Origin of the sequence: Bradyrhizobium betae (genome assembly GCF_050632175.1) — a bacterium.
In the GTDB taxonomy this organism is placed as follows: domain Bacteria; phylum Pseudomonadota; class Alphaproteobacteria; order Rhizobiales; family Xanthobacteraceae; genus Bradyrhizobium; species Bradyrhizobium betae_B.
In genome coordinates this window covers 2,831,714-2,886,944 of the sequence record NZ_CP192576.1, presented here as the reverse complement: position 1 = coordinate 2,886,944, position 55,231 = coordinate 2,831,714, and the positions used below count along the sequence as shown (strand labels likewise).

52 protein-coding genes and 7 pseudogenes (2 of these 59 cut by a window edge) are annotated in these 55,231 nt (G+C 65.1%); 32 read left to right on the top strand and 27 right to left on the bottom strand.

Going from position 1 to position 55,231, the window contains the following annotated elements; translation table 11 throughout:
• On the top strand, positions 1-284 hold the final stretch of the coding sequence (locus ACQ86E_RS13985) for a sulfite exporter TauE/SafE family protein (protein ID WP_431205864.1). It extends 487 nt beyond the left edge of the window; the window shows 284 of its 771 coding nt (coding positions 488-771); the start codon falls outside the window, past its left edge; its stop codon occupies positions 282-284.
• On the opposite strand, the gene ACQ86E_RS13980 is transcribed toward ACQ86E_RS13985, so the two are convergent.
• Positions 281-1,678 (bottom strand): flavin monoamine oxidase family protein, encoded by a 1,398-nt coding sequence (locus ACQ86E_RS13980; RefSeq protein ID WP_431205863.1) that lies wholly within the window; start codon positions 1,676-1,678, stop codon positions 281-283. The two genes, ACQ86E_RS13985 and ACQ86E_RS13980, sit on opposite strands and share 4 nt — an antisense overlap.
• 191 nt (positions 1,679-1,869) lie before the next feature.
• Here ACQ86E_RS13980 and ACQ86E_RS13975 point away from each other — a divergent pair, with 191 nt between their 5' ends.
• On the top strand, positions 1,870-2,850 hold the full coding sequence (locus ACQ86E_RS13975) for a YiiX/YebB-like N1pC/P60 family cysteine hydrolase (protein WP_431205862.1): 981 nt from the start codon (positions 1,870-1,872) through the stop codon (positions 2,848-2,850).
• 7 nt (positions 2,851-2,857) lie between these two features.
• On the opposite strand, the gene ACQ86E_RS13970 is transcribed toward ACQ86E_RS13975, so the two are convergent.
• Positions 2,858-3,133 carry a metal-sensitive transcriptional regulator gene (locus tag ACQ86E_RS13970; RefSeq protein WP_007598521.1) on the bottom strand — a complete coding sequence of 92 codons (276 nt, stop codon included), beginning with the start codon at positions 3,131-3,133 and terminating at the stop codon, positions 2,858-2,860.
• On the opposite strand from ACQ86E_RS13970, the pseudogene ACQ86E_RS13965 reads away from it, so the two are divergent.
• From ACQ86E_RS13965 to ACQ86E_RS13950, 4 genes and pseudogenes are all read left to right on the top strand, one after another.
• Positions 3,120-4,907: pseudogene (locus tag ACQ86E_RS13965) on the top strand (heavy metal translocating P-type ATPase); the annotation flags it as partial. The gene ACQ86E_RS13970 and the pseudogene ACQ86E_RS13965 sit on opposite strands and share 14 nt — an antisense overlap.
• Positions 4,837-5,646 (top strand): HAD-IC family P-type ATPase, encoded by an 810-nt coding sequence (locus tag ACQ86E_RS13960; protein WP_431205861.1) that lies wholly within the window; start codon positions 4,837-4,839, stop codon positions 5,644-5,646. The pseudogene ACQ86E_RS13965 and the gene ACQ86E_RS13960, both read left to right, overlap by 71 nt.
• 146 nt (positions 5,647-5,792) lie before the next feature.
• Positions 5,793-6,239 (top strand): nickel-responsive transcriptional regulator NikR, encoded by a 447-nt coding sequence (nikR, locus tag ACQ86E_RS13955; RefSeq protein WP_431205860.1) that lies wholly within the window; start codon positions 5,793-5,795, stop codon positions 6,237-6,239.
• A 92-nt stretch (positions 6,240-6,331) separates the two neighbouring features.
• Positions 6,332-7,072 (top strand): sulfate transporter family protein, encoded by a 741-nt coding sequence (locus ACQ86E_RS13950; protein ID WP_431205859.1) that lies wholly within the window; start codon positions 6,332-6,334, stop codon positions 7,070-7,072.
• 155 nt (positions 7,073-7,227) lie between these two features.
• Here the strand turns inward: ACQ86E_RS13950 and ACQ86E_RS13945 are convergent.
• The 3 genes and pseudogenes from ACQ86E_RS13945 to nth form a co-directional block, all read right to left on the bottom strand.
• Positions 7,228-8,855 (bottom strand): annotated as a pseudogene (locus ACQ86E_RS13945) (MFS transporter).
• Entirely contained in the window at positions 8,842-9,969 is a 1,128-nt protein-coding gene (locus tag ACQ86E_RS13940; RefSeq protein WP_431205858.1) for an HlyD family secretion protein, read from the bottom strand. Before ACQ86E_RS13940 ends, ACQ86E_RS13945 begins: the two are co-directional and overlap by 14 nt.
• Positions 9,970-10,027: 58 nt before the next feature.
• Positions 10,028-10,779 (bottom strand): annotated as a pseudogene (gene nth, locus ACQ86E_RS13935) (endonuclease III).
• A gap of 22 nt (positions 10,780-10,801) precedes the next feature.
• Between nth and ACQ86E_RS13930 the strand changes: the two are divergent.
• Together ACQ86E_RS13930 and ACQ86E_RS13925 are read left to right on the top strand one after the other, a co-directional pair.
• Complete coding sequence (locus ACQ86E_RS13930; RefSeq protein WP_431205857.1) at positions 10,802-11,335, top strand: DUF2244 domain-containing protein; 534 nt, start codon at positions 10,802-10,804, stop codon at positions 11,333-11,335.
• Between the two features lie 54 nt (positions 11,336-11,389).
• Complete coding sequence (locus ACQ86E_RS13925) at positions 11,390-12,286, top strand: methylated-DNA--[protein]-cysteine S-methyltransferase (RefSeq protein ID WP_431205856.1); 897 nt, start codon at positions 11,390-11,392, stop codon at positions 12,284-12,286.
• Between the two features lie 40 nt (positions 12,287-12,326).
• On the opposite strand, the gene ACQ86E_RS13920 is transcribed toward ACQ86E_RS13925, so the two are convergent.
• The 8 genes and pseudogenes from ACQ86E_RS13920 to dnaK form a co-directional block, all read right to left on the bottom strand.
• On the bottom strand, positions 12,327-12,950 hold the full coding sequence (locus ACQ86E_RS13920) for a 2,3-bisphosphoglycerate-dependent phosphoglycerate mutase (protein WP_375311853.1): 624 nt from the start codon (positions 12,948-12,950) through the stop codon (positions 12,327-12,329).
• 79 nt (positions 12,951-13,029) lie between these two features.
• On the bottom strand, positions 13,030-13,845 hold the full coding sequence (dapB, locus tag ACQ86E_RS13915) for a 4-hydroxy-tetrahydrodipicolinate reductase (RefSeq protein ID WP_375311852.1): 816 nt from the start codon (positions 13,843-13,845) through the stop codon (positions 13,030-13,032).
• A 168-nt stretch (positions 13,846-14,013) separates the two neighbouring features.
• Entirely contained in the window at positions 14,014-14,325 is a 312-nt protein-coding gene (locus tag ACQ86E_RS13910) for a DUF1330 domain-containing protein (RefSeq protein WP_375311851.1), read from the bottom strand.
• A 23-nt stretch (positions 14,326-14,348) separates the two neighbouring features.
• A complete protein-coding gene (gene pyrF / locus ACQ86E_RS13905; protein ID WP_431205855.1) occupies positions 14,349-15,059 on the bottom strand; it encodes an orotidine-5'-phosphate decarboxylase in 711 nt (236 codons plus the stop codon).
• A gap of 6 nt (positions 15,060-15,065) precedes the next feature.
• On the bottom strand, positions 15,066-15,644 hold the full coding sequence (locus tag ACQ86E_RS13900) for an NADPH-dependent FMN reductase (protein WP_431205854.1): 579 nt from the start codon (positions 15,642-15,644) through the stop codon (positions 15,066-15,068).
• Between the two features lie 57 nt (positions 15,645-15,701).
• Entirely contained in the window at positions 15,702-16,301 is a 600-nt protein-coding gene (locus ACQ86E_RS13895; protein WP_431205853.1) for a class I SAM-dependent methyltransferase, read from the bottom strand.
• An 88-nt stretch (positions 16,302-16,389) separates the two neighbouring features.
• A pseudogene (gene dnaJ, locus ACQ86E_RS13890) lies at positions 16,390-17,521 on the bottom strand (molecular chaperone DnaJ).
• Between the two features lie 274 nt (positions 17,522-17,795).
• Positions 17,796-19,697, bottom strand: coding sequence for a molecular chaperone DnaK (gene dnaK / locus ACQ86E_RS13885; protein ID WP_375311846.1), 1,902 nt, complete (start codon positions 19,695-19,697; stop codon positions 17,796-17,798).
• A gap of 395 nt (positions 19,698-20,092) precedes the next feature.
• Here dnaK and ACQ86E_RS13880 point away from each other — a divergent pair, with 395 nt between their 5' ends.
• From ACQ86E_RS13880 to ACQ86E_RS13865, 4 genes are all read left to right on the top strand, one after another.
• Positions 20,093-21,034, top strand: coding sequence for a hypothetical protein (locus ACQ86E_RS13880; RefSeq protein WP_431205852.1), 942 nt, complete (start codon positions 20,093-20,095; stop codon positions 21,032-21,034).
• 302 nt (positions 21,035-21,336) lie between these two features.
• Complete coding sequence (pncA, locus tag ACQ86E_RS13875) at positions 21,337-22,053, top strand: bifunctional nicotinamidase/pyrazinamidase (RefSeq protein ID WP_431205851.1); 717 nt, start codon at positions 21,337-21,339, stop codon at positions 22,051-22,053.
• A gap of 300 nt (positions 22,054-22,353) precedes the next feature.
• Positions 22,354-24,270, top strand: a complete 1,917-nt coding sequence (locus ACQ86E_RS13870) for a hypothetical protein (protein WP_431205850.1) — start codon at positions 22,354-22,356, stop codon at positions 24,268-24,270.
• A 2-nt stretch (positions 24,271-24,272) separates the two neighbouring features.
• The gene (locus tag ACQ86E_RS13865; protein ID WP_431205849.1) at positions 24,273-24,452 is read left to right on the top strand and encodes a hypothetical protein; all 180 of its coding nucleotides are present in this window, start codon (positions 24,273-24,275) and stop codon (positions 24,450-24,452) included.
• Positions 24,453-24,519: 67 nt separating this feature from the next.
• Here the strand turns inward: ACQ86E_RS13865 and grpE are convergent, their stop codons facing one another.
• Together grpE and hrcA are read right to left on the bottom strand one after the other, a co-directional pair.
• Positions 24,520-25,119: a nucleotide exchange factor GrpE gene (gene grpE, locus ACQ86E_RS13860; RefSeq protein ID WP_431205848.1), complete on the bottom strand. Its 600-nt coding sequence runs from the start codon at positions 25,117-25,119 to the stop codon at positions 24,520-24,522.
• 115 nt (positions 25,120-25,234) lie between these two features.
• A pseudogene (gene hrcA / locus ACQ86E_RS13855) lies at positions 25,235-26,318 on the bottom strand (heat-inducible transcriptional repressor HrcA); the annotation flags it as partial.
• 185 nt (positions 26,319-26,503) lie between these two features.
• Between hrcA and rph the strand changes: the two are divergent.
• The 3 genes from rph to hemW are packed head-to-tail and all read left to right on the top strand — an operon-like array spanning position 26,504 to position 29,064.
• Positions 26,504-27,217: a ribonuclease PH gene (gene rph / locus ACQ86E_RS13850; protein WP_431205847.1), complete on the top strand. Its 714-nt coding sequence runs from the start codon at positions 26,504-26,506 to the stop codon at positions 27,215-27,217.
• Positions 27,218-27,227: 10 nt separating this feature from the next.
• Positions 27,228-27,863 carry an RdgB/HAM1 family non-canonical purine NTP pyrophosphatase gene (rdgB, locus tag ACQ86E_RS13845; RefSeq protein ID WP_431205846.1) on the top strand — a complete coding sequence of 212 codons (636 nt, stop codon included), beginning with the start codon at positions 27,228-27,230 and terminating at the stop codon, positions 27,861-27,863.
• Between the two features lie 16 nt (positions 27,864-27,879).
• On the top strand, positions 27,880-29,064 hold the full coding sequence (gene hemW / locus ACQ86E_RS13840) for a radical SAM family heme chaperone HemW (protein WP_431206472.1): 1,185 nt from the start codon (positions 27,880-27,882) through the stop codon (positions 29,062-29,064).
• 112 nt (positions 29,065-29,176) lie between these two features.
• On the opposite strand, the gene ACQ86E_RS13835 is transcribed toward hemW, so the two are convergent.
• Positions 29,177-30,412 (bottom strand): penicillin-binding protein activator, encoded by a 1,236-nt coding sequence (locus tag ACQ86E_RS13835; RefSeq protein WP_431205845.1) that lies wholly within the window; start codon positions 30,410-30,412, stop codon positions 29,177-29,179.
• Between the two features lie 339 nt (positions 30,413-30,751).
• On the opposite strand from ACQ86E_RS13835, the pseudogene rsmI reads away from it, so the two are divergent.
• The 8 genes and pseudogenes from rsmI to ACQ86E_RS13795 form a co-directional block, all read left to right on the top strand.
• A pseudogene (gene rsmI, locus ACQ86E_RS13830) lies at positions 30,752-31,398 on the top strand (16S rRNA (cytidine(1402)-2'-O)-methyltransferase); the annotation flags it as partial.
• A complete protein-coding gene (locus ACQ86E_RS13825; protein ID WP_431206471.1) occupies positions 31,375-31,701 on the top strand; it encodes a hypothetical protein in 327 nt (108 codons plus the stop codon). The pseudogene rsmI and the gene ACQ86E_RS13825, both read left to right, overlap by 24 nt.
• Positions 31,688-32,089 (top strand): YraN family protein, encoded by a 402-nt coding sequence (locus tag ACQ86E_RS13820; RefSeq protein ID WP_431205844.1) that lies wholly within the window; start codon positions 31,688-31,690, stop codon positions 32,087-32,089. Before ACQ86E_RS13825 ends, ACQ86E_RS13820 begins: the two co-directional genes overlap by 14 nt.
• A gap of 10 nt (positions 32,090-32,099) precedes the next feature.
• Positions 32,100-33,044, top strand: a complete 945-nt coding sequence (gene gshB, locus ACQ86E_RS13815; protein WP_431205843.1) for a glutathione synthase — start codon at positions 32,100-32,102, stop codon at positions 33,042-33,044.
• 368 nt (positions 33,045-33,412) lie between these two features.
• Positions 33,413-34,231 (top strand): Flp pilus assembly protein CpaB, encoded by an 819-nt coding sequence (gene cpaB / locus ACQ86E_RS13810; RefSeq protein WP_431205842.1) that lies wholly within the window; start codon positions 33,413-33,415, stop codon positions 34,229-34,231.
• Between the two features lie 13 nt (positions 34,232-34,244).
• Positions 34,245-35,760 (top strand): annotated as a pseudogene (locus tag ACQ86E_RS13805) (type II and III secretion system protein family protein).
• A 63-nt stretch (positions 35,761-35,823) separates the two neighbouring features.
• Positions 35,824-36,558: a CpaD family pilus assembly protein gene (locus tag ACQ86E_RS13800; protein WP_431205841.1), complete on the top strand. Its 735-nt coding sequence runs from the start codon at positions 35,824-35,826 to the stop codon at positions 36,556-36,558.
• Positions 36,555-37,844, top strand: a complete 1,290-nt coding sequence (locus tag ACQ86E_RS13795) for an AAA family ATPase (protein WP_431205840.1) — start codon at positions 36,555-36,557, stop codon at positions 37,842-37,844. Before ACQ86E_RS13800 ends, ACQ86E_RS13795 begins: the two co-directional genes overlap by 4 nt.
• 18 nt (positions 37,845-37,862) lie before the next feature.
• Here the strand turns inward: ACQ86E_RS13795 and ACQ86E_RS13790 are convergent, their stop codons facing one another.
• Positions 37,863-38,636 carry a tetratricopeptide repeat protein gene (locus tag ACQ86E_RS13790; protein ID WP_431205839.1) on the bottom strand — a complete coding sequence of 258 codons (774 nt, stop codon included), beginning with the start codon at positions 38,634-38,636 and terminating at the stop codon, positions 37,863-37,865.
• An 80-nt stretch (positions 38,637-38,716) separates the two neighbouring features.
• Positions 38,717-38,962 (bottom strand): PilZ domain-containing protein, encoded by a 246-nt coding sequence (locus ACQ86E_RS13785; RefSeq protein WP_027534981.1) that lies wholly within the window; start codon positions 38,960-38,962, stop codon positions 38,717-38,719.
• 227 nt (positions 38,963-39,189) lie between these two features.
• On the opposite strand from ACQ86E_RS13785, the gene ACQ86E_RS13780 reads away from it, so the two are divergent.
• The 5 genes from ACQ86E_RS13780 (at position 39,190) to ACQ86E_RS13760 (ending at position 44,954) form a co-directional block, all read left to right on the top strand.
• A complete protein-coding gene (locus tag ACQ86E_RS13780) occupies positions 39,190-40,728 on the top strand; it encodes a YifB family Mg chelatase-like AAA ATPase (RefSeq protein WP_431205838.1) in 1,539 nt (512 codons plus the stop codon).
• Positions 40,729-40,837: 109 nt separating this feature from the next.
• A complete protein-coding gene (locus ACQ86E_RS13775) occupies positions 40,838-41,311 on the top strand; it encodes a hypothetical protein (RefSeq protein ID WP_431205837.1) in 474 nt (157 codons plus the stop codon).
• Positions 41,312-41,494: 183 nt separating this feature from the next.
• Complete coding sequence (locus ACQ86E_RS13770) at positions 41,495-43,720, top strand: response regulator (RefSeq protein ID WP_431206470.1); 2,226 nt, start codon at positions 41,495-41,497, stop codon at positions 43,718-43,720.
• Between the two features lie 176 nt (positions 43,721-43,896).
• Positions 43,897-44,217, top strand: a complete 321-nt coding sequence (locus tag ACQ86E_RS13765; protein ID WP_431205836.1) for a hypothetical protein — start codon at positions 43,897-43,899, stop codon at positions 44,215-44,217.
• Positions 44,218-44,246: 29 nt separating this feature from the next.
• Positions 44,247-44,954, top strand: a complete 708-nt coding sequence (locus tag ACQ86E_RS13760) for an AI-2E family transporter (protein WP_431205835.1) — start codon at positions 44,247-44,249, stop codon at positions 44,952-44,954.
• 43 nt (positions 44,955-44,997) lie between these two features.
• Here the strand turns inward: ACQ86E_RS13760 and coaA are convergent, their stop codons facing one another.
• From coaA to hisB, 7 genes are all read right to left on the bottom strand, one after another.
• A complete protein-coding gene (gene coaA / locus ACQ86E_RS13755) occupies positions 44,998-45,954 on the bottom strand; it encodes a type I pantothenate kinase (RefSeq protein ID WP_431205834.1) in 957 nt (318 codons plus the stop codon).
• 101 nt (positions 45,955-46,055) lie between these two features.
• Positions 46,056-46,376, bottom strand: coding sequence for a phosphoribosyl-ATP diphosphatase (locus tag ACQ86E_RS13750; RefSeq protein ID WP_431205833.1), 321 nt, complete (start codon positions 46,374-46,376; stop codon positions 46,056-46,058).
• Positions 46,377-46,454: 78 nt separating this feature from the next.
• Positions 46,455-47,231: an imidazole glycerol phosphate synthase subunit HisF gene (hisF, locus tag ACQ86E_RS13745; RefSeq protein WP_431205832.1), complete on the bottom strand. Its 777-nt coding sequence runs from the start codon at positions 47,229-47,231 to the stop codon at positions 46,455-46,457.
• 10 nt (positions 47,232-47,241) lie between these two features.
• On the bottom strand, positions 47,242-47,976 hold the full coding sequence (hisA, locus tag ACQ86E_RS13740; RefSeq protein ID WP_431205831.1) for a 1-(5-phosphoribosyl)-5-[(5-phosphoribosylamino)methylideneamino]imidazole-4-carboxamide isomerase: 735 nt from the start codon (positions 47,974-47,976) through the stop codon (positions 47,242-47,244).
• 163 nt (positions 47,977-48,139) lie between these two features.
• Positions 48,140-48,790, bottom strand: a complete 651-nt coding sequence (gene hisH, locus ACQ86E_RS13735; protein ID WP_431205830.1) for an imidazole glycerol phosphate synthase subunit HisH — start codon at positions 48,788-48,790, stop codon at positions 48,140-48,142.
• Positions 48,787-49,317, bottom strand: coding sequence for a DUF2628 domain-containing protein (locus tag ACQ86E_RS13730; protein ID WP_431205829.1), 531 nt, complete (start codon positions 49,315-49,317; stop codon positions 48,787-48,789). Before ACQ86E_RS13730 ends, hisH begins: the two co-directional genes overlap by 4 nt.
• A gap of 69 nt (positions 49,318-49,386) precedes the next feature.
• A complete protein-coding gene (gene hisB, locus ACQ86E_RS13725) occupies positions 49,387-49,980 on the bottom strand; it encodes an imidazoleglycerol-phosphate dehydratase HisB (protein WP_431205828.1) in 594 nt (197 codons plus the stop codon).
• 209 nt (positions 49,981-50,189) lie between these two features.
• On the opposite strand from hisB, the gene hslV reads away from it, so the two are divergent.
• From hslV to ACQ86E_RS13705, 4 genes are all read left to right on the top strand, one after another.
• A complete protein-coding gene (gene hslV / locus ACQ86E_RS13720) occupies positions 50,190-50,750 on the top strand; it encodes an ATP-dependent protease subunit HslV (RefSeq protein WP_431205827.1) in 561 nt (186 codons plus the stop codon).
• A gap of 202 nt (positions 50,751-50,952) precedes the next feature.
• On the top strand, positions 50,953-51,576 hold the full coding sequence (locus ACQ86E_RS13715; protein WP_431205826.1) for a DUF2585 domain-containing protein: 624 nt from the start codon (positions 50,953-50,955) through the stop codon (positions 51,574-51,576).
• A 52-nt stretch (positions 51,577-51,628) separates the two neighbouring features.
• Positions 51,629-52,933 carry an ATP-dependent protease ATPase subunit HslU gene (gene hslU / locus ACQ86E_RS13710; RefSeq protein ID WP_431205825.1) on the top strand — a complete coding sequence of 435 codons (1,305 nt, stop codon included), beginning with the start codon at positions 51,629-51,631 and terminating at the stop codon, positions 52,931-52,933.
• Between the two features lie 28 nt (positions 52,934-52,961).
• Positions 52,962-54,086 (top strand): hypothetical protein, encoded by a 1,125-nt coding sequence (locus ACQ86E_RS13705; protein ID WP_431205824.1) that lies wholly within the window; start codon positions 52,962-52,964, stop codon positions 54,084-54,086.
• On the opposite strand, the gene ACQ86E_RS13700 is transcribed toward ACQ86E_RS13705, so the two are convergent.
• Together ACQ86E_RS13700 and mltA are read right to left on the bottom strand one after the other, a co-directional pair.
• Positions 54,083-54,667: a Smr/MutS family protein gene (locus ACQ86E_RS13700; protein ID WP_431205823.1), complete on the bottom strand. Its 585-nt coding sequence runs from the start codon at positions 54,665-54,667 to the stop codon at positions 54,083-54,085. The genes ACQ86E_RS13705 and ACQ86E_RS13700 overlap by 4 nt on opposite strands.
• Positions 54,664-55,231, bottom strand: the final stretch of a protein-coding gene (gene mltA, locus ACQ86E_RS13695; protein ID WP_431205822.1) for a murein transglycosylase A. It continues 986 nt past the right edge of the window; the window shows 568 of its 1,554 coding nt (coding positions 987-1,554); its start codon lies beyond the right edge, outside the window; the stop codon is at positions 54,664-54,666. The genes ACQ86E_RS13700 and mltA overlap by 4 nt, the downstream gene beginning before the upstream one ends.

Genomic DNA, 55,231 nt, shown 5'->3' with positions numbered 1-55,231 from the left:
GGCTCGGCCGCCCGATCGCACCGATCGTCGCGCGCGCCAACATCGTGCTGTTCTTCGGCGCCTCGGATTTTTTCTCATTGGTCAGCTATGCGACGACCGGCCTGATCAGCCGCGAATCGCTGCTGCTCTCGCTCATCGTCGGGCCGGTCTATGCGATCGGCGTCGCGTTTGGCGCCTCGCTGTTCGGCCGCGCCAGCGAGACGGTCTTTCGCAGGATTTGCTACGCCCTGATCGCGATGGCGGTGATCACCGGGCTGCCGGTGCTGGACGGGATTTTACGTTAATTGCCTTGCCGGCGCGGCGTGCGGCGCCTCTTCGTCGACTGCGTCGGCGTATCGGCCGGCTCGTCCTTGAGCGCTCCGATCTTGCGCAGGGCCGCGTCGGCGGCGCGTTCGCCGCTTTCCCAGGCTCCATCGACCGTGCCCCACAGCGTCTCGTGCGTGGCTTCGCCGGCGAGAAACAAATTGCCGATCGGCTCGCCCAATATCTTTCGCGAGAACTGGCCGCCCGGTGAAGCCGCCGACATCGCGCCCATCACGTAGGGCGAGGCGTTCCAGCGCGTCGCGCTGGTTTTCTGCACCGCGGCCGCGGCCTCGCTGCCGAACAGCTTCGTGATCCATTCCCTGGCGAAAGCCGTCATCGCCTTTTCGCCCTGCTCGGAGAGGTCGCGGCCGAACGAGCCGCCGATATCGATCGAACACAGCGAGGAGCCGCCGATGTTGGCGAGCATCAGCGCCGTGCGCGTGGAGTTGCTCTGCTCGATCAGGATATCGTCTCGCGACAGGCCGAGCGGATTGCCCGGCAGCTGCAGCACGATGTGATCATAGCTGCCGAGGGTGAGCTTCGACGCAGCATCGAGGGTCCGCTTGGGAATATCGGGGCCGAACTTGATCGCGCCCGACATCAGCACATTCGTCGAGACCGTGATGATGGCGGCGCGGGCGGAGATCTTGCCGGATGGCGTCTCCACGCTGACGTCGCGATTGCTCCAGACGATGCGGCTCGCCGGCGTCGACAGCGCGATGGGCGCTTGCTCGCCGAGCCTGCCGATCAGCGTGCCCAGCCCCTGGCGGCAGGCGATTGCGGCGTTGCGGTCCTGCGCGCGCGCCTTGTCGATCGCCGACAGCTCCTTCAAGTCCTTGCCGGCAAAGCCCGCGCCCAGCATGAATTCGGCCGCGCCGGTCCAGTCGCCGAGATCCTTCGGCAGCACCGACGCGCAGGAGGTATCGAGCTTGCCGCGCGCGGCGTCGTCGATGGCGCGGTTGGCACGGACCAGCGCCGCCAGAAATTCCTCGGTCTCGCCCGCGCGTGCGTTGCGGCGGCCAATGCGCATCCTCTGACCGGACGGCGCCGGCAGCACGTCGAGCCCGACGCTGCGCCCCAGACGGATCATCGGATTGGTGTCGGGATTGTGCATCCAGCGCGCGCCGCGGTCGAACGGCACATCGAAGGTGGTGTTGTCCGTGATGCAGCGGCCACCGATTTGCGAGGCGGCTTCGACCACCACGACCTTGCGATTGGCCGCCATGATGCGCCGAGCCGCAGCAATTCCGGCCGCCCCCGCGCCGATCACGACGATGTCGACGTCGCGCGGCAGGGGTGCTGCCGTTGCGCGCCGCACCGGCAGCGCGGCAACAGCCGCGGACGCCGACAGGAAACCACGGCGGGTGATTGTCATGGCATGGTTTCCGGGAACTTGCGGCGAACGGGAACAGCCCGCGAACCTTGCTGTATCTTGCGCTGCACGGCAACCATCATGGTGAATCAATCGTGCTTGATCTCACAGACTGATGAACCGAATTGCAACACGTTTAGACCATGATACAGAAGGGAAAAAGACGGCCGGAAAAGGCCGTGGGGGAGTTTGAAATGGGGACGGTCCTCGACTCAGTCGGCAAGCTGATTGCCGCGTACCTCTCGAAGGAGGTGCCGGGCTATGAGCCGTTCACGCCGAGCGACCCGGAGCATCTGCGCGGCGTGATCGAGCCCGGCGACGTGCTGCTGGTCGAGGGCAACAACCGCATCTCCGGCATCATCAAATATCTGACGCAGTCGACCTGGTCGCACGGCGCGCTCTATGTCGGTCCTGTCGAAGGCGCCATGGAGCCCGACGGCGAGCCGCACGTGCTGATCGAGGCCAATATCGGCGAGGGCGTCACCTCGGCGCCGCTGTCGAAATATTTCCCCTATCACACCCGCGTCTGCCGGCCAGTCGGACTGTCCTACGAGGACCGCACCACGGTCTGCCGCTATGCGATCAACCGCATCGGCTTCGGTTACGACACCAAGAACATCATCGATTTGATGCGCTTCCTGTTTCCGCTGCCGATTCCGCAGCGCTGGCGGCGGCGCATGATCGCGATCGGGTCGGGCGATCCGACCAAGATCATCTGCTCGGCGCTGATCGCGCAGGCCTTCGACGCCGTGCGCTATCCGATCCTGCCGAAGATCACCAAGGCCGGCAGCCGCGCCGCGCGCCGCGAGATCCTGCACATCCGCGATTCCTCGCTCTACATGCCCCGCGACTTCGACATCTCGCCCTATTTCGAAGTGGTCAAACCCACCATCGTGCACGGCTTCGACTACACCGCACTGCACTGGGCCGACAAGCAAAAGCCGCTCGAGGAGGTAGCGGGCTCATTCGGGGTGTTTCCAGAAACGTTCCTGGCGCCGCCGCTCGTTCCTGAAGCGCTTGACGAAGAAGCGCCGGCTGAGGTTTCGGCTGAGCAAGTGATGCGTGAGGCGGCTGCGGCGATGAACACCACCGTCTCCGAACATTTCGTGCTGCTGAACGACCTCGCGGCATACCGCGCACAGCGTCGCAGCCACGCAAGCGAGATCGCGGCGTAGCCCTGGCCTACCGCTCCGCGCGACCAATCACGGCCATCAATTCCGCGATCTTCTCGCGCTGGTCGGCCTTGTCGCCGCTGGCGATCGCGTGCTCGACGCAATGAGCGACGTGGTCCTTCAAGACCTCTTCCTCGACCCGTCGCAAGGCGGCGCGCACCGCGGAGATCTGCGTCACGATGTCGATACAGTAGCGGTCTTCCTCTACCATTTTCGAGAGGCCGCGAACCTGGCCCTCGATCCGGCCGAGACGTTTTCCGACGGATGCCTTGATGTCCTTGCGCATGGGGTCTATATACCCCTACCGGGTATGGGTTGCAAGACCGGACGCCGGACGGAGCATGGGCATGGACGACGCGGACCACAAACATCATCACAAGGCCGGCGGAGACACACAGGCCGGATGCGGCTGTGCCGCCAAGGCCGCCACGCCTCCCCAGCCCGCAGCCTCGTCATGCTGCGGCGGACACGGCGCTCACGCCGGCCACACGCAACATGACCACGGCGCCGCAAAAGTTCTCGATCCCGTCTGCGGCATGACGGTCGATCCCGCGACGTCGAAGCACCGCTTCGAGCATCACGGCGAGACTTTCCATTTCTGCTCGGCCGGCTGCCGCACCAAATTCGCCGCCGATCCCGCAAAGTATCTCACCAAGGACAAGGCGCCCGAGCCCGAGATGCCGGCGGGCACGATCTACACCTGCCCGATGCATCCGGAGATCCGACAGGTCGGACCCGGCAGCTGCCCGATCTGCGGCATGGCGCTGGAGCCGGAGGTCGCGAGCCTGGAGACGGGACCAAATCCGGAGCTCGCCGACATGACGCGGCGGTTCTGGATCGGCGGCGCGCTCGCGCTGCCGGCGGTGGTGCTGGAGATGGGCGGCCACCTCGCAGGCCCGCACAATTGGATCGACCCGACTCTGTCGAACTGGATCCAGCTCGTCTTCGCGACCCCCGTGGTGTTCTGGGCCGGCTGGCCGTTCCTGGTCCGCGGCTGGCAATCGCTGCTCACCCGCAATCTCAACATGTTCACGCTGATCGCGATGGGTACGGGCGTCGCCTATGTCTACAGCCTGATCGGCACCATCGCGCCGCAGATCTTCCCCGCGACCTTCCGCGGCCATGGCGGCGCGGTCGCCGTCTATTTCGAAGCCGCGGCCGTGATCACCGTGCTGGTGCTGCTTGGCCAGGTGCTGGAGCTGCGCGCACGCGATGCCACCTCGGGCGCGATCAAGGCGCTGTTGCAGCTTGCACCGAAGACCGCGCGGCGCGTCGAGGCTGATGGCAGCGAGCATGAGGTCGAGATCGACACGCTTCACGCCGGCGATCACCTGCGCGTCCGCCCCGGCGAGAAGGTGCCGGTCGACGGGATCATGCTCGAAGGCCGCTCCGCGCTCGACGAATCGCTCGTGACCGGCGAGTCCATGCCGGTCACCAAGGAGGCCGGCGCCAAGGTGATCGCGGGCACGCTGAACCAGTCCGGCAGCTTCATCATGCGTGCCGACAAGGTCGGACGCGAGACCCTGCTGTCACAGATCGTGCAGATGGTCGCGGACGCGCAGCGCTCGCGCGCGCCGATCCAGCGCCTCGCCGATCAGGTCGCGGGCTGGTTCGTGCCGACGGTGATCGCCGTCGCCGTCATCGCCTTTGCCGCATGGGCCTGGTTCGGGCCGGAGCCGCGGCTGGCCTTCGGTCTGGTGGCCGCCGTCAGCGTGCTGATCATCGCCTGCCCCTGCGCGCTTGGCCTGGCGACCCCGATGTCCATCATGGTCGGTGTCGGCCGGGGTGCGCAGGCCGGCGTCCTGATCAAGAACGCCGAAGCGCTGGAGCGGATGGAGAAGATCGACACGCTCGTGGTCGACAAGACCGGGACGCTGACCGAGGGCAAGCCCAAGGTCGTTGCGATCGTCCCGGCGGCGGGCTTCGCCGAGGATGACATCCTCCGCATCGCCGCCAGCGTCGAGCGCGCCAGCGAGCATCCGCTGGCCGATGCCATCGTGCGCGCAGCCAATGAAAGGCAGCTCGCGCTCGGCCAGGTCGAGCAATTCGATCTCGCCGACGGGCAAGGGTGCGACCGGAACGGTCGAGGGCCGGAGTATCGTGCTCGGCAATGCGAAATATCTGGCGTCGATCGGCATCGACACCAAGACGCTGGATGCCGAGGCCGAGCGCCTGCGCGGCGACGGCGCGACCGTCATCAACATGGCCGTCGGCGGCGCGCTTGCCGGCCTGTTCGCGATCGCCGATCCGGTCAAGGCTTCGACCCCGGAGGCGCTGAAAGCGCTCGCGGCAGAGGGCATCAAGGTGATCATGCTGACGGGCGACAACCGCACCACGGCGGAAGCCGTCGCGCGCCGTCTCGGCATCGCCGACGTCGAGGCCGAGGTGCTGCCGGACCAGAAGAGCGCGGTGGTGACCAAGCTGCAGAAAGCTGGCCGCAGCGTCGCGATGGCCGGCGACGGCGTCAACGATGCGCCAGCACTGGCGGCTGCCGAGGTCGGCATCGCCATGGGTACCGGCACGGATGTGGCCATGGAAAGCGCGGGCGTGACCCTGCTGAAGGGCGATCTCACCGGCATCGTCCGCGCGCGAAAACTGTCGCAGGCGACGATGAGCAACATCCGGCAGAACCTGTTCTTTGCCTTCATCTACAACGCGGCCGGCATTCCCATCGCCGCCGGCATCCTCTATCCGACGTTCGGCGTGCTGCTGTCGCCGATCATCGCCGCGGCGGCGATGGCGCTGTCCTCGGTCAGCGTGGTCGGGAATGCGCTGCGACTGCGTACGATGCGCCTGTGAGGACGATGCGATAAGATATCGCGTAGCCTGGATGGAGCGAAGCGCAATCCGGGTTCTGACGACATATCGGCGCTGTCCCGGATTGCGCTTCGCTTCATCCGGGCTACGGTTCAACGGACAGAGGCGAGGCACGCGGAGACCACCTGATGCAGCGGATTACGATCACGATCGAGGACGATCTCCTGGCGGAGATCGATGCGGCGGCGCAAGCGCGCGGTTACCAGAACCGCTCCGAGATCATCCGCGACCTCGCCCGCGCCGGGCTTCAGCAGTCGACCGGGGACACAGCGCAGAGCGGCCCCTGCGTCGCCGGCCTCGTCTATGTCTACGACCATGCCGCGCGCGATCTCTCAAAACGGCTGGTTCAGGAATTCCACGGCCATCATGACCTCGCGCTGGCGACGCTGCATGTTCATCTCGACGATAACAATTGCATGGAGATGACGGCACTGCGCGGCGATGCCGGCGAGGTCAAGCATTTCGCCGACCACATTATCGCCGAGCGCGGCGTGCGCTATGGGCGTGTGATGATGATTCCAACGGGTGAAGGCAAGTCGGCGAAGGCAAGGAAGCACGGACATCGGCATGATTAGCGCCGCGTCGCTCCAAACCAGCGGCCGACCTCCCTTGCCGAACCGGCCCGGCATGTCTACCTCTCGCGGGTGATTTCGTGAGAGGAACTCCCATGCTGGATGCCGCCGTCAAGGCGCTGTCGCAAATGATCTCGCCGCCGATGCGCTCGATCCTGTGGCGATCGATCGGGCTTGCCCTGGTGCTCATCATCGTGCTGGCGATCGGACTGCAACGGCTGCTGAGCTGGTTTGCGACCTATGGCGAGGTCTGGCTCGAGGGCCTGCTCGGACCGGGCTGGCACAATTCGCTTGAGGTTTTGTCCTGGATCGTCTCGATCGCCGCGGGCCTGGGCGTCGTGTTCGGGGCCGTGTTTCTGATGCCGGCGATCACCTCGCTGGTGGCGAGCCTGTTCGTCGACGACGTCGCCGATATCGTCGAGCGCGAACATTATCCCGCCGAGCGGCCCGGCGTCGCGTTGCCCATCAACCAGGCGATCTTCGAAGGCGTCAAGACCGCGCTGCTGACGATCCTGGTTTATCTCGCCGCGCTGCCGCTGGTGCTTTTTGCCGGCGCCGGCTTCCTGATCTTCTTCCTCGCCACCGCCTGGCTGCTCGGCCGGGAATATTTTGAGCTTGCAGCGATGCGCTTCCGCTCCCCGGAGGAAGCCAAGGCGATGCGGCGCGACAATGCCGCCACCATCTTCACCGCCGGTCTGTTCATCGCTGCTTTCGTCTCGATCCCGATCCTGAACCTGGCGACGCCGATCTTTGCGATGGCCTTCATGGTCCACATGCACAAGCGCCTGTCCGGGCCGCGGCCCGAGCTGATCGAGCCGGCGCGGCAGATGCGGTGATCACACGATCCACGCGGGCGGTGCGCTCCCTCTCCCGCTTGCGGGAGAGGGTTGGGGAGAGGGTGTCTCCACGATGAGACAATCCCCCAGAGGAAAGAACCCTCACCCGGCACTGCGTGCCGACCTCTCCCGCAAGCGGGAGAGGTTTCCGGGCGCTACGCGATCCGCATTCCGCATTTGCGCAACACCGTCTTGGCGAAACCGAACGGCGCCGGCGTAAACGGGCCGGGCGGCGCGCGGGTGATCAGCGCGACGAAGCCGAGCGCGGCCATCGCCAGCCAGAAGCACAGCCAGAAGCCGTCGATATAGGCGAGCACATTGGCCTCGCGCTGCACGAAGCCTGCGAGCGTTCCGACCGCGCGCGCCGGCGCGAGACCCGCGCCATGGGCCGCGAAGCGATCGGCGAGCTGCTTCAACAGCCGCACCACATCGATGTCGCCGGTGACGATGTGCTGGCCGAGATAGTAGGAATGGATCTGCTCGCGAACGCGCAGCCAGGTCCCCATCAGCGCGACGCCGATCTCGGCGCCGCCGAGCCGCATGATCTGGATATAGGCGGCAAAGGAGGTGGCGCGGCTGGGATCGGAATTCGACAGTGCCATGATGATGATCGGCAGCAGCGTCAGCGACTGGCCGACCGATTGCAGCAGCACGATGCCGATGAAATCCTCGCGCGCCCAATCGTGGGTGAGCTGCGTGCCCCAGAGATTGGCGGCGGCGAAACAGGCGAAGCCCAGCACCACCACCGCCCGGGCGTCGAAATGCCGGAGCAGCCAGATCGAGATCGGCACCAGCACGAACATCGGCAGCGCGCCATAGGTGAGCAGCAACTGGCCGCTCTGTTCCGGCCTCAGCAGGCCGATATTGCCGAGGAAGTTCGGCACCAGTGATGAGTTTGAAAGAGACGTCAGCGTGTAGAGCAGGATCACGACCAGCGACAGCCCGATATTGCGCGAGAACAGGACGTTCACATGCGCCCAGGGCTGGCGCACCAGCGACTCGTTGACGAGGAAGGCCACGAACAGCGCCGCACCGCCGACCAGCAACGCCATGACCGTGCCGGAACCGAGCCAGTCCAGCCGATTGCCCTGGTCGAGGCCGGCATAGATCATCGAGACTCCCGCACCGAGCAGCAGCATGCCGCCCCAATCGGCCTCGCGCAGCAGCGCACGATTGACCGGTTCGCTCGGCGTGCCCAGATAGACCATCAGTCCCATCAGGGGCGCGATCACGACGCCTTGCCAGTACAGCCATTGCCAGCCGAGATGGTCGACATAGAAGCCGACCAGCGAGGTCGACGTGTCCAGCGCAAAGCCGACACGGATCGCATAGAGCGAGATCGCCGGCAGCCACCAGCGCATCGGCAGATTGCGGAACACGATCATCAGCGTCGCCGGCACGAAGGTTCCGAGCAAAGGCCATGCACGACGCTGAGCGCCAGCAGCGTCGGGTAATCGTGGACGAAGGGAATGATCAGCGAGACGGCGGCGTAGATCAGGCTCGGAATACCGAGCACGCGCCGCAGGCCGAACACGGTCGCAAGCCAGGCCACCGCGGGCGCAATCAGGATCTGCGAGCCGATGCCGGCGGTGGAGAGCCAGGCGCCTTCGTCGAACGATAGTCCAAATGCACCGCGCAGATCGGGCAGGCCGACCGAGGTCAATCGGCTGTCGAAATTGGCGAGGAACGAGCCGAGCAGCACCGCGGCAACGGCGAACAGCGGCTGTGGCGCGACGCCGCCGCGCGACAGAGGTCCACGGCCGGCGTCGTCACTTTGCGCCATTGCCGGCCTTCGTGTCGATGCTGGTGACAACCGACATGCCCGGCACCAGCCGCGTCAGCAACGGCTGATTGCCGTCGAACTGGATGCGCACGGGAATGCGCTGCACGACCTTGGTGAAGTTGCCAGTGGCATTGTCCGGCGGCAGCAGCGCGACCTGCGCGCCGGTCGCCGGCGCGATACGCTCGACCTTGCCGCGCAGTTTTTCGCGCGGAAAGCTGTCGACGGTGATCTCGACCGGCTGGCCCGGTGCGACGTGCGTGAGCTGGGTCTCCTTGTAGTTCGCGATCACGTAGACCTTTGGCAACGGCACCACGTTGATGAGATTGGTGCCGATGTTGACGTAATCGCCGGGCTGCACCTGGCGCTCGCCGACGACACCGTCAAACGGCGCGGTGATCTGCGTATAGCCGAGCTTCAGCTTGGCGATGGCCAGCGTCGCCTTTGCAGCCTCGACATCCGCAGCGCGCTGCTTTTTGGTGCCTTGCAAAACCTCGAGCTGATGCTGCTGGGCCGCGATCACGGCGCGGCTCGCCCTGACATCGGCCTGCGCCTTGGCATAGCCGGCGACCGCCTGCTCGAAGCGCTGCCGGGTGCCGGATTCAGTTTGCGTCAGAGATTGCTGGCGCTCCTGTTCCTGTCTCGCTTCGACTTCCAGCGCTTCCGCCGACAATCGCGCGGCCTGGGCCTGCGCGATCGTCGCATATTGCAGCTCGACCTGGTTGCTCAGATTGTCGAGTACCGCTTGCGCTGCTGCGACTGCGGCCTCGGACTGTGCGACCTGCGCCTCGTAATCGGCGGGATCGATCCGGATCAGGAGATCGCCGGCCTTGACGCGCTGGAAGTCGGTCACCGCGACGGTCAGCACCTCGCCGGAGACGCGGCTCGACAGTCGCGTCAGCTCGGAGCGCACATAGGCATCATTGGTGGTCTGGATTACCGCGTTGCCGACCCATTCGTCGAAGCGCAGTGTCGCCAGCGCGACGAAGCCGAGGGCGACGATGACGGCGAACAGCGGGATCGCGAGCCGGCTCCAGAGTGAGCTGGCCGTCGGCTTCGGCGGTGGCGCGGGTGCGGCAGCAGGTGGCGGCGACGGGACTTGTTCCTGTTGACTCACGACATGACCCCAAAACAGACTTGCTTCACATCGTCCCGGAACGACGGCGAATACTGCCTCAGACCGTCTTTTCCGGCCACCGGCAAAGATCGTTGATCAGGCATACCTCGCAACGCGGCTTGCGCGCGAGGCAGGTATAGCGGCCGTGCAGGATCAGCCAGTGATGGGCGTGCAGCATGAACTCGGCCGGGATCACCTTTTCCAGCCCGAGTTCGACCTCGAGCGGAGTCTTGCCCGGCGCAAGCCCAGTGCGGTTGCCGACGCGGAAGACATGCGTGTCGACCGCCATGGTGTGCTCGCCGAAGGCCATGTTGAGCACCACGTTGGCCGTCTTTCGCCCGGCACCGGGCAATGACTCGATTTCGGCACGCGTGCGCGGCACCTCGCCGCCGAACTCGCTGAGCAACTTGGCCGACAGCGCGATCACGTTCCTGGCCTTGGTGCGGTAGAGGCCGATGGTCTTGATGTATTCGCGCAGACGTTCTTCGCCGAGGTCGAGCATTTTCTGCGGCGTGTCGGCGACCTCGAACAGAGCGCGCGTCGCCTTGTTGACCCCGGCATCGGTCGCCTGCGCCGACAGCACCACGGCGACCAGCAGCGTGAAGGGATTGACGTGCTCGAGCTCGCCCTTCGGTTCCGGGTTGGCCTTGCGGAAACGACTGAAGACCTCGCGGACCTCGGCTGGAGTCCAGGGCCTTGGAGCCTTCAGTGATGGCCTTGCGGGGGCTTTCGGCTTCGCGACCGCCGCCTTTGCCTTTTCTTCGGCACTGCCGCTTTGCGCGGAGCCGGCTTGCGGGTGATTTTCGCCATGATCGGGATATACTGAGGGACGATGAACACAGGCAACGAAATTGAGCGAGAGAGTTCTGAAGATCAGCGCGAACCGCAGATCTTCTCCGCGCGGCTGACGCCGCACCGCTCGCTGAACCGCACTGGCTTCCTCGCCGTGATGCTGTTCCTGAGCGCGGTCAGCTTCGTCACCGGCCTGGTCTTCCTGATGATGGGCGCATGGCCGGTGTTCGGCTTCTTCGGCCTCGACGTGCTTGTGATCTGGTGGGCCTTCAAGGTCAATTTCCGCGCGGCACGCGCCAGCGAGGAGATCGTGGTTACGCCGTCAGAACTGCGGGTGCGGCGGGTCAGTCACCGCGGCCAGGTCGTCGAATGGGCGTTCAATCCGCTCTGGGTCCGGCTCGACATGGAAGTCGACGAGGATTTTGGCATCGAGCATCTCTATCTGATCTCCCGCGGCCGCCGGCTCCGCATCGCCGGCTTTTTGGGGCCGCAGGAAAAGGCAAGTTTCTACAATGGCTTGGTTGAAGCGCTCAATGCCGCCAAGCGAGGCCCGACCTACAACCCGGTGACCTGATCCGGGTCGGAAATCGGGTGGTTTCCAATCGCCCCCTCTCCTACATTCCCGGCCATGATGACACTCGCCATACATGACCAACGCCTGGCCAAGCCGGGTCCCCAGAACGCCGCGCTGCGCGACTATGATTCCGTGCGCCGGGCGATCGCCTTCATCTCGGAGAAATGGCGCGCGCAGCCGACCATCGAGGCGATGGCGGATGCCGCTGGCGTGACACCGGATGAGCTGCACCATCTGTTCCGCCGCTGGGCCTCGATCACGCCGAAAGCCTTCATGCAGGCGCTGACGCTCGACCATGCCAAGGGCCTGCTCAGGGACTCCGCGAGCATCCTCGACGCCGCGCTGGACTCGGGGCTATCAGGGCCGGGACGCCTGCACGATCTCTTCGTCACCCATGAGGCGATGTCGCCGGGGGAATGGAAGAACGGCGGCGCGGGATTGACGCTGCGCTACGGCTTCCATCCCTCGCCGTTCGGCACGGCGATCGTGATCGCGACCGATCGCGGCCTGTCTGGCCTCGCCTTCGCCGATCCCGGTGAAGAGAAGACCTCGCTCGCCGACATGACCCGGCGCTGGCCGAAAGCCACTTACGTCGAGGACCATGAAGGCACCGCGCCGCTCGCGCAGCGCATCTTCGATACGAAGATGTGGCGACCGGACCAGCCGTTGCGCGTAGTGATGATCGGCACCGATTTCGAGGTGCGGGTGTGGGAGACGCTGCTGAAGATCCCGATGGGCCGCGCGGTGTCCTATTCCGACATCGCCTGCAACATCAACAGCCCGAAGGCCTCACGCGCCGTCGGTGCCGCGGTCGGCAAGAATCCCGTGTCGTTCGTCGTGCCCTGCCATCGCGCACTCGGCAAGAGCGGCACGCTCACCGGCTATCACTGGGGCATTACACGGAAGCAGGCGATGCTGGGCTGGGAGGCCGGGCAGCTGGGGATGCAGTGACGCGTCTCCCTCTCCCCGCACGCGGGGAGAGGCGCAGAACTCAGCCCGCCAGATCCAGCTTCGATGCCACCGTCGAATCCGCATTGAGCCGGTAGATAATCGGCACGCCCGTCGCGAGCTCGCGCTTCAAAATGCCTTCGGGCGAGAGCTTTTCCAGCACCATGATCAGCGCGCGCAGCGAGTTGCCGTGGGCGGCGACCAGGGTGCGCTTGCCGTTGAGCACGCCGGGCAGGATCTCCTGCACGTAATAGGGCAGCGTGCGCGCGAGCGTGTCTTTCAGGCTCTCGCCGCCGGGCGGCGGCACGTCGTAGGAACGGCGCCAGATCAGCACCTGGTCCTCGCCCCATTTCTTCCGCGCGTCGTCCTTGTTGAGACCGGAGAGATCGCCGTAGTCGCGCTCGTTCAGCGCGAGGTTCTTCGTGGTCGGCAGGCCCTTCTGGCCGAGCTCGCCGAGGATGAGATCGAGCGTGTGCTGCGCGCGCAGCAGAACCGACGTGTAGGCGACGTCGAACACGAGGCCCTGCGCCTTCAACTTGCGGCCGGCTTCAGTGGCTTCCTTGACACCGAGCTCGGTGAGGTCGGGGTCCTTCCAACCCGTGAACAGGTTCTTCAGATTCCATTCGCTCTGGCCGTGGCGCACGAGCACGAGGAGACGTTCACTCATTGACTGCTTTCCATTTCGTTTTGAGCACGACCTTGTCGGAAAACCGCTTCACACTTTTCCGGGCCATGCTCGCCTTCATTCAGAGATCAGCGAGGCCGAGCACGTCGGCCATGGAGTAGTGCCCCGGCTTCTTGCCATGCGCCCATAGCGCCGCCTTCAGCGCGCCGTGTGCGAACAGCATGCGGTCTTCGGCGAGATGCGACAGCGTCAGCCGCTCGAACGGGCCGAGGAAGGTCACGCTGTGCTCGCCGGCGACGGTGCCGCCGCGCAAGGAGGCAAAGCCGATCGCGCCTGGCTTGCGCGCACCGGTGATGCCGTCGCGGCCGCGTTCCGCATTGTCCTCGAGCGAGATGCCGCGGCCGCTGGCTGCCGCCTGGCCCAGCATCAGCGCGGTGCCGGAGGGCGCATCGACCTTCATGCGGTGATGCGTTTCGACGATTTCGATATCGAAGCTCTCGTCGAGCGCCTTGGCGACGCGCTTGACCACGGCGGCCAGCAGATTGACGCCGAGGCTCATATTGCCGGACTGGACCACCACCGCGCGATTGGTGACGCTCTTGATCACGGCGTTGTCGGAGGCCGACAGGCCGGTGGTGCCGATGACGTGGACGATACCGCGCTCGGCCGCGATCGCGACATTGGCGATGGTCGCGGCCGGTACGGTGAAATCGAGGATGCCGTCGGCGTCCTTCGACATCGCCCAGAGATCGGCGGAGAGCTTGATGCCGTTGGCCGGGAGTCCCGCGAGCACGCCGGCATCCTTGCCGAGCAGCTCCGAGCCCGGAGCTTCCAGGGCACCGGCCAGCACCGCGCCCTTGGTATCGGCGATCGCCCGCGTCAGCGCGCGGCCCATCCGGCCGCCGGCTCCAGCAACAATCAAGCGCATGTCGGACATGGTGCGATCCTCTTCGGGGCCGTTTTAGCGGGGGATGCAGTTCCGGCAACCGAGGGCCATACTCCATCGTCATGCCCGGGCTTGTCCCGGGCATCCACGAAAGCCACACATTGGCTCGAAGACGTGGATGGCCGGGTCAAGCCCGGCCATGACGGAGCTGATCGCGCCTCAGCCGTCCGACGGCTGCGGGCCGTCATAGCCCTCGATGATGATGAGGTCGGCGATCGAGTGCGGCTGGCGCACCTTGATGTTGGCCTGGTATTCCGGCGAGTTGTAGCAGGCGATCGCGGTCTCGTAGTCCGGGAATTCGATCACCACGTTGCGGGTGCGGCTGGCGCCTTCGACGGTGGTGAACTTGCCGGCGCGGACGACGAAGCGGGCACCCCATTTCTTGAAGATCGCTCCGTTGGCGACGGCATAGGGCTTGTAGCCCTCGTCGCTGCTCACATCGACGCGTCCGATCCAGTAGCCCTTTGCCATTGTTCTTCTCCCTTGTTTGTCAGTTAGCCGAGCGCCTGGGCGATCTCGGCCTGGATGGCGTCTGCGATCGCCCTGGGGTCGGCGGCTTCCACCACCGGGCGACCGACGACGAGATAATCCGCACCCGCGCTGATCGCGCGGCCCGGCGTCATGATGCGCTTCTGGTCGCCGCTCGCCGCGCCTGCCGGACGGATGCCCGGCGTGACGAGGTTCAACTGATGACCGACGATCTTGCGCAGGCTGCCGACCTCCTCGGGCGAGCAGACCAGGCCGTCCACGCCGAGCACCTGCGCCTGCTGCGCACGCGCTTCGACGAGCTCGGAGACGCCAAGCCGATAGCCGGCCGCATGCAGATCATCGTCGTTGTAGGAGGTCAGCACCGTGACGGCGAGGATCTTCAGGCTCGCGCTGCCGCGGCCTTCGACGGCGCCCTTCATGGTCTGCGGATAAGCGTGCACGGTGAGACAGGTCGCGCCGAGCCTGGTGATGCTCTCGACGCCTTGCGCCACCGTGTTGCCGATGTCGTGCAGCTTGAGATCGAGAAACACCTTCTTGCCCTTGTCCGCGAGCCTGGCAACGAGCGGCAGGCCGCCGGCATAAGCGAGGCGGTAGCCGATCTTGTAGAAGGTGACGCTGTCGCCGAGACTTGCGATCATCGCTTCGGCGGCATCGACGCTTGGCAAATCGAGCGCGACGATCAGACGGTCTTTCGGGGCGATCTCGGCTGGCGTCATGTCACCTCACATCATGCGTTGGGAAATGTCGATCAGCTGCGCAACCAGTTCCTTCAACGCGGCGATATCGCTCTCGTTCTTCAACCTGTCCATATCGTCATAGGCCTGATCGGCAAAAGCGAGCGTGAACTGGCTGGGGATCACATGGGCGTGGCAGGAGGTCAGGATCAGGCGCAGCGCCTGAAGCGCGCGGGCGGCACCGAGCCGGCTCTGCGAGGCGCCGGCGAGCGCGAAGGCGCGGTTGCGGAAGACTTCTCCGCGCGTCTCGTGCGGATCCTGCACGCGACTGACCCAGTCGATCGCGTTCTTCAGCAGCGGCGGCACCGAGGCGTTGTATTCGGGCGAGACGAACAGCACGCCATGATGCGCGCCGATCATGCGCTTGAGATTGATCGCTTGCTTGGGCACGCCGGACTTGGCCTGCAGATCGCCGTCATAGATCGGCAGCGGAAAATCCGCGAGCGAGATGCGGGTGATGTCGACGCCGGCCCTGGCGAATTCATAGGCGGCCACCGCCGCCAGCTTCGCATTGTGCGAGCCGGTGCGTAGCGAGCCGGGAATGACCAGGATTTTGGGTGCGGACATCCGCTTCCATGCGTTCGGCGAAACAAGCCCGCCGCGCAAGGGAGAATGCCGGCGGAATTAGTCCTTGCGATACACCCAGACGCGCGCCGGCGGAAGGTTCATCCAGATTCGTTCCGAGGCCTCTGTGGACACGCCGGGCAGCGATTTCGGGATCGGCGGCACCACCGCGTAGGTGAACTGCACGAAGGGCGCCCCGGGCGCCAGCGCCGTGAAGGCGTCGCGGATCAGCCGGAGCCGCGTCAGCATCGGCTTCGTGACGAGCGGCAGGCCCGAGACGACGGCGGAGGCCGGCGCACTCAAGACGTTCCAGAGCGTGTCGCGCAGGCGATAGGCATCACCCTGCACCACCTTGGCCTGCGGATAGCGGTCGCGCAGCAGGGCGCAGAAGCCGGGATTGTATTCGACGAGGACGAGGCGCTTCTGGTCGATGCCGCGCTCGACCAGGGCCGAGGTGATGGCACCGGTGCCGGGCCCGAGCTCGACCACAGGAGCGTCCGAATTGACGTCGACGTAATGAGCCATGGTCCGGGCGAGCAGCTTGCCCGACGGCATCACCGCGCCCATGTGGAGGGGCTTTTCGATCCACGACCTGAGAAAGCGCACCTCATCGTCGAGACGAGGCTTCTTCAACGCACGCGCGGACGATGGCAATGGCATGTCTGGACCGGACGGGACCGCAGGAACGCGGCGTGTCAGAAAATAGTCATAAACAGGTATAGACCGAAGGCGATACGGTCAAGACGAGTCAGCTCGCCCGATTGCTGAAGAGATCCTTGACCTTGGCGAAGAAGCCGACGGATTCGGGCTGGGTATTGCCGGAGGACAGCTTCTCGAACTCGGCCAGCAATTCCTGCTGTTTCTTGGTGAGATTCTGCGGTGTCTCGACCGCGACCTGGACGTACATGTCACCGGTCTGGCGCGAGCGGAGTACCGGCATGCCTTTTGATGCAATGCGGAATCGACGGCCCGTCTGGGTTCCGGCCGGCACTTTCACCTTGGTCTTGCCCTTGTCGATGGTCGGCACCTCGAATTCGCCGCCGAGGGCGGCCGTCACCATCGAGATCGGCACGCGGCAATGCAAATCCGCGCCGTCACGCTGGAAGAGCTGATGCTGGGCCAGTGAAAGGAAGATGTAGAGATCACCGGGCGGACCGCCGCGGACTCCGGCCTCGCCTTCGCCGGCGAGCCTGATCCTCGTACCGTCCTCGACGCCCTGGGGAATGTTCACCGACAGCGTCCGCTCGCGGGTGACACGGCCCTGGCCCGAGCAGGACGGGCAGGCGTCCTCGATCATCTGGCCGCGGCCCTGGCAGCCGGGGCAGGTGCGCTCGAGCCGTGAAGAAGCCCTGCGACTGCCGCACGCGGCCGGCGCCGCCGCAGGTCGAGCAGGTCTTCGGCTTGGTGCCGGCCTTGGCGCCGGTGCCTGAGCAGGGTTCGCAGGTAACCGAGACCGGGATCTCGATCTGCGCGGTCTTGCCGCCGAAAGCTTCCTCGAGCGTGATTTCCATATTGTAGCGCAGATCGGCGCCGCGCTCGCGGCCGCCGCGACCGCCGCGCTGTCCGGCCATGCCGAACAGGTCTTCGAAAATGTCGGAGAACGAGGAGGCGAAGCCGGCGCCGAAACCGGGACCGCCGCCGGGGCCGCCCTGCTCGAAGGCCGCGTGACCGAAACGGTCATAGGCGGCGCGCTTGTCCTTATCTTTCAGGACCTCGTAGGCCTCGTTGATTTCCTTGAACTTGACCTCGCTGGTGTCATCCCCAGGATTGCGGTCGGGGTGAAACTTCATCGCAAGCTTGCGGAAAGACGATTTCAGCACGGAATCGTCGGCAGAGCGTTCGACTTCGAGGGTTTCGTAATAGCAGCGCTTGGTGGACATGTCGGACCCGGTCTATCCAATCGCGATTCAAGTCGGAGCGAAGCAACGTCGCCGCGCAACGATGCAGGCAGCCTTGATATAGGCGGCGCTAAGCGTTGCGGCAGAGGGCTGCCTCGCGGCGTTGAGCATAACGGCAGGGAATTGGTCGATCGTAACGGGGCCGATCGCGACAGAGCCTTGCCCCGTCGAGCCCGACACGACGGCCCCCTCGCGAAGAGGGAGGCCGGTGAAGCGTGTTGGGTCCAAGCCGTCCGCATCATCACCCTCTTGGGGATCAGGCGGACTTCTTGTTGTTCTTGTCGTCGTCGACTTCGGTGAATTCCGCGTCGACGACGTCGTCCTTGGCCGCATCCTTCTTGGCGTCGGCCTCGGCCTGCTGCGTGTACATGGCCTCGCCGAGCTTCATCGAAGCCTGGGCCAGCGTCTGGGTCTTGGCCTTGATCGCCTCGGCATCGTCACCCTTCAGCGCTTCCTTGAGGTCGCTGACGGCATCCTCGATGGCGCGGCGCTCGGTCTCGGCGACCTTCGAACCGTGCTCGGCCAGCGCCTTCTCGGTGGAATGCACCAGCGCGTCCGCATGGTTCTTGGCATCGACCGCCTCGCGGCGCTGCTTGTCGGCCGCGGCGTTGGCCTCGGCGTCCTTGACCATCTTGTCGATGTCGGCTTCCGACAGACCGCCGGAGGCCTGGATGCGGATCTGCTGCTCCTTGGCCGTGGCCTTGTCCTTGGCCGAGACGTTGACGATGCCGTTGGCGTCGATGTCGAAGGTCACCTCGATCTGCGGCATGCCGCGCGGAGCCGGCGGAATGCCCATCAGGTCGAACTGGCCGAGGATCTTGTTGTCGGCCGCCATTTCACGCTCGCCCTGGAAGACGCGGATGGTGACCGCGTTCTGGTTGTCCTCGGCGGTCGAGAACACCTGGCTCTTCTTGGTCGGGATCGTGGTGTTGCGGTCGATGATGCGGGTGAACACGCCGCCCAGCGTCTCGATGCCCAGCGACAGCGGGGTCACGTCGAGCAGCAGCACGTCCTTGACGTCGCCCTGGAGCACGCCGGCCTGGATCGCGGCGCCGATCGCCACGACTTCGTCCGGGTTGACGCCCTTGTGCGGCTCCTTGCCGAACAGCTGCTTCACGACTTCCTGGACCTTCGGCATGCGCGACATGCCGCCGACCAGAACCACTTCGCCGATCTCGGCTGCGGTCAGGCCCGCGTCCTTCAGCGCCTTGCGGCAGGGCTCGACGGTCCGCTGGACGAGATCGTCGACCAGCGCCTCGAACTTGGCGCGGGTGAGCTTCATGGTCAGATGCTTCGGACCAGTCTGGTCCGCGGTGATGAAGGGCAGGTTGATCTCGGTCTGCGTCGTCGACGACAGCTCGATCTTGGCCTTTTCAGCGGCTTCCTTCAGGCGCTGCAACGCGAGCTTGTCGTTGCGCAGGTTGATGCCCTGCTCCTTCTGGAACTCGTCGGCGAGGTAGCCGACCAGGCGCATGTCGAAATCTTCGCCGCCGAGGAAGGTGTCGCCGTTGGTCGACTTCACCTCGAACACGCCGTCGCCGATTTCGAGAATGGAAATATCGAACGTGCCGCCGCCGAGGTCGTACACCGCGATCGTGCCGGTCTTGGTCTTATCCAGACCATAGGCCAGCGCCGCCGCGGTCGGCTCGTTGATGATGCGCAGCACTTCAAGGCCCGCGATCTTGCCGGCGTCCTTGGTCGCCTGACGCTGCGCGTCGTTGAAATAGGCGGGAACGGTGATGACGGCCTGATCGACCTTCTGGCCGAGATGGGCTTCCGCGGTCTCCTTCATCTTCTGCAGGATGAAAGCGGAGACCTGCGAGGGCGAGTAGGTCTGGCCGTCGGCCTCGACCCAGGCGTCGCCGTTGGAAGCCTTCACGATCTTGTACGGGACGAGCTTCTTGTCCTTCTCGACCATCGGGTCGTCGTAGCGGCGGCCGATGAGGCGCTTCACTGCGAAGAAGGTGCGCTCGGGATTGGTGACGGCCTGGCGTTTGGCAGGCTGGCCGACGAGGCGCTCACCGTCGTCCGTGACGGCGACGATCGAAGGCGTCGTGCGCATGCCTTCGGAATTCTCGATGACTTTGGCGTTCTTGCCATCCATTACGGCGACGCACGAATTCGTGGTGCCGAGGTCGATCCCAATGACCTTTCCCATGGTCCTGATATCCTTCTTTTTGCGGCAGGTTGGCTGGGCCCAGAAGGCACCCGAACCGCAACCCCTAAGATCAAACATTCGCGATATTGCGATGGTTGACGCTCATATAGGAGGGGGGAGGGGCCCGCAAGGACCGAACGCAAGTTTCGGCCGTGAAAACATTGGGTTTTGGAAGATCATATCCGGGCTCGACCGCACTTGCGGGTGAGGAATTATTAACAGGTCCGGGCGATCCGACGGCCCGCGCCACATTGATCGGCCCCACCCTGTTACGGCCAGGCCAAACCCGCTAAAAGGCGAACCGGCCAACAGCCGCCATCCAGGCTGCTCCGCGCGACAATGCGGCCCGGTCGCCGACCATCGAACGGCCTCAATGTGAACCAATCAGAGTGCCCATGAAGCTGATCCGCCCCCTCGCCGCGCTCGCCCTCCTCGCCGCCACCGCACTTCCGGCCTTCGCCGCCGACGCCGTTTTCCCGCCCGGCTTGCGCCTCGGCATGGCGCCGCTGGTCGGCCTCAACACGGCAAAGACCTTTCCGGGCTTCGAGAGCGAGGACGGCAACGTCAAGGTCCTGATCACCGAGCTGCCGCCCGCCGCCTATGGCGAGGTCGTCAGCGCCTTCAATTCCAATCCGGCCGGCGCCAATGGCGTCAAGCAGGACAAGATCGAGACCCCCGCGGGCCTTGCCTATTTCACCACCGAAACCGGCAAGGCCGGCGATACCCCGGTGAAGCGCTATTCGATGATCGTGCCGGGCGCCGGCTTCTCCGGCTATGTCGCGGTGCAGATCCCGGAGAATGCGACCAAGATCTACACCGACGAGGCGGTTCGGCAGATGTTTGCGAGCGCCACCACGCGCAAGCAGGTCTCGGCCGAAGAACAGATCGGGCTGATGCCGTTCAAGATCACCGATCTCGCCGACTTCAAGGACATCCGCACGCTGGCGCCGGGCTCCAGCATCATCCTGGCCGACGGCAACGAGGCCACAGGCTACGAGTCGAAGCCGTTCATGATCCTCGGCCTGATCGGCGCCACCCCGCAGCAGGCCGATGACCGCGCCCGCTTCGCCCAGGAGGCCGCCCTGCAGATCCCCGGCGTGCGCGAGTCGCGCGTCACCATGTCCGAGCCGATCCGCATCAACGGCCAGCAGGGTTTCGAGACCCGGATCGACGGCCTCAGCGGCAAGGACAAGACCCCGGTGACCGTGGTGCAATGGATCCGCTTCTCGAGCGGCGGCGCCTCGCTGCGCATCATCGCCAGCGCCCCGCGCGACCAGTGGTCGACGGCGTTCACCCGCTTCCGCGCGGTCCGCGACGGCATCCAGCCGAAGGGTTAGGGCGAACCGACATCCTCGCCGTCATCCCCGCGAACGCGGGGATCCATACCGCGTGATCCATCGATCACGCCCGGCCGCGGTACCCGCAAGAATCTTCGCCGCAAGAATCTTCGCCAAACGGCTCGCTGGGGGTATGGGTCCCGGATCTGCACTCCGCTTCGCTGCGCTTGTCCAGGACGACAGCGATATCAAGGCTGGCAGCCCAGCCCCTCACCAAACCCGGCTGCATTTTCGGGCTTCTGTTCGTATACGAACGGAACTAGGCTTCCCTCCCGTTGGATCATCCTGGAGGGAGGCGAGCAATGCTTGATCGGCGACACATCCTCACGGCACTCGGCACGACGGCCCTCGTGGCTCTCGCACCAACCGCACTCCTCGCGGCCGCCACGATCAAGCCGGACGATGCCTCCGCGCTGCTCGTGATCGACGTGCAGAACTGCTTCCTGCCCGGCGGCAGCCTCGCGGTGAAGGAAGGCGAGCAGGTCGTGCCGGTCATCAATAAAATCTCGAAGGCGTTTTCGAACGTGGTAATGACGCAGGACTGGCACACGCAAGGCCACGTCTCGTTTGCGTCGGTCCACTCCGGCAAGAAGCCGTTCGAGACCGTCGACCTGCCCTACGGCAAGCAGGTGCTGTGGCCCGACCATTGCGTGCAGGGCACTGATGGGGCGGCGCTGTCGAAAGACCTTTCGATCCCGCATGCCGAGCTCATCATCCGCAAGGGATTTCACAAGGACGTCGACAGCTATTCGGCTTTCCTCGAAGCCGACGGCAAGACCTCGACGGGACTTGCCGGCTATCTGAAGGGCCGCAAGATCAAGCGCGTCTTCGTTGCAGGCCTCGCAACCGATTTCTGCGTCGCCTGGACCGCGCTCGACGCGCGCAAGGCAGGTTTCGAGGTCTACGTGGTGGAAGACGCCTGCCGCGGCATCGACAATCAGGGCTCGCTGGCAAAAGCCTGGGCCGATATGGCCAAGGCCGGCGCGAAGCGGATTCAGTCGGGTGATATCGCGGTTTAAACAGGCCGCGCAGCGCGTTCATGAAGTCCGGCGCGTGCAGCCGGGCCGTGACGCCTGTCGCGGAATGGCGGCCGACTGACCCCACCGACGCGAGACTGTTCCGCTGTGCCTGGGGAGACGATGCGACAACGAGGAGCTTCCCAAGAAAACTACTCTACTATAGGATGCATCGCTGCTTGCAGGCTCGAGCCTGGACATTTTTCTGCGGCGCAAATCATTGCAAGATCTTTCCGCGCGGCGAACTGCTGCAAAGCGGGGGGCAAGCGTCGGCATGACGCATCAGATTGGGGGAGGCGTTTAATGGCCAAGCAGGTCATCGTCGTCGTCCACGGCGTGGGCGTGAAGCAGGCAGGGGTGAGTTCCGATTTGCTTGCGGCGGCGTTGCAGGACGACCAGGGCAAGAGCGACGAGACCCGTCTACCGCCGCACTCCAGCGACGATTTTGTGCTGCTTGAATCCCCAAGGTACGATACGTCAGGCAAAGCGAGTACATTTCCGGCGCGCGTGCGGCGCTACCGCTCCTACGATGGAAATGGTGTCGTAAAGGAGGAGCGCGTCATCGCCGATTTCTTCTGGGGCGACGTTACGGCGTTCGGATCAAGTATCGTGAGCGTCGTGCTCGCCTATTTTAAAGTGGCGATGGGCCTGTCGCATGCCATCCGCGAGAATGCGAGCGACGTCTATCCGCAGAACGGGTGGAAGGACCGCTGGATCCGCCGGCTCGCGCGCGGCGCCGCGTTGACGATTCACGGGCCCATCATTGCGCTGAATCTCGTACTGTTGCTGGGCCTGCTGCTCGGCGCGCTGCTGCAGGCAGCGGCTTCCGCCATATGTGGCCCGGAGGCACTGGCGCCGAACACGCTGGGGGCTGTAATTCTCTTGCGCGTTCAAATCGCTGCGGTTGCGCTGTTGGCCATTGCCGCCGGATTATTTGTGTTGCGGCAGGGCCGCGGCGCTTTTCTTTATCGGCACCTGTTCACATGGATTGCGCTGAGCGGACTGGCATTTCTCCTTCTCGGATCGCCCGAGTTATTCGGCTTCGCTGGCAGCGACGCCGTGAAATTTATCGAATCCCGTCTGGTCAGGTTCGAAACCGGCATGTCTCTTGATGACTTCAAACGTGCCTACCCTAGCCTGCTTGGAGTTGGCTGGCGCTTGATTACGTTGTTGTCGGCGTCATGGCTCGTGGTGTTCATCCAGGCATTCCTCGTTACGGCTCTGGGGTTCATCCGGCACAAACGGGTGGGGAAACCGCAGGCGCCGAAGCTGATCGTTCCGGCCATCGGCTTGATGTCGTTGCTGTGGTTCCTGCTGACCGCAGCGTTGTGGGCCGCCGTCCTTAAATTTCCCGCCTACAACCTCGGTCTCAAACAGGAAGCGGTCGCAGCGCCGTTAGTTGCAATCGGTGCGGCGGTTATCGTGATCGTCTGGCTCGCATTGGCAGCGGCCTCGGTCTTGCGTCGCAAGTCGGAACTTGCGCGAGGAACATTTGCAAATCCGGCCAACTATATGGCCGATAACGGGGCAAAGGCACACGAATATGCCGACCGGTACAGATTGCTGATCGCATCGAAGATGCTGAACGCACTGAGTCTCTTCCTGCCACTGGTTTTTGCAACCGCCTGTCTGGTTTCTCTTCCCCTCTTCTTGTCAGAAGGCGAACTCGCCTGGATTACCAAAACCAGAAAAGCGCTGGAAGACTGGACCATCACGATCATCTTCGGAATTCTGGCCGTCGGTACATTACTGGTCTATTGGCTGAAAGCCGAATTCTCCGCCGGGCTCGGCATCCTCGCCGACGTGCTCGCCTATCTAAACAATAGTTCCTGGACGTCCAGCAGCACCAATGACGGTCCCTACAGGACCGACGAGGCACGGCAAACCTGGCTGGAACGACTGCTCTTCAAGAGAAATTCCTGCACTGCAACCAATACGAGCCCGCGCGGCTACTGGCTGCGTCGTCGCATCCACGACCGGCTCGACGTGCTCGTTCGAAACCTGATCCGCGACGAAAAACCGGACAGGCTCGATATCGTGTCGCATTCCCAGGGAACGATGATTGCAATCGATTTGATCGATCTTCGAGGAGAAGGCTGGCTGAAGGGACTACCAGCCGAAAGCGGCATAGGGTTGGTGACAATGGGCTCGCCCTACACCCATCTATATGGCCACTATTTCCCTCCTCGTTCCGGCCGATCGCGAACCGCCCAAATCTGAAAATGCTAAAAGAAGATGGCCTGCTGCGCGCATGGCTGAACATCTTCCGCATCGACGATTTCGTCGGCACTCACATCAGCGGTGGCGTCTGGCCCGCCGAATTCCCTGTTGCCCCGAATGGGCACACCAACTACTGGATCGACCGCGGTGTCGTAGATAAACTACGCGGATTTCTGGGTTAACCCACGGCTTCGCCTGCCGGGATGCCGAAGGCGGCCGAATGATCCGGCCACCTACCTCGCCGTAACCTCAGTTCGCTGCTTCAGCCGCCGGCGCCGCCTTCGCGCCACCCTTGGCGACACCGACCAGAGCCGGGCGCAGCACGCGCTCGCCGATGGTGTAGCCGGCCTGCATGACTTGCACGACGGTGCCCGCCGGCACAGACGCATCAGGCACTTCGTACATGGCCTGATGGAAGTTCGGGTCGAACTTCTGGCCCTGCGGATCGAGCTTCTTCACGCCGTGCTTTTCCAATGCATTGAGCAGCGAACGCTCGGTGAGTTCGACGCCCTCGATCAACGAGGTCAAGCCGGGATCGGCAGCAGCCCGCGCTTCAGCCGGGACGGCATCGAGCGCGCGCTGGAGGTTGTCGGCGATGTCGAGCACGTCGCGGGCAAAGCCGGTGATGCCGTAGAGCTTGGAATCGGCGACCTCCTTGGCGGTGCGCTTGCGCAGATTCTCCATCTCGGCCAGCGTCCGCAGCATGCGATCGCGCGACTCGGCGGCCTCCTTCTGCAACAGCTCGACCGAACCCGGCTCGGGATCGTCGGGCATGATGTAGGGCTTTGACACCACGGGCTCGCCGGTCGGCGGGGTCGTGTCGTCGGGCTGCCGGTCTCGATCGGTCATCGGCTCTCTTCTCGAACTCGTCTGGACTTGAAGTCGTGTGGGATTTTGCTGGCCCGGATATCGTGCTTCGGGCGGTGAAAATCAAGCGCCCGTGATCGCGGGACCGCCGGTCAGCCCCCAGAAGGCGGCTGACGATGCGGGCGGCGTAGTCCACGGTCGGGATCACGCGGGCATAATTCAGCCGTGTCGGCCCGATCACCCCCAAAACACCGACGATGTGGCCGGCGGCATCCCGATAGGGCGAGATGATGGTGGAGGAGCCGGATAGCGAAAACAGCTTGTTCTCGCTGCCGATGAAGATTCTGACGCCCTCGGCCGTCTCGGCGCGACCGAGCAGATCGACCACGCCGCGCTTGGTCTCGAGATCGTCAAACAGCAGCCGGACCCGGCTCGAGGTCCTCCAGAGCGTGCAGATCCTCCAGCAGATTGGCGTGGCCACGCACGATCAGCTGACGATTTTCATTCTCGCCGCCGGACCAACTGGCGATGCCGGCTGCGATCACCTTCTGGGTAAGCTGGTCGAGTTCGGCACGGGCTTCGCCGAGTGCCGTTTCGAGCTCAAGCCGGGCCTCGGCCAACGTCCGCCCGCGAATCCGCGCATTGAGGAAATTGCCGGCCTCCGTCAGGGCCGAGGACGGAACTCCGGGTGGCAAGGTCAACACGCGGTTTTCGACCTGGCCGTCCTCGCCGACCAGGATCACCAGCGCCTTCTCGGGTTCCAGCCGGACGAATTCGATGTGCTTCAGCCGCGAATTGGATTTTGGCGTCAGCACCACGGCGGCGGCACGGGTGAGGCCGGACAGCCGCGTCAGCGCCTCCGACAGCGCCGCCTCGACCGACTGGGCGTGGCCCACCGACGTCAATTGGCTCTGGATCGACTGCCGCTCGGCGTCGTTGAGGTCGCCGACCTGCATCAACGCGTCGACGAAGAAGCGCAGGCCGAGTTCCGTCGGCAACCGGCCGGCGGAGGTGTGCGGCGCATAGATCAGGCCGAGCTGCTCCAGATCGGCCATGACGTTGCGCACCGAGGCCGGCGACAGCGGCATGGCGATCAGGCGGGAGATATTGCGCGAGCCCACCGGCTCGCCGGTCGCCAGATAGCTTTCGACAATTTGACGAAAGATGTCGCGGGAACGCTCGTTGAGCTGGGCGAGGCCCGCGCGCGGCGCGATCAGATGGATCGGATCGTGATGGGCCACAAACGGTAACTCCTCTCAGACGCTTGTAATTTGTCTATCCGCACCGCTCCTGACAAGCGTGGTCTTGCGGTTGTTTGACGGTTGCCTGGGGACCGAAAAGGCCTTGCCGCTCACCCTCACCCCACCTACAAGCACCGCGAACAGCCTATTCCCAAGAGTTTCTCACGAGTTTTGGAGGATTTCCCATGCGGCCAAGCCGCCGTGCGCCCGACGAACTGCGCCCCGTGACGCTGGAGCGCGGTGTGGTCAAATATGCGGAAGGCTCCTGCCTGGTGAAATTCGGCGACACCCATGTGCTGGTCACCGCGACGCTGGAGGACCGCCTGCCGCCATGGCTGAAAGGCCAGGGCCGCGGCTGGGTCACCGCCGAATACGGCATGCTGCCCCGCGCGACCTCGGAACGCACCCGCCGTGAAGCTGCCGCGGGCAAGCAGAGCGGCCGTACCGTCGAGATCCAGCGCCTGATCGGCCGCTCGCTGCGTACCATCGTCGATCTCGAAGCGCTCGGCGAGCGCCAGATCACGGTCGATTGCGACGTGCTCCAGGCCGACGGCGGCACCCGCACCGCCTCGATCACCGGCGCCTGGGTCGCGCTGGCCGATTGCATCAGCTGGATGAAGGCGCGCAACATGATCAAGGCCAACGTGATGCGCGACAACGTCGCCGCGATCTCCTGCGGCATCTATCAGGGCAAGCCGGTGCTCGATCTCGATTATGCCGAGGATTCGGCAGCCGAGACCGACGCCAATTTCGTCATGACCGGCGACGGCCGCATCATTGAAGTGCAGGGCACCGCGGAACGCGAGCCTTTCACGCAGGACGAGTTCCTGGCGCTGATGGCGCTGGCGCAGAAGGGCATCGCGCGTCTCGTGGACTTGCAGAAACTGGCCGTGGCGTAGTCAATAAGCCATGCACCGCCGAATCACCGGAAAGCTCGTCATCGCCACCCACAATCCCGGCAAGCTCGCCGAGATGAAGGAGCTTTTGGCGCCTTACGGCATCGAGGCGGTGTCGGCCGGTGAGCTCGGCCTGCCCGAGCCCGACGAGACCGGCAACGATTTCCGCAGCAACGCCGCGATCAAGGCTGTCGCCGCGGCGCAGGCGACGAAGTTGCCCGCCTTTGCCGACGATTCCGGCATCGTAGTCGACGCGCTCGACGGCGCGCCCGGCATCTACAGCGCGCGCTGGGCCGGCCCAAGCAAGGACTTCGCTGCAGCGATGGCGCAGATCGAGCGCCTGTTGCAGGAGCGTGGCGCGACCACATCGGACAAGCGCACCGCGCATTTCGTCTCCGCGCTCTGCGTCGCCTGGCCCGACGATCATCTCGAAGAGGTCGAGGCGCGTGTCGACGGCACGCTGGTCTGGCCGCCGCGCGGCACCGCCGGCTTCGGCTACGATCCGATGTTCCTGCCCAACGGGCACGACCGTACCTTCGGCGAGATGACCAGCATCGAGAAGCACGGTCTGCCGCCGCTCGGCCTCGGCCTGTCGCACCGCGCCCGCGCCTTCGTGAAACTGGCGGAGATCTGCCTTGAGCCGCGATAGAGCGTTTTCGAGCGAAATGGGTACCGGTTCGCGCCAGGAAAACGCGTCAAAACAAAAATCTGAAGCTTTTGGCGTTTACGTGCACTGGCCGTTCTGCCTGTCGAAGTGCCCCTATTGCGACTTCAACAGCCATGTCCGCCATGCAGCGATCGACGAGGCGCGCTTTGCTTCAGCATTTGCGCGTGAGATCGAAACCACCGCACAGCGCGCCCCCGGCCGCGAAGTCACCTCGATCTTCCTCGGCGGCGGCACGCCGTCGCTGATGCAGCCCGCAACTGTCGGCGCCGTGCTCGACGCGATCGGCAAGCACTGGAAAGTCGCCGGCGATGTCGAGGTGACGCTGGAAGCGAACCCAACCAGCGTCGAGGCCACGCGTTTTGCCGGCTATCGCGCCGCCGGCGTCAGCCGCGTCTCGCTCGGCGTGCAGGCACTCGACGATGCCTCGCTGAAGGCGCTCGGCCGCATGCACAGCGCGCGCGAGGCCCTCGACGCCGTTGCGATCGCACGCCGCTCGTTCGACCGCTATTCGTTCGACCTGATCTACGCCCGTCCCGACCAGACGCCGGCGATGTGGGCCGATGAACTCAAGCTCGCGATCGACGAAGCGGCCGAGCACCTGTCGCTGTATCAACTGACGATCGAAGAGGGCACGCCGTTTTTTGGCCTGCACCAGGCCGGCAAGCTGAAGACACCGGATGAAGCGGTCGCACGTGCGCTCTACGACGTGACGCAGGAGACTTGCGACAAGCTTGGCCTGCCCGCCTACGAGATTTCGAACCACGCGCGGCGCGGCGCCGAGTGCCGGCACAATCTGGTGTACTGGCGCGGCGAGGAATATGCCGGCATCGGTCCCGGCGCGCACGGCCGCCTCGACATCGACGGCATCCGCCACGCCACCGCCACCGAGAAACGCCCCGAGGCGTGGCTGATGCGGGTCGAGACCAATGGCCACGGCAACATCACCGACGATCTCCTCAACAGCGAAGAACGCGCCGACGAATTCCTGCTGATGGGATTGCGTCTGGCCGAAGGCATCGACCCCGAGCGTTACAAAGCACTTTCCGGCCGCCCGCTCGATCCCAAGCGCATCGCGCTGCTGCGCGAAGAGGGCGCGATCACAGTCGATGCGACGGGGCGGTTGCGCGTGACGAGCAGCGGATTTCCGGTGCTGGATGCAGTGGTCGCGGATTTAGCGGCGTAGCGAGCTGCCGTAGGGTGGATTAGCGAACCGTAATCCAGCTCTTCCGCTCTGCGGATACAAACAAGGGTGGATTACGCTTCGCTAATCCACCCTACCGCACCGTCGTCCCGAACTACGCCCCAAAACTCTTCGGCGAACCCGCGACCGCAACGCCACCACCCGTCGTGACCTTCATCACAGCAAGGCCGCGTTCATTGGTGCCATCCGCGCGGAAGCGGAACAGGCCGTCGATGCCGGCGAAGCCGGAGGGGTTGGTGAGCACGTCCGGCGAGAAGCGCGTCGGGCCCTGCGTGCGCGCGAGCGCGGCGACGAGCGCGACCGCATCATAGGCCAGCGTCGCGGTGCGGATCGGCTCCGCGCCGTATTTGGTGCGATAGCGGCCGGAAAACGCGCGAAAACCGGCCGGATCGGGCGCGGCATAGAGACCGCCTTGCAGGCTCGGACTGGCATAGACGCGCGGGCTGTCCCACAGGCCGGTGCCGAGCAGCTGGATGTTGCGCAGATTCGCGCCCGCGGCGGTCATCGCGTCGGCCACCGAGACGACGGCATCGCCGTCATCTGCAATGAACAGCGCATCCGCGCTGCCGAGCTGCTGCGCCACGGTGCGCGCCGGCGTGGCGCGATCAGCACCGTATTTCTCGAACGCGACGATGCGCCCGCCACGGCGCGGCACCGCCGCCTTCACTGCGGCCTCGACGACATTGCCGTAGGCATTGTCGGGCACAAGCACGGCGACGGAGCGCTTTCCGATGCTGGCGGAATATTCGACGATGCGGTTGACGTCGGACTCCGGCAGGAACGAGAGCAGATAAACGCCGCGACCGGCGATGCTGGAGTCGGTCGAGAACGCGATCACGGAAATATTGCGCGTGCGCGCGACCTGCGCGACCGCCGGAACCGATTGCGCGAACAGCGGACCCAGGATGATCTCGGCGCCCTCGTCCACGGCCTGCTGAGCACCCGCTTGCGCGCCCTGCGGGCTACCATTGTCGTCCTTGATCAGGAGCTGGATGTTGGGATTCTGGAACTCGGCCAGCGCCATCTCTGCGGCGTTGCGCATCGACTGCGCGGCCAAGCCCGCGTTCCCGGCAGCCGAGAGCGGCAGGATCAGGGCGACCTTGACCCCGCCGGTGCCGGCAGTCGTCGCCTGCTGTTGTGGGCCGGCTGGCTGGGCCGGCGGCGGGGAGGAACCGCCGAACGGACTGGAGAACTGGCTGAGACTCTGCTGCACGCCGGCGCAGGCCGACAGCAGGGGCGCGCCGAGCAACAGGCCGAGCGCGCTCCGCCGGGTCGCCCCCGATATTCGGGGCCCCTGAACGGGAGACTTTAGATCACGCGGGCCCGGCATGGCAGCTTCTCTTCTGACCGACCCTCGCCGGCCCGTCACAACACTCTTTCCACGACACAAGCCGCGGATTCAGGCATATTGTCGGCAAATAGTTAACTAAAACAAAAGGATAATATCCGCTTAACGCGGCCACTCCCTCAAGTCCCCGGCTAGCTGTCCACCGTCCGTTACCCAGCATCAAGGCGGCGTTTCCGCCGCGAATATGGCGCTGATGCTGCATTCCCTCTGCAATGTGATGCTGGATGGATCACATTCCAGTCTCCCACCCCATTCTTCGGTATGATCTTTTTCGCGGGAACGGTTCCCAGCCCCGGATATCATGCCTAAGTTCGTCTGATTATGCGCGCAAAGCCGGCCCCGATAAATACGCCTGAAGGCACAGACGCCGCCCCGCGCGGTTTCTCGATCGACGCCCATCGGCTCACCGCGCCGAAGGCAGCGCCGGGCCTGCATCTGGTCGCAACCCCCATCGGCAATCTCGGAGACATCACGCTGCGGGCGCTTCAGACGCTCGCCGGCGTCGATGTCATCGCCTGCGAGGACACCCGCATCACCCGGCGCCTGACCGAGCGCTACGACATCGCGGCGCAGCTCAAGCAATATCACGAGCACAATGCGGAAGCCGCGCGCCCCAGGATCCTGGAGGCGCTGGAACGCGGCGGCTCGGTCGCGCTGGTGTCCGACGCCGGCACGCCGCTGATCTCCGACCCCGGCTTCAAGCTGGTGCGCGAGGTCTGCGCCGCCGGCCATGCGGTCTATGCGTTGCCCGGCCCGTCCTCGGTGCTCGCGGCGCTGTCGGTCGCGGCACTGCCGACCGACCGCTTCTTTTCGAGGGTTTTCTGCCGGCGAAATCGGCCGCGCGAAGGTCGCGCCTCGCCGAATTGTCGCGCATCGATGCCACGCTGGTCATGTTCGACTCGGGCAACCGGGTGCAGGATACGCTGGCCGAGCTCGCCGAGATCATGGGCACCCGCGAAGCTGCGATCTGCCGCGAGCTGACCAAGCTGCACGAGCAGATTTCGCGCGCGACGTTGAACGAGCTTGCGCGCGATGCCGACACGCTGGAGACACGCGGCGAATTCGTGCTGGTGATCGCTCCGCCAGCGGCCGATGCCGACATGCTGACATCGGATGCGCTGGACGATCTGCTGCGCGCGCAGCTTGCCGCGCATAGCGTCAAGGACGCCGTGGCACATGCCGTCGCGCTGTCGGGACGTGCGCGCCGCGAGGTCTACGCCCGCGCGCTCGCACTCGCAAAGGACCTGCGGGGCGGCGATGGTGAAGACTGAGATGGCCAAGGAGCCGAAAGTCGCCTCGCCCGAGCGCCTCGCGGCGTTCCGCACCGGCATCTCGGCGGAAAGCCGCGCTGCGGCTTATCTGATGGCCAAGGGCTATCGCATCCTCGCCAAGCGCTACCGCACACCGCATGGCGAGATCGACATCGTGGCGCGCCGCCGCAATCTGATCGCCTTCGTCGAGGTCAAGGCCCGTGCGACGCTGGATGACGCCGCCTTCGCCGTGACTCCACGCCAGCAGCAGCGCATCATCGACGCCGCGCAAGGCTGGCTCATGGCGCATCCCGAGCATGCCGAATTCGAATTGCGATTCGACGCCATGCTGATTGCGCCGCGGTCACTTCCGCGCCATGTGTTGGCGGCATTCGACGCCTCGACCTGAAAGGCAGACCATGAAACTCAACGTCGCCGTCCAGATGGACCCCATCGCCCGCATCAACATCAAGGGCGATTCCACCTTCGCGCTGCTCCTGGAGGCGCAGAAGCGCGGCCACGGCCTGTCCTATTACACGCCCGACAAGCTCTCGATGGTCGGCGAGGACATCGTCGCTCCCGTCCAGCTCCTGACGGTGCGCGACGAGCCCGGCGATCATTTCACCCTCGGCGAACCCAGGCGCGAGGCGCTGAACGGCTTCGACGTGGTGCTGCTGCGCCAGGATCCGCCGTTCGACCTCGCCTACATCACCTCGACGCATCTGCTCGAACGCATCCATCCGAAGACGCTGGTCGTCAATGATCCCGCTTCGGTGCGCAACGCGCCGGAAAAGCTGTTCGTGATGAACTTTCCGAAGTTGATGCCGCCGACCCTGATCTCGCGCGACCTCGACGAGATCAATGCGTTTCGCGACAAGTACGGCGCCGTCGTGATGAAGCCGCTGCACGGCCATGGCGGCGCAGCGGTCTTCCGGGTGATGCCGCAGGACATGAATTTCGGCTCGCTGTTCGACATGTTCTCGGTGACGTTCAAGGAAGCGTGGGTGATCCAGCAGTTCATCCCCGAGGTGAGACACGGCGACAAGCGCATCATCCTGGTCAACGGCGAGTTCGCCGGCGCAGTCAACCGCGTGCCCGCCGCCGACGACCTCCGCTCCAACATGGTGCGCGGCGGCGCCGCGCAGGAAACCGAGCTCACGCCCCGCGAGCGCGAGATCTGCGCCACCGTAGGTCCGGCGCTGCGCGAGCGTGGCCTGCTGTTCGTCGGCATCGACGTCATCAACGGCAACCTCACCGAGATCAACGTGACCTCGCCCACGGGCATCCGCGCCATCGCGCGGCTCGGCGGCCCTGACGTTGCGGCGAAGGTCTGGGACGTGATCGAGCAGAAGCGGAAGAAGTAGCGCGGACCCGCAGCCCATCCGTCATTGCCAGCACAGCGAAGCAATCCAGAGTCCCACCACGGTGACAGCCTGGATTGCTTCGCTGCGCTCGCAATGACGAGATTGTGGGCCACGCCGCCCCACCCACCACTCATATTCCATTCACCATGACGCCGCGCGCCTCATCCAAACGCGGAAGCCGTCACGCGTGAAACTACGGGGCCATTGGCCGACCGGATAACGCCCCGTTCACCATTCGCCCAGAACGCGCATCGTGACTGGCCGTCACGCGCGGCCTTGCAACACCCCTTATACTTTTACTCCCTACTCATCGATGACGGGGAACCCGCCACGTGCGGTTCGAGTGCCCCGCGTCAGAGTAGAAGCGTATGAACACCGCACGCATTGTCGTTCTCGTCATCGCGCTGGGCGCCGGCGGCGTCGCCGCGTATCTGGCGAGCGGCTACGACAACAAGCCCGCGCCCGCCCTTCCCGTCGCCGAGAAATTGCCGACGGTCGAAGTCCTGATCGCGAAGAACGACATCCAGCTCGGCCAGGCCGTGAAGCCCGAGGATTTGCAATGGCAGTCCTGGCCCGCGGCAACGGCCAGCAGCGCCTTCATCCGCCGCGACAACAGGCCCGAAGCACAGACACAGATCGCCGGCTCGATCGCGCGCGTCCCGCTGATGCAGGGCGAGCCGATCCGCGAGCAGAAGCTGGTGAAGGCCGACGGCTCCGGCTTCATGGCCGCGATCCTGCCGACCGGCATGCGGGCCGTCTCCACCGAAATTTCAGCCGAGACCGGCGCCGGCGGCTTCATCCTGCCGAACGACCGCGTCGATATCGTGATGACGCGGCGCCTGAAGAATCCCGATGGCGCCAACGGTCCGACCGGCGGCAACGACCTCATCCTGTCCGAGGTCATCCTGGCCAACGTCCGCGTGCTCGCGATCGACCAGGCGCCGAAGGAAAAGGACGGCCAGAACGCCGTACTCGGCAAGACCGTCACGCTCGAACTCAAGCCGGAACAGGTCGCCACGCTCTCGGTCGGGCGCCAGGCCGGAACACTGACGCTCGCGCTGCGAAGCATCGCCGACGCCAACGCAATCGACCTCTCGGCTGAAGACCTTGCGCTCAAGCGTCAGGGCGGCGGCGTGAACGTGATCCGCTACGGGGTACAGGCGCGGCAATTGACGTCACAGAAGTGATGGTGGGGATACCATGAACGACGGGGATATTCGGACGGGCATGCGCCTTCGGGGAAGCGCACGCACTCGTTCTGGGCAGGGGCAATGCTGATGCTGGGGCTGGTCGCAGCCCCCGAAATCGCCAGCGCCGCGGATGCGCCGGTCGGTGACCAGGCGCCGTTGCAGGCGCCGGATCTCGACATCTCGCCGGTGTCGACCATCGCACCGACCCGCACGCGCTCGCTGTCGCTCGGCGTCGGCAAGTCGGTCGTCATCGACCTGCCGCGCGAGGTCAAGGACGTGCTGGTGGCAGATCCCAAGATCGCCAACGCTGTGATCCGCTCGTCGCAGCGCGCCTATATCATCGGCGGCCAGGTCGGCCAGACCAACGTGGTGTTCTTCTCCTCCGACGGTCAGCAGGTCGCCTCCTACGACATCGCCGTGAAGCGTGACCTCAACGGCATGCGCACCGCGCTGCGCCAGTCGCTGCCGGGCGTGCAGATCGAAGGCGTCGGCGACAGCGTGATGCTGACCGGCTCGGTGTCGAGCCCGGTCGAAGCGCAGCAGGCCGGCGACGTCGCCGCCAAGCTCGTCGGCGGCAGCGAGAAGGTCGTCAACAACATCGTCGTGCGCGGCCGCGACCAGGTGATGCTCAAGGTCGTCGTCGGTGAAGTCAGGCGCGACATCGTCAAGCAGCTGGGCGTCGATCTCAGCGCCAGCCTGAATGCCGGCACAGCGGTGGTGAATTTCAACAATTCCAACCCGTTCTCGGTCAGCGGCGGTCCGATCGTCAGCAGCAACGGGCTCGGCGTGGCCGGCCTCGCCAAGGGCGTCGCCACCGTCAGCGCCACGATGCGCGCGATGGAAAGCGCCGGCGTCATGCGCACGCTCGCCGAACCGAGCCTGACGGCGATCTCGGGCGAATCCGCCACCTTCATCGCCGGCGGCGAATTCCCGATTCCCGCGGGCTATTCCTGCGATCCGGTCACTCACGTCTGTACCACCCAGATCACCTACAAGAAGTTCGGCATCTCCCTGAACTTCACTCCGGTCGTACTCAGCGAAGGCCGCATCAGCCTGCGCGTCATGACCGAAGTCTCGGAGCTGTCGAACACCAACTCGATCACGCTGACGCAGGCGGTGTCCTCGACCTCGAGCAACTCGCTCACCATCCCCTCGATCCAGACCCGCCGCGCCGAGACCACGCTGGAAATTCCTCCGGCGGTTCGATGGCGATGGCCGGCCTGATCCAGCAGAAGACCAAGCAGGCGGTCAACGGCTTGCCCGGCATCGACCAGGTGCCGATCATCGGCGCGCTGTTCCGCAGCCAGGACTTCGTCAACAACGAGACCGAGCTGATGGTCATCGTGACACCCTATGTGGTGCGCGCGGTCGCCCAGAAGGAATTGTCACGGCCCGACGACGGCTTCGCGCCGGCCTCGGATGCGCAGACGGCGCTGCTCGGCCGCATGAACCGCCTCTATGGCATCGCGCGCCGCGTCGATCCGATCGAGGGCACGCACGGCGATTTCGGCTTCATCATCGACTGAGCGGACGGTGTGGGGACCGGGGCAAGAAACCGAGCAGGAAACGGGGCAAGAGGGGACCAGGCGATGACGACACCATCGGCCGATCGACGCCGCAGCTTGAGGATCGCGCTCGCATTGACGGGACTCTCCGTCATGCTGGGCGCCTGCAACACCACCGGCGAGATCGTCACCCAGACGGTGCCGACCGACTATCGCCAGCGGCACCCGATCGCGGTGCAGGAAGGCAAGAAGTCGATCGTGATTTTCGTCGGCAAGGCGCGAGGCGGCCTCTCCGCCGCGCAGCGCGCCGACGTCGCGGGCGTTGCCCGGGACTGGGTCCGCGAAGGCACCGGCTCCGTGGTCGTGGACGTGCCGGTCGACACCGCGAATTCACGCGCTGCGGCGGCGACTTATCAGGACATCCGGTCCGTGCTCGCATCCGGCGGCGTGCCGTCGCGCGCCATCGTCCAGCATCCCTATCGTCCTGAAGATCCCGGCCTGCTGCCGACCATCCGCCTGAGTTATTCGAAGATCGCCGCGGTCGCCGGTCCCTGCGGGCTGTGGCCGGAGGACATGGGTCCGAACATCCTCGACCCCGGCTACAACGAGAACCGGCCCTACTTCAATCTCGGCTGCGCCACCCAGCGCAATCTCGCGGCGATGATCGATAACCCCGCCGACCTCGAGCAGCCGCGCGCCGAGACCCCCGCCTATACCGCTCGGCGTGACATCGCCTTCGAACGGTACCGCAAGGGTTCGACCACCACGACCACCTATCCCGAGTCCGAAAGGGCCAAACTCAGCGACACCGGCAAATGACAGGCATCCACGACGAAGACGCGGACGACCCGCGGCACCCCGAGGAACACATTGCGCCGGTACCGCGCATCTCGGTACAGGCGTTTTGCGAGACCGAGCAGACGCTCGCCGCGATGACCGCGGCCGGGCAGGATCGCCGTCTTGCCAAGGCGCATCTCACCGCCAAGGGCGGCGGCCTCGCCGCGGCCATCGAAGTCTATGACACGATGCCGACGCCGAACGTCATCGTGATCGAATCCGACGGCACGCGCGACATTCTCGAAGGCCTCGACGATCTCGCCGGCGTCTGCGATCCCGGCACCCGCGTGGTCGTGATCGGCAATCCCAACGACACCGCACCCTATCGCGAGCTGGTGCGCCGCGGCGTCAACGATTATGTGGTCGGACCGGTCGAAACCCTCGACGTGGTCCGTTCGATCTGCAGCCTTTTCTCAGCCTCCGAGGCCATCATCACCGGCCGCGTCATCGCGGTCGTCGGCGCCAAGGGCGGCGTCGGCGCATCGACCGTCGCGCACAATCTGGCCTGGACCATCGCGCGCGACCTCGCGCTCGATTCCGTCGTGATCGATCTCGACCTCGCCTTCGGCACCGCCGGGCTCGACTACAACCAGGACCCGGCGCAGGGCATCGCCAATGCGGTGCTGTCGCAGGATCGCCCCGATACGGCGCTGATGGAACGCCTGCTCTCCAAATGCACCGAGCGCCTCAGCCTCCTTGCCGCGCCTGCCACGCTCGACCGCGTCTATGATTTCGGCGCCGAAGCCTTCGATGCGATCTTCGACACGCTGCGCATGAGCACGCCCTGCATCGTGCTCGACGTTCCCCACCAATGGTCGGGCTGGACGCGCCGCGCACTGGTCAACGCCGACGACATCGTCATCGTGGCCGAGCCCGATCTCGCGAATTTGCGCAACACCAAGAACATGCTCAGCGTGCTGAAGGCGGCGCGGCCGAACGACCGGCCGCCGCTGTATTGCATTAACCAGGTCGGCATGCACAAGCGCGCGGAAATCGACGTCAAGTCGTTCGCCAAGACCATGGAAAGCCAGCCGCTCGCGACGATCCCGTTCGATTCGAAGCTGTTCTCGACCGCGGCCAACAACGGCCAGATGATCGCGGAGGTCTCCAAGAGCCACCGCACCACGCTTCTGTTTCAGAACATGGCGAATCGTCTCGCCGGGCGCGGCGAGGTCAAGAAGCCGAAAAGCTCGCTGTTCGGACCGCTGCTGAAGAAATTGAAGGGAAGGACGGGTCGCAGCTCGGCCCCGCATCGCAAGGCGTCTTAAACCAAACGACAGGGCGGATTACTTGTCCGCCCGCTGCTGCTTCTTCGCCAGCAGCTGCCGCAGCGCCGTGACTTTTGCCGCGGCCTGGTCCGGCGGCAGATCGCCTTTCACGATGGTCTCGGCTTCGGCCTGTTTTCCCTGCAGCCCCACCACCAGCGCAAGATTGGCGCGCACGCGGGCATCGGCCGGGTTGCGCCCATACGCGCGGCGCAGCGTTTCCTCGGCCCGTGGCAGGTTGTTCTGGAGCATGTAGGACAGGCCGAGATTTGACAGGACTTGCGGCTCCTCCGGCACGATCTTCAGCGCGCTCGCATAATATTGCTGCGCCTCTTCGTTGCGGCCGAGCTGGTCGAGCGCGGCGCCTTGCGCCGACAGGATGCGCCAGTCGGGATCTTCCGGCGTATGCGCACGGCTGAGCACGTCGAACGCCTGCTGGAAATTGCCGCTGTCGGCGAGCGCACGGCCATAGCCGGCAAGCAGCGCCTTGTTGCTGGAATGATTGAGCACGGCCTGCTCCATCACCGCGACGGCCTGGGCCCGCTGGCCGGTCTCGCGCAACGCCGTGCCGTATTCGAGCGCGACGTTGGGATCGCCGGGATTGGCGCGGTAGCGCTCGCGCAGCGCGTCCATGTCCCGCCTGGGGTCGGCCTTGGCCGCCGTTTCCGACTTGCCGCCGAGCGCGCCGGTGATGTCCTCGATTCCTGTGGTCTGGCAGCCACCGAGGGCTAGCACAAGAAGGCCAGGAAGCAGGAATCTCGCCGGGGGAGAGGCAAGGGGCGAACGCTTGGACATACTCTGATCACTCGGCCACTGATCAGGGATGCTTACCGATTAACGCTAAAGTCCCGTTAAGGACGCGCGCTCGGATGGGCCTAGTCGGTGAACTCGGCACCGAATTCGCAACCGATGCGCCAGCGCAGGCGGCATTGGCGGGAATAGTCCGGAGCGAAGATGATCGTGAACTGCGGCGGCACTTCCAGGAATTCCGCCACCACTTTCACGCCCCCGTCCGAGATATCCGTGATCGTGCAGTCCCGTGGCAGCGAGCCCGCGCCAAAATGAATCTTGGCGAGCCGCGTGCACACCCGTCGTTCGCTTCTGCGGCGATTTGCAAGCATCTTGATTGTTCACCCGTTAGGTCACGGCCCATCCCGCAACTCCAGCAGTAGCGAATATTCGTTGGGATGTGCTGAGCGGAGCAGCTCGCATTCGAGGCGTAGTGTCCGCGTCGTGTTTACGATTGGTTAGGGTCGGTTGAGCCCGCGGGAATGTTCCTGTATTGTTCTTGCGTCAGGGGCCGGGCTCTGCTACCCCTAATTGTGCAAGAGGGCAGGCTGGTTCGGGCATGGTTCAGCGGGTTTCCACCGTCGCCTTTGAGGGGATCGAGGCCCGTGCGGTCGACGTGCAGGTGCAGGTCGCACCTGGCTTGCCGGCCTTTGCCATCGTCGGCCTGCCGGACAAGGCGGTGTCGGAAGCGCGCGAGCGGGTCCGCTCGGCGCTGATCGCCTCGGGTCTGGCGCTGCCGGCGCGGCGGATCACGGTCAATCTGGCGCCGGCCGACCTGCCCAAGGAGGGCAGCCATTACGACCTGCCGATCGCACTGGGGCTGATGGCGGCGATCGGCGCCATTCCGCCGGATGCGCTGACCGGCTTTACGGTGCTCGGCGAGCTCGGGCTGGACGGTTCGATCGCGCCCGTCGCCGGCGTTCTGCCCGCGGCGTTCGGCGCCAATCTGCGCGAGGAGGGATTGATCTGTCCGGCCGCGTGCGGCTCGGAGGCCGCGTGGGCGAGCCCGGACATCCAGATCATCGCGGCACACTCGCTGATCCAGATCGCCAACCACTTCAAGGGCACGCAGGTGCTGTCGCGGCCGGCGCCGAAGGTGCACGAGGCCGCCGCCTCGACGCTCGACCTGCGCGACATCAAGGGCCAGGAGAGCGCCAAGCGCGCGCTGGAGATCGCGGCCGCCGGCGGACATCATCTGTTGATGATCGGCGCGCCCGGTGCCGGCAAGTCGATGCTGGCGGCGCGGCTGCCGTCGATCCTGCCGCCGCTGTCTCCGGGCGAATTGCTGGAGGTCTCGATGATCGCCTCCGTCGCCGGCGAGATCGAGGGCGGCGCGCTGACGGCGCGACGGCCGTTCCGCTCGCCGCATCATTCCGCCAGCATGGCCGCGCTCACCGGCGGTGGCATGCGCGCCAGGCCCGGCGAGATCTCGCTCGCGCATCAGGGCGTGCTGTTCCTCGACGAGCTGCCGGAGTTCGATCCGCGCGTGCTGGATTCGCTGCGTCAGCCGCTGGAGAACGGCGAGGTCTCGGTGTCCCGCGCCAATCATCGCGTGACTTATCCGGCGCGGTTCATGCTGGTCGCGGCGATGAACCCGTGCCGCTGCGGCAATGCGTTCGAGTCGGGCTATGCCTGCAAGCGCGGCCGCATCGACCGCTGCACCGGCGATTATCAGGCCCGCATCTCCGGCCCGCTGATGGATCGCATCGACCTGCGCATCGAGGTTCCCGCCGTGACCGCGGCCGATCTGATCCTGCCGCCGCCGGCGGAAGGCTCGGCCGAAGTCGCCGTGCGCGTGGCGGCGGCGCGCGACATCCAGCTCGCACGCTACGCCGATGCCGGCCTGCCACAGGTGCGCACCAATGCCGAAGCACCGAGCTCCGTGCTGGAGGAGATCGCCAAGCCGGATGCGCAAGGCCAGAAGCTGCTGCGCGACGCCGCCGAGACCATGCGGCTGTCGGCGCGCGGCTATCACCGCGTGCTGAGGGTGGCGCGCACGCTCGCCGACCTCGACGGCACCGAGAAGATCGGCCGGCTGCATCTCGCCGAAGCGCTGTCCTATCGCGCACTCGCGGAAGATGTACGGCAGATGGCGTGATCATGCCGCGCATCAACCCGGCGGTAACGAGTTTCCTTTACGCTCTGCAAACCATAAGGCCCAAAGTTGCCCGTGCGAGTTCCACACAGGGCCTGGCGAGTAGCGTGTCATGTTGCGTTTCAAGATCCTGGCCTCGGTCGTTCCCCTGTTGGCGGCCGCCGTGTTCGCCCGCGGCGAAATCGTATCGGTCTCGCATCCCTGCATCGCCCTCGGCGAAACCTCGGTCGAGCTGACCTCGCTGTTCTGGACCGCCGGCGTCCATGTCGCCTTCACAGACGACCTGTCGCGCGCCACCGTGCGGGTCCGGATCACCGACGATGCCGATGACGCGGATTTCGCGGTCGTCGACGACGGCCTCGGATCCGAGACGGACTCCTGCGAGGCTCATCCGGCGAACCGCCTCATCACCATCGCGGCTCAGCCGGTCGACGGCGGTCCAGTCATCTACCTCTCCACCGACGGTCCGGCCGATTATCGCATCTATGTGCGCTCGAAGACGTTCTCGCAGCGCGAGGCGGCGGCGCTGATCGTCGGCGCCCATGGCGGCCAACGCCCGCTGCCGCTACAGGCCGCCTCGCTCTGACGATTCTCGAGCATGATCTTTCCGACAACCGCTTCACACTTTTCCGGATCATCCTCTGAGGATTAACACCTCGCTAACCCTGTTCGGAGCCGGAAACAAAGCCTCAAGCTGTTTGCAAGGTCGGCGAGACATCGTCGCAACCGGCGGCGGTGGGGTTTCGGACAAGAGTCGGGGTCGGTGACGATGGGTCGAACGTTCCGGATCAAGGTGCGCATGCGCCGCTTCAGGCGGCAGCATCCCAGAATCGCCTTCGCGATCCGTTCCTTCATGATCTTCTCGGCGACGTTCGGCGGCGCCTACGGCTTCGTCACCGGAAGCCGGTCCGAAACGTCTGGCTACGATCCCAATGCGTTCGCGATCGGCGCGAGCTTCCTGTTCGCGCTCGCCTGCCTCGGCCTCGCCACGCTCAGCATGCGCCTGCGCTTCGTCAACAAACGGATGCGCACGCTGGCCGCCCACAACGAGGCGCTGATCGACCGCAACTGGGAGCTGAAGGAAGCGGAAGAGCGCGCCCGCAGCCTGTTCGAACAGCAGGGCGATTTGATCGTGCTGCGCGATGATCAGGGCCGCATCACCTTCGCCAACGACGCCTATTGTGCGCTCGCAGGGCAGGCTCGCCGTGCGCTGGTCGGCACGCGTTTCAATTTCGACGTGCTGGAGCAGGGTGACAGCGCGCGCGAGAGCAACGGCACGCGCATTCACGACCAGAGGATCACCACGCCGCTCGGCGCGCGCTGGATCGCCTGGCGCGAGGGTTATGTTCGGCTCGATGCCGGCCAGCCCGCCGAATTGCAGAGCGTGGGACGCGACGTCACCGATCGCACCGAGACCGAGCGCGCGCTGTCCGACGCCCGCGACCAGGCTGACGCCGCCAACCGCGCAAAATCGCGCTTCCTCGCCATGGCCTCGCACGAGATCCGCACGCCGCTCAACGGCATCATCGGGATGGGCGGCCTCTTGCTCGACACCAATCTGACGCCGGAGCAGGCGACCTATGCCAGGGCGGTGAAGACATCAGGCGAAGCCTTGATGGCGCTGATCGAGGAACTGCTGGACTATTCCAAGATCGAGGCCGGCAAGCTCGATCTCGAGCTGCGCCCCTTCGCGCTCTCCAACCTGATCGAAGAGATCACCGAGCTGCTCGCGCCCCGCGCGCAGGCCAAGCAACTCGAAATCGCCGCCTATGTGGACGAGCGCCTGCCGCTGGAGGTGGTCGGCGACGCCGCGCGGCTGCGCCAGGTGCTGCTCAACCTTGCCGGCAACGCCATCAAGTTCACCGCGAGCGGCGGCGTCGCGCTGATCGTCGAGCCCGGCATCAGGCCGACCGAGATCAGCTTCCTGGTCCGTGATACCGGCATCGGCATCGCAGCCGACGCGCAGCAGCGCATCTTCCGTGAATTCGAGCAGGCCGACGAGCGCGTCGCCCGCATCTATGGCGGCACCGGGCTCGGCCTTGCGATCAGCGAGCGCATCGTCAAGCGCATGGGCGGCCGCATCACGCTGACGAGCGAGCCGGGCAAGGGCTCGACATTCGAGGTCGCAGTGCCGCTCGCGCCGTCGCAGACAGGCCCGGACCAGACGGCATTCCCGAGCCCTGATCTCACCGCCAAGTCGATCCTGCTGATCGCCGACGGCATCGAAGCGTCGCTGATCGCGCGGCGGCTGGAGCGCTGGGGCGGCCAGACCTGCCTGGTCTCGGATGGAGCGGTCGCCGAAGCACTGCTGCCGGAACGCTCGTGGCACGCGGTGCTGATCGATCGTGCCATCGGTGCTGCGGCCGCCGACCGTCTCGGCGAGATGGCCCGCACGCATGCCGCGCAACGGCTGGTGCTGCTGACGTCGAGCTCACGTCATGAAAAACTTTCGGCGGCCTTCACCGGATTCCTGGTGAAGCCGCTGCGCGCGGCATCGCTCGCCGCCCGTCTCGCACTGACGCCGGAGGTCGCCTCGCCCGACCTCGCGCCGGAGCCTGTCGAACCCACCACGATCAAACCGCCGGCGAAGGGCCTCTCAATCCTCGTCGCCGAGGACAACGAGATCAACGCACTGTTGATGCGCTCGCTGCTGACAAAGCTCGGCCACCGCGTCGTCATCGCCGTCCATGGCGAGGCCGCGCTGGAATCCTGGCTCGCAGCGTCAACGGCCGGCACCCCTTACGATCTCGTGCTGATGGACATCCAGATGCCGCATCTCGACGGCATCGAGACGACCAAGCGCATCCGCGCGCATGAGGCCGCCACCGGCGGTCACCATACGCCGATCCTGGCGCTCACCGCCAATACGCTGGTGGAGGATCGCTATGCCTGCTTCGAGGCCGGCATGAACGGTTTCCTGATCAAGCCGCTCGACCGTGACAAGCTCGCAGAGGCACTGGCGGGGCTGGCGGCATCACGGCAGCTGGCGGTCTGAATCCGGGATTTTATGGGAACCTCACCTCGGATATCGCCGATGCCTTCGGCGAAGGCGGGCGGGTCACGGATCGCATCAATCCGCCGCCGGCGCGACGGGACGGGCACGACTCACAGCCCCGCCATAGTCCTGTGCTACCAACGTCCCGTGGGAAGCGACTGGAGGGCCGGCGACACGTGAGAACATCGGAAGACCGCTCGTTTCTCGTCTTGCTTGGCGTGATCTCCGTCGCGTTCGGCTGGCTGCTTTGGCCGTTCTCCGGCGCATTGTTGTGGGCCACGCTGCTGGCGATCATCTTCGCGCCGCTCTATCGACGTTGCGTGGATAGGCTTCCGGAATGGCGCAACCTTGCCGCGTTCTCCACCGTCGTCGTCGTGGTCGTCATGGTCCTGATCCCCATCGGGGTCGTGATCGCTTCGCTCGTCGACCAGGGAGGGAGCTTTATCAGCGCGTTCAGACCGGGGAGATCAGTCTCGCTCATCCCCTGGAGCAACTGAAATCCGCTTTGCCCAATTGGGCTGCGTCCATGTCGGATCGTCTCGCCGGCATCGATCTGTCCTCCCTGAAAGAACGCCTGTCGAGTCTGGTCGTTCCGGCCGGCCAACAGCTGGCCGGGCACGCGATCAATATCGGTCAGTTGACGGTGGAGTTCGTCGCAAGCCTGCTCGTGATGCTCTACCTGCTGTTCTTCTTCCTGCGCGACGGTGACGAACTGAACATACGCATCCGCGACGCGCTACCGCTGCGGGCGAGCCACACTGCCGAGATTCTGAATGCGTTCACTGTGGCGGTTCGCGGGACCATCAAGGGGATCATCCTGGTTGCCTTGATCCAGGGAGGACTTGGCGGGTTGATCTTCTGGTTGCTTGGCCTGACTGCGCCGCTGCTGGCGGGCGCCCTCATGGCGCTGCTTTCGCTTCTGCCCGTGCTGGGCTCCGCGCTGATCTGGGTCCCGGTCGGCCTCTATCTGCTCGTGGCAGGCGCCGTCACGAAGGGAATAATCCTGCTCGCTTTCGGGACCTTCGTGATCGGACTTGCGGACAACTTTCTCCGCCCCGTGCTGGTCGGCCAGTCGATCCGGATGCCAAGCTATATTGTGCTGCTCGCCACGCTGGGCGGCCTGGCGACCTTCGGAGCGAACGGCTTCGTCATCGGCCCGCTCGTCGCCGCAATGTTCCTGACGGTGTGGCAGATCTTCGTCGGCTCGAAAGAGCCACACGACGCCCGGAACTGACCTTCACTTCGAGCCGTAACCAGCGTCTCGTCAGCCGGCCTGATTACAGCCTTCGCAGCGCCACGCTCTCCACCGTGTGATCCGCACCCTTCTTCAGGATCAGCGTCGCGCGAGGGCGGGTCGGCAGAATGTTGTCCTCGAGATTGGCGAGGTTGGTGCGTTCCCAGATCGCGATCGCGGTCGCGGTGGCTTCCTCGTCCGACAACAGCGCGTAGCGGTTGAAATAGGACTTTGGATTGATGAACGCGGTGTCGCGCAGCGCCAGGAAGCGCTTGATGTACCAGCGCCGCAGCGCCGCCTCGTCCGCGTCGATATAGACCGAGAAATCGAAGAAGTCGGAGACCACCGGCACCGCCTTGCCGTCACGCGGCAGCTTGCCGGTCTGCAGCACGTTGACGCCTTCGACGATTAGGATGTCCGGCTGATCGACCTCGGCCCACTGGTTCGGCACGATGTCGTAGGTCAGATGCGAATAGACCGGCGCGCGGACATGGCGGCGCCCGGCCTTGATGTCGGAGAGGAAGCTGAGCAGCAGCGGCAGGTCGTAGCTTTCCGGAAAGCCCTTCTTCTGCATGATGCCCTGCCGGTCGAGCACTGCGTTGGGATAGAGGAATCCGTCGGTGGTGATCAGCTCGACCTTCGGCCGCGGCGACCAGCGCGCCAGCAGTGCTTGCAGCACCCGGGCGGTGGTGGACTTCCCGACCGCGACCGAGCCGGCGACGCCGATGATGTAGGGCATCTTGCGGTCGCGGATGTTGAGGAACTGGCGCTCGGCATAATAAAGGCGCTGCATCGCATCGACATAGATCGAGAGCAGACGCGACAGCGGAAGATAGATGTCCTCGACCTCCTGCAGGTCGAGGCGGTCGTGCAGTGAGCGAAGCCGGTCGAACTCGCCCGGCTCCAGCGTCATCGGCGTGTCGTCGCGCAGACGCGCCCACTCTTCGCGCGTATAGACGCGGTACGGATTATACTGTTGCTCGGGTGCGCGGATATCCATGACGCGACCTTTCCGTTGGGACTCTTTGCTTGAGCATGATCTTTCCGGAAAACCGCTTCACACTTTGCGCGAACGCGGTCCTTCGGATCCGGATCATGCTCCTAACCCTTACGCGAAGCTTTCTCTTCCAACCCTGACATATTCGTACGCTTGTCCAGCGCCGCTTCCACTTCTTCCAGCTTCACGCCGCGGGCCTTGAGCAACACAAGGAAGTGATAGAGCAGGTCCGCGCCCTCGGCGATCAGATTCGCGCGATCGTTTTCGACTGCTGCGATGACGGTTTCGACTGCTTCCTCGCCGAACTTCTTGGCGCAATGCTCGGCGCCCTTGTCCAGGAGCTTGCGGGTATAGGAGGCCTCGCCTCCGGCCGCCGCGCGGGCGTCGATGGTTGCGGCCAGATCGTGGATCGTGAAACGCGGCATCGGAATTACTCGGAAACACACAGCAACGGCGGAGGCCATCCCCGCCGGTCTGTGTAGCATTTTTATGAAGCGGAGTCGTCAGGCATCGAGGCGCATGGGCAGCCCCCGCCGCGACATGTGCTCCTTGGCTTCACGAATGGTGAATTCCCCGAAATGGAAGATCGAGGCGGCCAGCACGGCCGTGGCGTGCCCGTCACGGATACCGTCAACGAGGTGGTCGAGATTGCCGACGCCGCCCGAGGCGATGACGGGAACGGGAACGCTGTCGGCGATCGCCCGGGTCAGCGGAATGTCGAAACCCTGCCGGGTGCCGTCGCGGTCCATCGAGGTGAGCAAAAGCTCGCCAGCTCCGAGCGAGACCACTTCCTGGGCATATTCGATGGCGTCGATGCCGGTCGAATTGCGACCGCCATGGGTAAATATCTCCCAACGCTCGCCGCCGCCCGCGCGCTTGACCCGCTTAGCGTCGATCGCGACCACCACGCATTGCTCGCCGAATTTTTCGGCAGCTTCCTTGACGAACTCGCGCCGCGACACCGCCGCGCTGTTGATCGAGACCTTGTCGGCACCGGCGCGCAGCAGCGTCTTGATGTCGTTGACATCACGCACGCCACCACCGACGGTCACGGGCATGAAGCAGGCCTCCGCCGTGCGCCGGACCACGTCCAGCATGATACCGCGGTTCTCATGGGTGGCGGTGATGTCGAGGAAGGTCAGCTCGTCGGCACCGGCCGCGTCATAGGCGATCGCAGCTTCGACGGGATCGCCGGCGTCACGCAGATCGACGAAATTGACGCCCTTGACGACCCGTCCGTCCTTGACGTCGAGGCAGGGGATCACGCGAACCTTGAACATCGGATGACTCCTAGGCGCGCGCGTTGCGGATCAAGGTGAGGGCGGCGGCGGGATCGAGCCGGCCGTCATAGAGCGCGCGGCCGGCGATCGCGCCGGCGAGCTTTTTCGCACGCGGCGTCAGCATCGCCTTGACGTCCTCGATCGACGCGAGGCCACCCGAGGCGATCACGGGAATGGAGATGGCGTCAGCCAGCGCAATGGTCGCGTCCAGGTTCAGGCCCTTGAGCAGGCCGTCCCGTGCGATGTCGGTGAAGATGATGGCGGCAACGCCGGCATCCTCGAAACGCCGCGCGATTTCCAGCACCGTCACCTGCGAGGTCTCGGCCCAGCCTTCGACCGCGACCTTGCCGTCGCGGGCATCCAGCCCGACCGCGACGCGGCCGGGGAATTTCCGGGCCGCGGCCTTCACCAGTTCAGGGTCGCGCACCGCCGCGGTGCCGATGATGACGCGGCTGATGCCCTTGTCGAGCCAGGCTTCGACAGTCGCGAGGTCGCGAATGCCGCCGCCGAGCTGCACCGGAATCTTGATCGTCTTCAACATCGTCTCGACCGCCTGCGCGTTCACCGGCTTGCCGGCAAAGGCGCCGTCGAGGTCGACGACGTGGAGATACTCAAAACCCTGCGCAACGAAGCTCTGCGCCTGTGCGGCGGGATTGAGGTTGAACACGGTGGCGCGCGCCATGTCGCCTTGCTCGAGGCGCACGCACTGGCCGTTCTTGAGATCGATCGCGGGAAAGAGAATCATGATTAAGCCAGGAGTTTTCCGCACACACGGTGCGCTCCCTCCCCCTTGTGGGGGAGGGTTGGGGAGAGGGGTAAGCCACGGGCACCGCCGTTGCGGCTACCCCCTCCCGAACGCTGCGCGTTCGACCTCCCCCACAAGGGGGAGGTAAGAAGAGCGGGGACCATCACGGCTTCCATCGCAAAAAGTTCGAGATCAGGGCCAGGCCGAAACGCTGGCTCTTCTCGGGGTGGAACTGGGTGCCGATGGCGGTGTCCTTGGCGACGATCGCAGTCACCGGGCCGCCGTAGTCGGCGCGCGCAAGCACGTCCGCCTCGTTGGCGGCGTTGAGGTGGTAGGAGTGCACGAAATAGGCGTGCTGGCCCTTGGGGCCGAGCGACAGCTTGTTCAGGACCGGGTGCTCGCGCAGAACGTCGAGCGTATTCCAGCCCATATGCGGGATCTTCAGGTTTTCATCGCGCGGCGTGATTTTTTCGACGTCGCCGCCGATCCAGTTCAGACCGTCGGTCGTGACGTGCTCCTTGCCGCGGCTCGCCATCAGCTGCATGCCGACGCAAATGCCGAAAAAGGGCCGCGCCTTGACGCGCACCGCTTCGTTGATCGCCTCGACCATGCCGTTGACGGCATCCAGCCCGCGCCGGCAATCGGCGAAGGCGCCGACGCCCGGCAGCACCAGACGGTCGGCGCTATAGGCCTGGTCCGGATCGCTGGTAACGAAGACCTTTTGCGGATTCTCCATGCTGCGCGCGGCGCGCTCGAAAGCCTTCGCGGCGGAATGCAAATTGCCGGAACCGTAATCGATGATGGCGACGCTCATCTTGACCCTCCCGGTTCTGGAAACAAACCAATGATGCCGCCGGACGGAATCGGCGGCGGATTCGAGAATGGCTGGCCCGGCGTGTTGCGGGTTGGCGGCGGGCTGCCACGGTCGACGGCCCATTGATCGTTGACGATGCCACGCTGCTTCTGGCTCCAGCGCTCGAAGAAGCGGCGCTCGGCGGTGTCCTCATCGTCGCCGACGACCACATCGAGCTGACGCCATTTGCCGCGCGACAGGGTCCAGCGGCGCAGGCTCGAGGCCTCAAAGCCCATCAAGAGCGCGACGATGACATTGGCCAGGAAGATCGAGCTGCGGCCGACACCAAGGCTATGCAGCCCGGCATCGAATGCGGCCAGGAAGATCACCCAGCCGATCAGCGCCAGCCAGAGCCTGTTCCAGAGCAGCCAAAGCGGTCCGAAAATCATCGCCCAGAAGTGGAAGCCGTCGCGCACGAACACGAACTTGTCGGTCGCGCGCAGATCGGCTCCGGCAGGGGAGGGAGCATGAACTGTGTAGACAGGCATGGTGATGCCCCGTTTCCTAGGAATTCAGTGATGACCGCGAGCAGCGCGTTTCGCCGCCTGACGGAAACGTCAGCCGCCGAGCGAGCCCTTGGTGGACGGGATTTCGCCCACCGCCTTGGGATCGATCGCGACCGCCGCCCGCAGCGCCCGCGCCAGGCCCTTGAAGCAGGACTCGGCGATATGGTGGCTGTTATCGCCATATAGTGTCTCGACGTGGAGAGTCACGCCGGCGTTCATGGCGAAGGCCTGGAACCATTCGCGCACCAGCTCGGTGTCGAACTCACCGATCTTGTCACGGGGGAAGTCGGCCTTGAACACCAGGAACGGTCGGCCCGAGATGTCGATGACCACGCGCGACAGCGTCTCGTCCATGGGCATGTGGATTCCGGCATAGCGGGTAATGCCCGCCATGTTGCCGAGCGCCTGCTTGACGGCCTGGCCAAGCGCGATGCCGGTGTCTTCGGTGGTATGGTGATGGTCAATGTGCAGGTCGCCGACCGCCTTGACCGTGAGGTCGATGCGGGAATGGCGGGCGAGGAGATCGAGCATATGGTCGAAAAAGCCGATGCCGGTCGCGATATTGGCCACGCCGGTGCCATCGAGGTTCACGGTCACCTCGATGTCGGTTTCCTTGGTCTTGCGCTTGATCGTCGCGGTGCGCATTGAAAGCTTTCGCTATGGTTTGGCTGGAAACGCCAGTCTATTAACAGCCAAATGACACCTTCGCTACTGCGGGAACGCCCCAACAGGGCAGCACTTCCGCCTATGGTGAGCGAAATCTAGGCCCGGAACGGCCCGTTGTGCCCAGGTTGTCCCCAGGTTGTCCCCTTGGCCCCGACCGCCTAAATCAGGTCTGACAACGAGGGTTATTTATGCAGGATTCCCAGAGCAGCTCGCCGGGCTGGCACGGCACTACGATTTTGACGGTCCGCAAGGGCGGCAGGGTCGTGGTCGGCGGCGACGGCCAGGTCTCGATCGGCCAGACCGTGATCAAGTCCAATGCCAAGAAGGTCCGCAAGCTCGGCAAGGGCGACGTCATCGGCGGCTTTGCCGGTGCCACCGCCGACGCCTTTACCCTCTTTGAGCGGCTGGAGAGCAAGCTCGAGCAATATCCGGGGCAATTGACCCGGGCCGCGGTCGAGCTCGCCAAGGACTGGCGCACCGATCGTTACCTGCGGCGGCTCGAGGCCATGATGATCGTGGCCGACAAGGACGTATCCCTGGTGCTGACGGGCACCGGCGACGTGCTCGAGCCCGAGTCCGGCGTGATGGCGATCGGCTCCGGCGGCAATTACGCGCTGGCCGCCGCCCGCGCCCTGCTCGACACCGACAAGGACGCCGAGACCATCGTCCGCCGCTCGCTCGACATCGCTGCCGACATCTGCGTCTACACCAACCGCAACATCACCGTCGAAGCGCTGCCGGCCGGGTAGGTCATTTGTCTGAATACTGGATCCGCACACTCGCTGTAACCTCGCCCGCTTGCGGGAGAGGTCGGCGCGAAGCGCCGGGTGAGGGTTTTCTCCTCTGGGGGAATCCCACTGCGGAGACAGCCCTCTCCCGCAGGCGGGAGAGGGAGCGCAGCAACGGTTCTGGTTGCGCGCGATGGCCTCTCACTGAGATGATGCGCCCACAATGATCCTCGCCGACGGCGCCAAGCAAAGCATACGCACGACCTTTCCCCCGGCCTACTGGGTCGGCATCGCATTGTTGCTGCTGGCGCTGCAGGCCTCGATCCTGTTCGCGATGGGGCGGGTGCCGATCTGCACCTGCGGCTATGTCAAGCTCTGGCACGGCGTGGTCAACAGCTCGGAAAATTCGCAGCACATTGCAGACTGGTACACTTTCTCGCACGTCCTGCACGGCTTCCTGTTCTACGGCTTGACCTCGCTGCTGTTCGCGCGCCTGCCGTTGCTGCGTCTGACCTGGCCCGCGCGCCTGATCATCGCCATGCTGATCGAAGGCGCCTGGGAGATTGTCGAGAATTCGCCGTTCATCATCGAGCGCTACCGCGCCGGCACGATCTCGCTGGACTATTTCGGCGACAGCATTGTCAATTCGGTCTCTGACAATTTGTCCATGGTGCTGGGGTTCCTCGCCGCGCGCGTGCTGCCCGTATCGGTGACCGTCCTGCTCGGGGTCGCCTTCGAGATCATGCTGGCGCTCCACATTCGCGACAATCTGACGCTCAACATTCTGATGCTGATCCATCCGATCGACGCCGTGAAACAATGGCAGTCGGGGCCGCCGATCATCTGACGGCAAAAAAAGCGGCTTGTCCCGGCCCGCATCTGACCCTAGCTAAGATCCCATGACAGACTTCTCTCCCCGCGAAATCGTCTCCGAACTCGACCGTTTCATCGTCGGCCAGGCCGATGCCAAGCGCGCCGTCTCGATCGCGCTGCGCAACCGCTGGCGGCGGCAGCAGCTCACCGGCTCCTTGCGCGAAGAGGTGCTGCCGAAGAACATCCTGATGATCGGTCCGACCGGCGTCGGCAAGACCGAGATCGCGCGGCGGCTCGCCAAGCTTGCGAATGCGCCGTTCCTGAAGGTGGAAGCCACGAAATTCACCGAGGTCGGCTATGTCGGCCGCGACGTCGAGCAGATCATCCGCGATCTCGTCGAGGTCGCGATCGCCCAGGTGCGCGAGCGCAAGCGCAAGGACGTGAATGCCCGCGCCCAGCTTGCCGCCGAGGAGCGCGTGCTCGACGCGCTGGTCGGCGCCAATGCCAGCGCCGCGACGCGGGACTCCTTCCGCAAGAAGCTGCGCGCCGGCGAACTCAACGACAAGGAAATCGAGATCGAGACGCAGTCGTCCGGCGGCGGCATGCCGATGTTCGAGATCCCGGGCATGCCGGGCGCGCAGATGGGTGCGGTCTCGATCGGCGACATCTTCGGCAAGCTCGGCGGCCGCAGCAAGACGCGGCGGCTGACGGTGGAGAGTTCGCACGAGATCCTCGTCAACGAGGAATCCGACAAGCTGCTGGACACCGATCAGCTGACCCTGGAGGCGATCAGCGCGGTCGAGAACAACGGCATCGTGTTCCTCGACGAGATCGACAAGATCTGCGCCCGTGACGGCCGCGTCGGCGGCGACGTCTCGCGCGAGGGCGTGCAGCGCGATCTGCTGCCGCTGATCGAGGGCACCACGGTCTCGACCAAGCACGGCGCGGTGAAGACCGATCACATCCTGTTCATTGCCTCCGGCGCCTTCCACGTCGCAAAGCCCTCCGACCTGTTGCCGGAATTGCAGGGCCGTCTGCCGATCCGCGTCGAATTGCAGGCGCTGACCCGCGACGACATGCGCCGCATCCTGACCGAGCCCGAGGCCTCGCTAATCAAGCAATATGTCGCGCTGATGCAAACCGAGGGCGTAACGCTCGACATCACCGACAGCGCCATCGACGCGCTGGCCGACGTCGCCGTCGCCGTCAACTCGACGGTCGAGAACATCGGCGCGCGGCGGCTCCAGACCGTGATGGAGCGGGTGCTGGACGAAATCTCCTTCACCGCCCCCGACCGCAGCGGCGAGACCGTCCGGGTCGACGACGATTTCGTGCAGAAGCACGTCGGCGATCTCGCCAAGAACGCCGATCTGAGCCGGTTCATTTTGTAATTCCGCGCGGCCACGCTATGGATGCGGCGTGACCGCTCGCATCCTGCAAAATCCCTGGCGCCTCCTGCTCGCGATCAACGCGGCGGTGATCGTCGGCGTGTTCATCCACAAGATCCAGCTGCCGCCTTACGTCCCCTACATCCACCTGCTCGTCGACTATCATTTCGGCTTCATCAAGCGCGCGCTGATCGGGGCCATCGTTGCGCTGTTCACCGCCAAGGTGCCGGTCTGGCTGGTGTTCGCGATCGGCGGGGCGACATGGCTGGTGACATCAGCCCTCTACGCAAGCCTGTTCCGGAAGACGTTTGGCTTCACCGCGAGAACGCTGCCGCTGTTCGTGTTCATCGCGGGCTCGCCGTTCTTCCTGAAGAACTTCATGCACACGCTCGGCCATTTCGACATCTATGGCTGCGCGCTGGCGATCATCCTGCTGCTGCTGCCGGCGGGCTCATTGCTGTTCGTTGCGACGGCCGCTTTGTTCTCGATCGTCCTCGTCCTGATCCACCACATCCATCTGCTGATGTATGTGCCGACCATCATCACCATCGTCGTAATCCGGCATCATCTCACCTATGGCTGCAATCGCAGCAACGTCGCGTTCGGCATCACCGCGCTCGCCGTCGTCTCCGCGCTGTTCTTCGCCGCGCAATTCTGGGGGACGATGCCGATCCCGGAAGCGGATTTCGTTGCGTATCTGAAAACCCGGATGGCCGATCCGTCGCGCACCGACCTGCTGCAATTCAGCTACATCTGGTATCAGCCGCTGGCGAAGGAGATTTCCGACACCTGGGGCCGCCTGCCGCACAACATCCTCGGCGTGCCCGTGTTCGCGCTGCTGATCTGGCTGCACACGCCGCTGTGGCGCTTCTTCGCAAACCTGATCGGCGCGCTTGCGAGCGAGACACATCGCCGTCTCGTGGTTGCGGCGCTGATCGGCGTCAGCCTCGCCTATCTCGTAATGTTTGCGATGGTGTTCGACTATTCGCGCTGGATCTCGAACTGGGCAGTCTGCATGTTCCTGATCCTGCATGGCGTGAAGATGCTGCCGGCCGCGCGGGAGACGCCGCCAATTCCGTCAGAGGATCGGACGACGAACATCTTCGGCCTGATCGTCACCCTGATCCCGCGCGTCGGGATCGTGCGGCCGTTCTAGAATCTCGCCCGCCTGATCCGCACATACAGCGCGCCCTCGCCGCCATGGCCGATCGCGGCCTCCTCGAACCCGACGACGAGGGCGCGGAATTCCGGCAGGCTCAGCCATTCCGGCACTTGCCGGCGGAGCACGCCGCTTTCGCCGCCGCTCCTCCCCTTGCCGGTGATGACCAGCACGAAGGTCAGGCCGTCATGATGGGCGCGGTGCAGGAAGCCGGTCAACGCGCGATGGGCCCGCGTCTGGGTCATGCCGTGCAGATCGAGGCGCGCCTCGATCTCGCTGCGGCCGCGCGACAGTTTTGTGCGCTCGCGCTTGCCGAGCGGCGCGAGCGGCGGCATGGCCGGTTTTGCCGCGCGCGGTGCCGGTGCAGCGGCGATGGGACGCGGCGACGGTGCGGGTCGCGTCACCGCTGGACCAGGTGAGGGCTCAGCGCGCGCCGGCGCCTTTGCCCCGCGAAGCTTTCTCAGCGGCTTGACCTGTCTTGCGACCGTGTCCCAGAGCTCGCGCTCTTCCTCGCTCAGCGCGCGGCGGCGCGGCGAGGGACGAGGCTCCAGCACGGGCGGACGGGACGATCGCTTCATTGCTGCCGATGGGAACGATTTTTCACCGCCCGCTTGGGCTCCGGAACAGGGTCGATCGCAGGACGCGGCACCGGCAGCGGGACCGGGCTGGCGACGGCGACGGTCTCACTCTTGTCTTGCGCCACGACTGCGGCGGGAGCTGCCGGCTTGCCCTGATCCTTTCCCTGATCCTTGGCAGGGTCGGTTTGCGGAAACAGTTTTGCGATCTTCTCCGAGGGACGCGGGTCCGGCACCGGCAGCTTCGCGGCGCGCACCGTGGGATCGATCCCCCTGGGCACCAGCATGACAAAGTGCATGGGGTGGCGCAGCCGCCCCGAGACCCGGCCGGCATCCGCGCCTGCGCCGAAATAGAGATCGGCGCGCGCGGGTCCAATGATGGCCGAGCCGGTGTCCTGCGCGATCATCAGCCGATGGAACGGCGTCCTGGCACGTTCGGACTCGATCGGCAGCTCGCCCTCGATGAAGAACGGCGTGCCGTAGACATGAAGCGATTTGTCGACCGCAATGGAGCGCCCCGCGGTCAGCGGAATGCCCTGCGCGCCGACCGCCTCGTCCTTGTCGGAC

Bases quoted from the DNA above. Each gene is read 5' to 3' on its own strand.
- hisB (WP_431205828.1), bottom strand. From the start codon at position 49,980: ATGCGCACCGCGACGATCAAGCGCAAGACCAAGGAAACCGACATCGAG.
- ACQ86E_RS13865 (WP_431205849.1), top strand. From the start codon at position 24,273: ATGCTAAAAGAAGATGGCCTGCTGCGCGCATGGCTGAACATCTTCCGC.
- ACQ86E_RS13760 (WP_431205835.1), top strand. From the start codon at position 44,247: ATGTCGGATCGTCTCGCCGGCATCGATCTGTCCTCCCTGAAAGAACGC.
- pncA (WP_431205851.1), top strand. From the start codon at position 21,337: ATGCTTGATCGGCGACACATCCTCACGGCACTCGGCACGACGGCCCTC.
- hemW (WP_431206472.1), top strand. From the start codon at position 27,880: ATGGGTACCGGTTCGCGCCAGGAAAACGCGTCAAAACAAAAATCTGAA.
- ACQ86E_RS13795 (WP_431205840.1), top strand. From the start codon at position 36,555: ATGACAGGCATCCACGACGAAGACGCGGACGACCCGCGGCACCCCGAG.
- ACQ86E_RS13835 (WP_431205845.1), bottom strand. From the start codon at position 30,412: ATGCCGGGCCCGCGTGATCTAAAGTCTCCCGTTCAGGGGCCCCGAATA.
- grpE (WP_431205848.1), bottom strand. From the start codon at position 25,119: ATGACCGATCGAGACCGGCAGCCCGACGACACGACCCCGCCGACCGGC.
- ACQ86E_RS13820 (WP_431205844.1), top strand. From the start codon at position 31,688: ATGGTGAAGACTGAGATGGCCAAGGAGCCGAAAGTCGCCTCGCCCGAG.
- ACQ86E_RS13910 (WP_375311851.1), bottom strand. From the start codon at position 14,325: ATGGCAAAGGGCTACTGGATCGGACGCGTCGATGTGAGCAGCGACGAG.
- hslV (WP_431205827.1), top strand. From the start codon at position 50,190: ATGCAGGATTCCCAGAGCAGCTCGCCGGGCTGGCACGGCACTACGATT.
- ACQ86E_RS13880 (WP_431205852.1), top strand. From the start codon at position 20,093: ATGAAGCTGATCCGCCCCCTCGCCGCGCTCGCCCTCCTCGCCGCCACC.
- rph (WP_431205847.1), top strand. From the start codon at position 26,504: ATGCGGCCAAGCCGCCGTGCGCCCGACGAACTGCGCCCCGTGACGCTG.
- dnaK (WP_375311846.1), bottom strand. From the start codon at position 19,697: ATGGGAAAGGTCATTGGGATCGACCTCGGCACCACGAATTCGTGCGTC.
- hslU (WP_431205825.1), top strand. From the start codon at position 51,629: ATGACAGACTTCTCTCCCCGCGAAATCGTCTCCGAACTCGACCGTTTC.
- cpaB (WP_431205842.1), top strand. From the start codon at position 33,413: ATGAACACCGCACGCATTGTCGTTCTCGTCATCGCGCTGGGCGCCGGC.
- ACQ86E_RS13930 (WP_431205857.1), top strand. From the start codon at position 10,802: ATGAACACAGGCAACGAAATTGAGCGAGAGAGTTCTGAAGATCAGCGC.
- ACQ86E_RS13750 (WP_431205833.1), bottom strand. From the start codon at position 46,376: ATGCCGCGTTTCACGATCCACGATCTGGCCGCAACCATCGACGCCCGC.
- pyrF (WP_431205855.1), bottom strand. From the start codon at position 15,059: ATGACGCCAGCCGAGATCGCCCCGAAAGACCGTCTGATCGTCGCGCTC.
- hisH (WP_431205830.1), bottom strand. From the start codon at position 48,790: ATGAGCGTCGCCATCATCGATTACGGTTCCGGCAATTTGCATTCCGCC.
- hisF (WP_431205832.1), bottom strand. From the start codon at position 47,231: ATGTTCAAGGTTCGCGTGATCCCCTGCCTCGACGTCAAGGACGGACGG.
- ACQ86E_RS13785 (WP_027534981.1), bottom strand. From the start codon at position 38,962: ATGCTTGCAAATCGCCGCAGAAGCGAACGACGGGTGTGCACGCGGCTC.
- ACQ86E_RS13950 (WP_431205859.1), top strand. From the start codon at position 6,332: ATGCTGGATGCCGCCGTCAAGGCGCTGTCGCAAATGATCTCGCCGCCG.
- ACQ86E_RS13775 (WP_431205837.1), top strand. From the start codon at position 40,838: ATGTTGCGTTTCAAGATCCTGGCCTCGGTCGTTCCCCTGTTGGCGGCC.
- ACQ86E_RS13870 (WP_431205850.1), top strand. From the start codon at position 22,354: ATGGCCAAGCAGGTCATCGTCGTCGTCCACGGCGTGGGCGTGAAGCAG.
- ACQ86E_RS13730 (WP_431205829.1), bottom strand. From the start codon at position 49,317: ATGCCTGTCTACACAGTTCATGCTCCCTCCCCTGCCGGAGCCGATCTG.
- ACQ86E_RS13825 (WP_431206471.1), top strand. From the start codon at position 31,375: ATGGGCACCCGCGAAGCTGCGATCTGCCGCGAGCTGACCAAGCTGCAC.
- dapB (WP_375311852.1), bottom strand. From the start codon at position 13,845: ATGTCCGACATGCGCTTGATTGTTGCTGGAGCCGGCGGCCGGATGGGC.
- coaA (WP_431205834.1), bottom strand. From the start codon at position 45,954: ATGGATATCCGCGCACCCGAGCAACAGTATAATCCGTACCGCGTCTAT.
- ACQ86E_RS13800 (WP_431205841.1), top strand. From the start codon at position 35,824: ATGACGACACCATCGGCCGATCGACGCCGCAGCTTGAGGATCGCGCTC.
- ACQ86E_RS13700 (WP_431205823.1), bottom strand. From the start codon at position 54,667: ATGAAGCGATCGTCCCGTCCGCCCGTGCTGGAGCCTCGTCCCTCGCCG.
- ACQ86E_RS13960 (WP_431205861.1), top strand. From the start codon at position 4,837: ATGCCATCGTGCGCGCAGCCAATGAAAGGCAGCTCGCGCTCGGCCAGG.
- ACQ86E_RS13970 (WP_007598521.1), bottom strand. From the start codon at position 3,133: ATGCGCAAGGACATCAAGGCATCCGTCGGAAAACGTCTCGGCCGGATC.
- ACQ86E_RS13920 (WP_375311853.1), bottom strand. From the start codon at position 12,950: ATGAGTGAACGTCTCCTCGTGCTCGTGCGCCACGGCCAGAGCGAATGG.
- ACQ86E_RS13715 (WP_431205826.1), top strand. From the start codon at position 50,953: ATGATCCTCGCCGACGGCGCCAAGCAAAGCATACGCACGACCTTTCCC.
- ACQ86E_RS13780 (WP_431205838.1), top strand. From the start codon at position 39,190: ATGGTTCAGCGGGTTTCCACCGTCGCCTTTGAGGGGATCGAGGCCCGT.
- ACQ86E_RS13770 (WP_431206470.1), top strand. From the start codon at position 41,495: ATGGGTCGAACGTTCCGGATCAAGGTGCGCATGCGCCGCTTCAGGCGG.
- hisA (WP_431205831.1), bottom strand. From the start codon at position 47,976: ATGATTCTCTTTCCCGCGATCGATCTCAAGAACGGCCAGTGCGTGCGC.
- gshB (WP_431205843.1), top strand. From the start codon at position 32,100: ATGAAACTCAACGTCGCCGTCCAGATGGACCCCATCGCCCGCATCAAC.
- ACQ86E_RS13895 (WP_431205853.1), bottom strand. From the start codon at position 16,301: ATGCCATTGCCATCGTCCGCGCGTGCGTTGAAGAAGCCTCGTCTCGAC.
- ACQ86E_RS13900 (WP_431205854.1), bottom strand. From the start codon at position 15,644: ATGTCCGCACCCAAAATCCTGGTCATTCCCGGCTCGCTACGCACCGGC.
- nikR (WP_431205860.1), top strand. From the start codon at position 5,793: ATGCAGCGGATTACGATCACGATCGAGGACGATCTCCTGGCGGAGATC.
- ACQ86E_RS13790 (WP_431205839.1), bottom strand. From the start codon at position 38,636: ATGTCCAAGCGTTCGCCCCTTGCCTCTCCCCCGGCGAGATTCCTGCTT.
- ACQ86E_RS13925 (WP_431205856.1), top strand. From the start codon at position 11,390: ATGATGACACTCGCCATACATGACCAACGCCTGGCCAAGCCGGGTCCC.
- ACQ86E_RS13975 (WP_431205862.1), top strand. From the start codon at position 1,870: ATGGGGACGGTCCTCGACTCAGTCGGCAAGCTGATTGCCGCGTACCTC.
- rdgB (WP_431205846.1), top strand. From the start codon at position 27,228: ATGCACCGCCGAATCACCGGAAAGCTCGTCATCGCCACCCACAATCCC.
- ACQ86E_RS13980 (WP_431205863.1), bottom strand. From the start codon at position 1,678: ATGACAATCACCCGCCGTGGTTTCCTGTCGGCGTCCGCGGCTGTTGCC.